Origin of the sequence: Faecalicatena contorta, assembly GCF_021531995.1 — a bacterium.
Classification (GTDB): Bacteria; Bacillota; Clostridia; order Lachnospirales; family Lachnospiraceae; genus Dorea_A; species Dorea_A contorta_A.
The window spans coordinates 1-43,460 of the sequence record NZ_JAFBIZ010000013.1; the positions used below are offsets into that span (position 1 = coordinate 1).

The 43,460-nt window shown below is 43.4% G+C and carries 26 protein-coding genes and 1 pseudogene; 25 read left to right on the plus strand and 2 right to left on the minus strand.

Annotated elements, in window-relative coordinates; all coding sequences use genetic code 11:
* The 24 genes and pseudogenes from JQM82_RS03090 to JQM82_RS03200 form a co-directional block, all read left to right on the plus strand.
* Positions 1–450 (plus strand): colicin E3/pyocin S6 family cytotoxin (locus JQM82_RS03090; protein ID WP_235248544.1); only part of this gene is annotated, 450 nt, incomplete at its 5' end.
* Between the two features lie 175 nt (positions 451–625).
* Positions 626–1,108, plus strand: a complete 483-nt coding sequence (locus tag JQM82_RS03095) for a PcfB family protein (RefSeq protein WP_235248545.1) — start codon at positions 626–628, stop codon at positions 1,106–1,108.
* A gap of 128 nt (positions 1,109–1,236) precedes the next feature.
* On the plus strand, positions 1,237–3,096 hold the full coding sequence (locus JQM82_RS03100; protein WP_235248572.1) for a VirD4-like conjugal transfer protein, CD1115 family: 1,860 nt from the start codon (positions 1,237–1,239) through the stop codon (positions 3,094–3,096).
* Between the two features lie 232 nt (positions 3,097–3,328).
* On the plus strand, positions 3,329–3,544 hold the full coding sequence (locus tag JQM82_RS03105; protein WP_144093286.1) for a Maff2 family mobile element protein: 216 nt from the start codon (positions 3,329–3,331) through the stop codon (positions 3,542–3,544).
* Between the two features lie 4 nt (positions 3,545–3,548).
* On the plus strand, positions 3,549–4,421 hold the full coding sequence (locus JQM82_RS03110; protein ID WP_235248546.1) for a VirB6/TrbL-like conjugal transfer protein, CD1112 family: 873 nt from the start codon (positions 3,549–3,551) through the stop codon (positions 4,419–4,421).
* Positions 4,422–4,432: 11 nt separating this feature from the next.
* Positions 4,433–4,861 (plus strand): PrgI family protein, encoded by a 429-nt coding sequence (locus tag JQM82_RS03115; RefSeq protein WP_235248547.1) that lies wholly within the window; start codon positions 4,433–4,435, stop codon positions 4,859–4,861.
* Positions 4,776–7,721 carry a VirB4-like conjugal transfer ATPase, CD1110 family gene (locus JQM82_RS03120; RefSeq protein ID WP_420370602.1) on the plus strand — a complete coding sequence of 982 codons (2,946 nt, stop codon included), beginning with the start codon at positions 4,776–4,778 and terminating at the stop codon, positions 7,719–7,721. Before JQM82_RS03115 ends, JQM82_RS03120 begins: the two co-directional genes overlap by 86 nt.
* A 33-nt stretch (positions 7,722–7,754) precedes the next feature.
* Positions 7,755–10,568 (plus strand): CD1108 family mobile element protein, encoded by a 2,814-nt coding sequence (locus JQM82_RS03125; RefSeq protein WP_235248548.1) that lies wholly within the window; start codon positions 7,755–7,757, stop codon positions 10,566–10,568.
* A gap of 23 nt (positions 10,569–10,591) precedes the next feature.
* Positions 10,592–10,840, plus strand: a complete 249-nt coding sequence (locus tag JQM82_RS03130; protein ID WP_235248550.1) for a DUF4315 family protein — start codon at positions 10,592–10,594, stop codon at positions 10,838–10,840.
* Positions 10,824–12,326, plus strand: coding sequence for a CD1107 family mobile element protein (locus tag JQM82_RS03135; protein ID WP_235248552.1), 1,503 nt, complete (start codon positions 10,824–10,826; stop codon positions 12,324–12,326). The genes JQM82_RS03130 and JQM82_RS03135 overlap by 17 nt, the downstream gene beginning before the upstream one ends.
* Positions 12,327–12,346: 20 nt before the next feature.
* Positions 12,347–12,601: a hypothetical protein gene (locus JQM82_RS03140; protein ID WP_235248554.1), complete on the plus strand. Its 255-nt coding sequence runs from the start codon at positions 12,347–12,349 to the stop codon at positions 12,599–12,601.
* Entirely contained in the window at positions 12,598–14,691 is a 2,094-nt protein-coding gene (locus JQM82_RS03145) for a DNA topoisomerase 3 (RefSeq protein WP_235248556.1), read from the plus strand. The genes JQM82_RS03140 and JQM82_RS03145 overlap by 4 nt, the downstream gene beginning before the upstream one ends.
* A gap of 73 nt (positions 14,692–14,764) precedes the next feature.
* Positions 14,765–21,247: a SpaA isopeptide-forming pilin-related protein gene (locus JQM82_RS03150; protein ID WP_235248557.1), complete on the plus strand. Its 6,483-nt coding sequence runs from the start codon at positions 14,765–14,767 to the stop codon at positions 21,245–21,247.
* 55 nt (positions 21,248–21,302) lie between these two features.
* Complete coding sequence (locus JQM82_RS03155; RefSeq protein ID WP_235248559.1) at positions 21,303–21,818, plus strand: helix-turn-helix domain-containing protein; 516 nt, start codon at positions 21,303–21,305, stop codon at positions 21,816–21,818.
* A gap of 966 nt (positions 21,819–22,784) precedes the next feature.
* Positions 22,785–23,084 carry a TnpV protein gene (locus JQM82_RS03160; RefSeq protein ID WP_328284193.1) on the plus strand — a complete coding sequence of 100 codons (300 nt, stop codon included), beginning with the start codon at positions 22,785–22,787 and terminating at the stop codon, positions 23,082–23,084.
* A gap of 1,814 nt (positions 23,085–24,898) precedes the next feature.
* A pseudogene (locus JQM82_RS16590) lies at positions 24,899–29,881 on the plus strand (DEAD/DEAH box helicase family protein); the annotation flags it as partial.
* Between the two features lie 9 nt (positions 29,882–29,890).
* Positions 29,891–30,772, plus strand: a complete 882-nt coding sequence (locus JQM82_RS03170; protein ID WP_235248563.1) for a DUF6674 family protein — start codon at positions 29,891–29,893, stop codon at positions 30,770–30,772.
* 24 nt (positions 30,773–30,796) lie between these two features.
* Positions 30,797–34,276, plus strand: a complete 3,480-nt coding sequence (locus JQM82_RS03175) for a DUF3849 domain-containing protein (protein ID WP_235248564.1) — start codon at positions 30,797–30,799, stop codon at positions 34,274–34,276.
* 310 nt (positions 34,277–34,586) lie between these two features.
* Positions 34,587–34,739 carry a helix-turn-helix domain-containing protein gene (locus tag JQM82_RS16595; RefSeq protein ID WP_420370603.1) on the plus strand — a complete coding sequence of 51 codons (153 nt, stop codon included), beginning with the start codon at positions 34,587–34,589 and terminating at the stop codon, positions 34,737–34,739.
* Between the two features lie 113 nt (positions 34,740–34,852).
* Entirely contained in the window at positions 34,853–35,527 is a 675-nt protein-coding gene (locus tag JQM82_RS03180; protein ID WP_235248565.1) for a response regulator transcription factor, read from the plus strand.
* Positions 35,515–36,678: a sensor histidine kinase gene (locus JQM82_RS03185; protein ID WP_235248566.1), complete on the plus strand. Its 1,164-nt coding sequence runs from the start codon at positions 35,515–35,517 to the stop codon at positions 36,676–36,678. Before JQM82_RS03180 ends, JQM82_RS03185 begins: the two co-directional genes overlap by 13 nt.
* 122 nt (positions 36,679–36,800) lie before the next feature.
* Positions 36,801–37,553, plus strand: a complete 753-nt coding sequence (locus tag JQM82_RS03190; protein WP_235248567.1) for an ABC transporter ATP-binding protein — start codon at positions 36,801–36,803, stop codon at positions 37,551–37,553.
* Positions 37,543–39,573 carry an FtsX-like permease family protein gene (locus JQM82_RS03195; RefSeq protein WP_235248568.1) on the plus strand — a complete coding sequence of 677 codons (2,031 nt, stop codon included), beginning with the start codon at positions 37,543–37,545 and terminating at the stop codon, positions 39,571–39,573. Before JQM82_RS03190 ends, JQM82_RS03195 begins: the two co-directional genes overlap by 11 nt.
* A gap of 257 nt (positions 39,574–39,830) precedes the next feature.
* On the plus strand, positions 39,831–40,250 hold the full coding sequence (locus JQM82_RS03200; protein WP_268827654.1) for a winged helix-turn-helix domain-containing protein: 420 nt from the start codon (positions 39,831–39,833) through the stop codon (positions 40,248–40,250).
* Between the two features lie 32 nt (positions 40,251–40,282).
* Here the strand turns inward: JQM82_RS03200 and JQM82_RS03205 are convergent, their stop codons facing one another.
* Both JQM82_RS03205 and JQM82_RS03210 read right to left on the minus strand, forming a co-directional pair.
* On the minus strand, positions 40,283–41,692 hold the full coding sequence (locus JQM82_RS03205) for a relaxase/mobilization nuclease domain-containing protein (protein WP_235248569.1): 1,410 nt from the start codon (positions 41,690–41,692) through the stop codon (positions 40,283–40,285).
* A complete protein-coding gene (locus JQM82_RS03210) occupies positions 41,641–41,982 on the minus strand; it encodes a plasmid mobilization protein (protein WP_235248570.1) in 342 nt (113 codons plus the stop codon). Before JQM82_RS03210 ends, JQM82_RS03205 begins: the two co-directional genes overlap by 52 nt.
* A gap of 432 nt (positions 41,983–42,414) precedes the next feature.
* On the opposite strand from JQM82_RS03210, the gene JQM82_RS03215 reads away from it, so the two are divergent.
* Positions 42,415–43,460: SIR2 family NAD-dependent protein deacylase (locus tag JQM82_RS03215; RefSeq protein WP_235248571.1), on the plus strand; the 1,046-nt coding region annotated here is incomplete at its 3' end.

A 43,460-nucleotide genomic window follows, 5' to 3' on the forward strand; every position in this document is an offset into this window, starting at 1 on the left:
CTTGTAAATGATATTGAAGAAGAACTGGAATCTAATATTGCAAATTGGATTATTAGCAAAGAAGAAATAGACGTTGAGAAAATATTATCGCCAATTTTAAGTAATCCTTTACCAAATAGTGAGTTATGTGGAGGTTACAAAAAGGTACAAGATAAACTTGTGAAAGGAGAATGCAATAGAATTCCTATTTTTCTAAAAGTGGCAACGGAAGTTGCCAGTAGAAATGGATACATTGAAGATAAAGAAATTGAAAAATTAAATCGTGGTGCCATAAGAAAGATTTTTAGGAGTCAAAGAGGTGAAACGATTTTTTTATCTGTGGATGTAGAGCATGGCGCTTTGGAAGTTTATAATTCAAAAGGAAAACACCAAGGTGAATATGGGTATACGGGTAGCAAAGAGAAGGACAGGGATATTACAGGTAACCATGATATAAAAGTTAAAAAATAATAAAAAGCCAATTGGTTCGTTTTGCTGAAAAGAATCAATTGGTTTTTTATTTATCAAATACGCTTCCCGTCAACTTGTCGGGAAGCGGAAAGGAGTTGCCTATGGAGATTTATTTACATTATCTGCTGATACCACCGTAAATCAGATCAGCAGGCAGAAAGGAGGTCATGCAAAATTGGAAGAAGAAGTTACACAGAAAACCATTGCTTTATCCATTAAGACTGCAAAAGTAACTACAGATGTGCTGCGAATGATGTTACGCAAGTATCTGGCGGCACAGAACCAGAAAGGAAAAAATCCTTATAAAAGGGGTAAACAGTCTTACAGTGACTTGAAAAAGCAGGGCGTTGGACTATCCAATATTGAGATTACGGACGGAAATATCAAGTCTTTTGAACGTGTGGCAAAGGAATACAAGCTGGATTTCGCACTCAAAAAGGCAGGTAACGGAAAGCCGCCGACCTATTATGTGTTCTTTAAGGCTCCGGATAATGACACGATGAATTTGGCTTTTAAGAAATATGTGGGAGTGCAGATGAAGAAAAAAAGTAAGCCGTCCATTATGGAGAAACTCACCCGTTTCAAGGATGCTGTTGCGAAAGGCATGAACCGGGAACGGTCAAGAGAACACCAGAAAGACAGGGGACAGAGCTTATGACAGGAAAACAGATAGTGAAGTCAAAGCGAAAGCCGGAAAGGAGAAAGGCTCATCCTAATCGTGCATCCCCGAACCGGAGAGGGAAATCTCCGGCGTTATCCATTCCGGCAGAAAGTATTCCGGGCAAAATGCTGGCGGATGTAAAAAATTTTGTGAACGATAAGAAAAATAGCCTGAAACGAATAGACAGAAAAAAACTGTTTCTGCTGAATTTCCCTTATCTTGTATTTGCCTATATTTTTAACAAGATAGTCTGGCTGTACCGTATTAGTGATGGTGCGAGTGCCTGGGATAAGTTCATGGGAACATTCAATTATTTTGAACGGGCATTTGAAAATCCGTTACCGAGTTTGCATTACATGGATTTGCTCTATGGTATCATTGGCGGCATTGCGGTGAAGATGATTGTGTATTATAGGGCGAAAAACGCAAAGAAGTACCGGCAGGGTGTGGAGTATGGCTCTGCAAGATGGGGAACGGAAAAGGATATACAGCCCTATGTCGATCCGGTGTTTGAGAATAACATCATCCTGACGGAAACGGAAAGGCTTATGATGTCTGGCAGACCGAAAGAACCGAAGTATGCCAGAAATAAAAATATTCTTGTGATCGGCGGTTCCGGCTCCGGTAAGACACGCTTCTTTGTGAAACCGAATTTAATGCAGATGCACAGCTCATATGTTGTCACTGATCCGAAAGGAACGGTATTGGTTGAGGTAGGAAAACTGTTGGAGAGAGGCAGTCCTGAGACGGACGAGGATGGAAAGATAGTGCGTGATAAAAATGGCAAGGTGGTATATGAGCCTTATAAAATTAAGGTTTTGAATACCATTAATTTCAAGAAATCCATGCACTACAATCCATTTGTGTATATCCGCAGCGAAAAGGATATTCTGAAACTGGTAACAACAATCATCGCTAATACAAAGGGGGAAGGGCAACAATCCGGCGAGGATTTTTGGGTGAAGGCTGAGAAGCTGTATTATTGTGCGCTGATCGGCTACATCTGGTATGAGGGCCGGGAGGAAGAAAAGAACTTTAATACGCTGCTTGCGTTGATTAACGCATCAGAAGCCAGAGAGGATGATGAAAATTTTAAAAATCCGGTTGATCTTATGTTTGAAGAACTGGAAGCGGAGAAGCCGGAGCATTTTGCGGTCAGGCAGTACAAGAAATACAAACTTGCCGCCGGCAAGACCGCAAAAAGTATTCTTATTTCCTGCGGAGCCAGATTAGCCCCGTTCGATATAGCGGAATTACGTGAGCTTATGAGCTATGATGAATTGGAACTGGATTTGCTGGGAGACAGGAAAACCGCATTGTTTGTCATTATATCGGATACGGACGATACGTTTAATTTTGTTGTGTCTATTATGTACACGCAGCTTTTTAACTTGCTGTGTGACAGGGCGGATGATGTATATGACGGCAGGCTCCCGATCCATGTGAGGTGCCTGTTGGATGAATTTGCGAATATTGGGCAGATACCGAAGTTTGAGAAGCTGATTGCTACGATCCGTAGCAGGGAAATATCAGCTTCTATTATTTTGCAGTCAAAAAGCCAGTTAAAGGCGATTTACAAAGATAACGCTGACACCATTGAGGGAAACTGTGACTCGACACTCTTTTTGGGTGGTAAAGAAAAAACTACGCTAAAAGAGATGGCGGAAATTTTGGGAAAGGAGACTATCGACCTTTATAACACTTCAGATACGAGGGGGAGTCAGCGGTCTTATGGACTGAACTACCAGAAAACAGGGAAGGAGTTGATGAGCCAGGATGAAATAGCAGTCATGGACGGAGGGAAATGTATTATGCAGCTTCGGGGAGTACGGCCATTCTTCTCGAACAAATTTGATATTTGCAAGCATAAGAACTATAAATACCTTTCGGACTATGACAATAAGAACCGCTTTGATATTGAAAAATATCTAAGCACAAATCTTGTATTGAAACCGGATGATACGGTGGAAGTCTATGAAATGTAACCAGTAAACAGGCAGCTTCCCGACAAGTTGTCGCAAAGTAAGGGAGGAAACAATGAGAGCCATTGGAAGAAAAAAGGCAGCCGATACCCCATCGACCAAAATGAATGTACCGGCTGCGTCAGTGTCGGATTTTCCAAAGGAAAATCCTGTCCTTATCCTACCACAAAAGGCAGGGTTTTAACAGCGTTTTTTGCTCCCTTTCTCTTAAAAAGAAAGGATAAAAGGTACACATATGGCATTTTTTACTACGGCGATTACAACTTTAAAAACGTTGGTTTGCGCAATCGGGGCCGGTCTTGCGGCATGGGGCGTAATCAACCTTCTGGAAGGATACGGCAATGACAATCCCGGTGCAAAATCACAGGGAATTAAGCAGTTGATGGCGGGCGGTGGCATCGTGCTGATCGGAATGAACCTGATTCCGCAGTTGGCAACACTGTTCGGATAAACCGATGGGCGGGATTATTGAAAAGATAACAGAGTTCATAAAGGAGCTTCTGACGGGATGGATTACATCAAACCTTGAAACAATGTTTACAGATGTCAATACAAAGGTTGGCACCATTGCGGCGGAGGTGGGAAAGACACCCCAAAGTTGGAACAGTGGCATTTTCTCAATGATAAAATCTCTGTCGGATAATGTCATTGTCCCTATTGCGGGGATGATTATCACGTTTGTTTTGTGTTATGAATTGATTTCCATGATTATGGAGAAAAACAACATGCACGATACGGACACATTCATGTTCTTCAAATACATTTTCAAAATGTGGGTGGCAGTATATCTGGTGACGCATACGTTTGATATTGCAATGGCGATATTTGATGTGGCAAACCATGTGGTGACGAACGCCGGAGGCATTATAAACGGCAACGCTGCCATAGATGTGGCGGACGCACTAAAGACCATTCTGGAAAATGGTGTGGAGGATATGGGAATTGGAGAGCTTTTGGGGCTTGGTCTGGAGACGATGGTAGTCAGTCTGTGCATGAAAATCATATCTGTCCTAATTACCGTCATTTTGTATGGACGTATGATTGAAATATACCTTTATGTCTCTGTTTCCCCAATCCCGTTTGCTACTTTTACCAACCGGGAATGGGGCAGTATTGGAAACAATTATGTGAAAGCATTACTGGCGTTAGGGTTCCAGGGATTTTTTATGATGGTATGTGTGGCGATTTACGCTGTTCTGGTAAATACCATTACGGTAGCGGATGATCTTCATACAGCGATCTGGTCTGTGGCAGCTTATACAGTAATCCTATGTTTTAGTTTATTTAAGACGGGTTCCCTGTCAAAATCTATTTTTAATGCACATTAGGAGGGAACATTATGGCGTATGTACCAGTGCCAAAGGATCTATCAAAGGTAAAGACGAAAGTGGCACTAAATTTAACAAAGAGACAGATTATCTGCTTCGCCCTTGCGGGGGTATGCGGAATACCAATTTATTTTTTAACAAAGTCAGGGTTGGGAACAGATGTTGCAGCTACACTTATGGTAATCGTGATGCTGCCCTATTTCTTTTTAGCGATGTATGAAAAGGATGGATTCCCGGCGGAGAAAATATTGTTCCATATGATCCGGCAGAAGTTTTTGCGTCCAGGTATCCGGGTATACCGGTCTGAAAACATGTATGACCGGTTGGTGGAACAGGACAGATTAGAGAAAGAAGGTGCAAAACTTGAGAAAAAGGCAAAAAAAGCCAGCGAAGCGAGAAATCCGTTCCGCTTTTTCCGAAAAACACAGCACAAAAAATAAGGCGCAGCCGGATTTTGGAAAAGGGCTGACAAAAGAGGAAAAGAAACGGTTAAAGCAGCTTCGGGCGCTGAAAGCGGAACAGCAGAAGAAAAAAGTTCCGCATACGGCCCAGGAGACAATCCCATATAAAGAAATTTATAAGGACGGCATTTGCAGGACAGAGGATAAATTTTTCTCGAAAACCATCCAGTTTTTTGATATTAACTATCAGCTTGCGCAGAATGATGATAAAACCACAATTTTTGAGAATTACTGTGAGTTTCTGAATTATTTTGACAGCTCCATCCAGTTCCAGATTTCTTTTTTGAACCAACAGGTTAATTTCGATGAGTATGCAAAGACGATTGACATCCCGCCGAAAGGGGACAGTTTTGACGATATTCGAAAAGAATATGCGGATATGTTAAAAATGCAGTTGGCAAAAGGGAATAATGGCCTGGTAAAAACGAAATACATCACGTTCGGTATTAAAGCGGAGAACCTGCGTACCGCAAAAGCAAGGCTGGAGCGGATCGAGACGGACATCCTCAACAATTTTAAAGTGTTGGGTGCTGCGGCAAAACCGCTAAATGGTGTGGAACGGCTGAAAATCCTGCATGATATTTTAAATATGGACACGAAAGAACCATTCCGGTTCCACTACGGTATGGTTGCGAAAACCGGGCTTGGGACAAAAGATTTTATTGCGCCCACAGGGTTTGATTTCCGTAATGACAGCTATTTTCGTATGGGGCAGACCTTTGGATGCGTGTCTTACCTGCAGATTACTTCTCCGGAACTGACAGACAAGATGCTGGCGGACTTTCTGGACATGGAAGAAAATCTGATTGTGAATATCCATGTGCAGCCAATTGATCCGAAAGCAGCCATCAAGAGTCTGAAAAATACACTGTCCAATATCCAGAAAATGAAGATTGAGGAACAGAAAAAAGCGGTCAGAAGCGGATATGATATGGACATCATACCTACGGATATTTCCACTTATGGGGAGGAAGCGGAAAGCCTGCTGAATGAGCTGCAGTCCAGAAATGAGAAAATGTTCAAGATTACATTCCTGCTTATGAATACGGCAGAGTCAAAACGGAAACTGGATAATATCGCTTACCAGACGGCGGGTATCGCACAGAAATATAACTGTAATATCCGAAGGCTTCAATATCTGCAGGAGCAGGGAATGGAGGCATCACTGCCGCTTGGCGTGAACCAAACAGGGATTCACCGGCTTTTGACAACCACCTCCACAGCTATTTTCGTGCCTTTTACCACACAGGAGTTATTCCAGGATGGGGAGGCACTTTATTATGGGCTGAATGCCTTATCGAATAATATGATAATGGTAGACCGGAAGCGGCTGAAAAATCCCAACGGCCTGATACTGGGTACGCCGGGATGCTTTACCGGGGATACGAAAGTGAAACTTACCGATGGTACGGAAATGAGCTTTGAGCAGTTGGCAAGGCAAAAGGGCGGGGTTCCGGTTATCAGTTATGATTTTGGAAATTCCAGCCTTACACCGTCAATAGGCTATGAGGTGCGTGTATCAAAGTATGTGAAAGAGATTGTGATCGTAACGCTGGATAACGGGGAGCGTATCCAGTGTACGCCGGAACATCTCTTTTTAACAGCGGATGGGCAGTATGTGGAAGCGTGGAGCCTGCAAAAAGGAACTGATCTCATGCCGAAACATTCTGTTATGCACGTCGCACATAAAACATTTTCAAAACCTGTTCCGGTCTATGATATGACGGTGGAACCTTACGGAAATTTCCAGCTTGCCTGTGGTGTGATCGTACATAACAGTGGCAAGAGTTTTTCCGCAAAGAGGGAGATTTTAAATGTATTCCTGATTACCAATGATGACATTATTATCTGTGATCCGGAGGGCGAATATTTCCCATTGGTTCATGCCCTGAATGGGCAGGTAGTAAAAATCAGCGCAAAGAGTACCGATTATATTAATCCAATGGATGTGAACCTGGATGTTATCTATCATCCGGAAAAATACCGGATCAATGGTGATGTGGAGGACGTAGATACCATTATTGCGGATAAGTCAGAGTTTATTGCTTCTTTCTGTGAGCTGATTATGAAAAAGCCGCAAAACGCAGAACTGGACGGAGATGAAGTTTCCATTATCGACCACTGTATTAAGGATATTTATGAAGAATATCTGTTCAACAATCCAAAACCGGAGAATATGCCGATTCTGGAAGATTTCCTGAACCGCCTGAATTACTATGCGCCCCAAAATGATGCGGCGAGACGCATTGCGAACTGCTTACAGCTTTATGTAACCGGCTCACAGAACGTATTTAATCACCGGACAAACGTGGATATGAATAACCGGGTGGTCTGCTTCGACATTAAAGACCTGGGAACTACGCTTCGGAAAGCAGGTATGCTGATCGTCCAGAACATGGTATGGACAAGAGTATCCACCAACCGGGCATTGAAAAAATCCACCCGATATTACGTGGATGAATTCCACCTTTTGTTAAAGCAGCCGCAGACAGCGAATTATTCTGTAGAAATCTGGAAGCGTTTCAGAAAGTGGGGAGGTATCCCAACCGGACTTACACAGAACGTCAGTGACTTTCTCGGTTCTCTTGCGGTAGAAAATATCGTGGGTAACAGTGATTTTATTTATATGTTGAACCAGCACAGCGGCGATCAGAAAATCTTAGCGGAAAAACTGAATATCTCACCACATCAGCTCTCTTTTGTCAACAACAGTAATGCGGGGGAAGGGCTGATTTTTTATGGGAATGTGATTATTCCGTTTTCTGATAAGTACCCGACAGATACCCGTACCTATGCAATTATGAGTTCCAAACCGGATGAAATGCAGACTGAGAGATGAAAAATCCCTTTTGCAGAAAAGAGGTGAACTGCGTTGGGAGAACAGAAATATAAGGCAAAAGAGAAGAAAGTCAACCGTATGTCCAGAGACGGACTGGTGGAGGAAAATCTTGCAACAAAAGACAGAAAGAAAGTGACAGAGCGTGAAGCGGATTTGTCATTTAAAAAATCAGATGTGGAACAGTCTTTTGTGGGAAAGAAAGGAGCGGCAGGAAAAAAACAGAAGAAGGCCAGTGACAAAAATGTATTAAAGAAAACGGATGAAGGCAATCCGCCGGAGGAACAGGAAGCGGCGAACAGCCCGCCGGAAAAAGAAGGGGATGGAGAGAATAGCAGCTACCATCATGGCGGCAGAAGCAGCGGTTATTCCCATGAATCGGCTATGGCGGTGCGGGAACGGAAAGCGAAGCACCGCAGCCGCTACCATAACCAGAAGCAGGTCAAACCGGGAAAATTGCAGTTTGACAAGATGGAAACGGATGGGAGCCTGAACCGGAAAAATAAAGAAGCGGCGGAGAAAGGCGCTGCGGAACCGGAAAAGAGCAGCCAGAGACTGAGACAGGCAGAAGATAAGGCGAAAAAGTTAGCGGAGAAGCTGCAGCACGCTAAAAAACGGCAGACTCGGAAAAAGTCTGTCCAGATACAGCGTGTAAAAGATGAAGAAACACAGGTTATCAAGCACAAGCTGTATTTTGAAGAAGCACCGGTAAATTGGAAACCGGACGCTGCGGTAAAAAAAGCCGGAGTCTGTATGAAAGATACGGCGGGCAATCTGATTCATGGAAAAATCCGTCAGGAAGAACAGGATAACAGTGCGGTGCAGTCGGTTCATGGAGCGGAACTTGCCGGGGAAACAGTTCTTCGTAAGCACAGTAACCGGAGGTATCGGAAACAGAGGAAACAACAAAGAGAAATCAACCGTCTGGAAAGAAAAGTCTATCGGACAACTACCAGTTACCAATACCGGAAATATCTGGAGGAACACCCGGAGATGCAAAGGAAGGTACTTCAAAGGCTGTGGCAGAAACAGCGGATTAAGAGGGAATACCAGAAGGCATATCGGGCAGGAAAGATTGCAAAAGAAAGCAAAGATACCGCAATCAGGACAGTCAATGTGGCAACAAAGGTGGCAAGGAAAGCACAGGAAATTGTTACCCGAAATGTAACAGCCATCTTTTCCGCCGGTTTGTTGATGATGCTGTTATTGTTTGTTATGGCGGGATTTTCCTCTTGTTCCGCCATGTTTTCCAATGGTGTATCTACGGTGATCGCATCCAGTTATCTGGCGGAGCCGGACGAGATTGAGAAGGCAGAGCTTTATTATACGGAGATGGAAGCGAAGCTGCAGCAGAAGATCAATCAAATGGAAGCGGAATATCCGGGAAAGGATGAGTACCGGTATAACATTGGTGCCATCGGCCATGATCCGCATACACTAATCAGCTATCTGACGGCGAAATATGGTGATTTTACCTTTGATGAAGTGAAAGAGGAATTAGAAAGCCTGTTTGCAGCGCAGTATGGGATTACAGTAGAAGAAAAGACGGAAACCAGGACAGAAACCACTACGGTACAGGTAGGACAGTCCCTGGGAAATGTTGTTACCAGCGGTTATTGTAACTGCCCTATCTGCTGTGGCGTTTGGAGCGGCGGGCCGACTGCCAGCGGCGCAATGCCGCAGGCAAATCATACCATTGCGGTGGATGCGGCAAATCCATTTTTGCCAATGGGAACTAAAGTTGTCATGAATGGTGTGGAATATACCGTAGAGGATACCGGAAACTTTGCCAGATACGGGGTGCAGTTTGATGTTTATTATGACAACCATGCGGCTGCGTCCGCACATGGACACCAGACCTGGGAATGTTATCTGGCGGAAGGCAATGAAAATTCTGTGGAGGTTACGAGGACAGTTACGGCGAATGTGCTGAATGTGTCGGTGCAGGCGAAAACGCTGCGGAGTGTGCTTTATTCCCGGATGGATGATGAGCAGGAGGAAATTTATGAGCTTGTGTATTCCAACAGGGGAAATCTTCAGGTATATGCGACTCCCATTGAACTGAACTGGTACGCCTATATCAGCAACTATTACGGTTATTCTGTGGACAATGCCACAGGCCGGATGGAGCTTCACAGGGGCGTGGACATTAATGTTCGGGAAGGAATGGAAGTTAAGTCTGCAATGGACGGCACAGTTGTCCGTACCGGATATGACAGCACTTTTGGAAATTATGTAGTTACGCAGGATAAGGATGGCGTTCAGATAAAATATGGCCATCTGAATCATATTACTGTGTCAGAAGGTGCGGCGGTAACAACCGATACTGTGATCGGTACTACCGGAAGTACGGGAAGTGCGACAGGCAGCCAGCTATATCTTGAACTGGTAAAGGATGGGACGTATTATAACCCGGTATTTTACATTGCAGCCGGAGAAGGCGGTTTGTATGGCGGCGGTACGGCATATGATGATGAAACGGTACGGCGGTTATTTGAGGAAGCAGAGAAATATTTGGGAATGCCTTATGTTTGGGGCGGTTCCAGTCCTGCAACTTCTTTTGACTGTTCCGGATTTGTCAGTTATGTATTTACCAATTCCGGTGTCTGCAACATGGGAAGGCTGACCGCACAGGGAATTTATAATATTTGTACACCTGTTTCACCGGAAGAAGCAAGACCGGGAGATATTATCTTTTTTACCGGTACCTATGATGCGGGCGAACCAGTGACGCATGTAGGGATTTATGCCGGTGACGGGCAGATGATCCATTGCGGTGATCCGATCCAGTATACATCCATCAATTCCTCATACTGGCAATCCCATTTTTATGGATTCGGCAGACCATGATCATGCAGATAAGGAGGAAACTATTGAACATAGAACGAATTAAAGCAGAACTTTCCAAAACCTACGCAAAAATTGAGCGGCTGCAGAACCGGGCAAGGGAATTGGAGGAACAGAAAAAGCAGGCTGAGGATATGGAATATCTGAAAATCATCCGGAAAAATGGAATTTCAGCCGAGGAACTTCAGTTGCTCATTGATATAAGCAATGAGGAACAGAAACAGATTTTAGAAACCAGAGAAAAGGAGCAGACAGGAAATGAAGAAAATTCATAAAAGAGTAGCTGCGTTGCTATTCGCTGTTGCCATGACGGGATTGCCGGTGGGAACAGCTTTTTTTAACCCTTCCGGGGGCATGACAGTGTTGGCAGAAGCAGCGGAGGATGCGGCAGAAGCACAGCATGAGAGTGTGGCGGCAGAGGAAATACTTGCAGAAGTACAGGCAGAGAGTGCGGCGGCAGAGGAAGCACCCACAGAGGCACAGCCAGAGCAACCGGAGGTACAGATTACCATAAATACACCGGAGGGGTGGCAGTCTGATAAGGCAAAGGTTGGTATCCGGGCAGAGGATGTAAGGAATACCGGAAATTTTTCAGTTGCAAAGGCAGAAGCCAGGATTTCCGAAAATGGTGGATGGTCGGATGTGACACAGAGTATGGAAGTTGAGGTAACTGGTAATTGCAGCGTGTATGTGAGGATCACAGACCAGAACGGAAAGACTTACGAGCATAACCGTTATGTGGAATGTTTTGATAAGACAAAACCGACACTGAGTGCGGCTGCAAAAGACGGTGTACTGATTATCCAGGGAGCTGATGAAGGTTCCGGCGTGGCTGCTATTTATGTAAATGGCAATGAGTTTACAGAACTTACTAATAATACTTTAAATGTGCGGTTGCAGAAAGCGGATACGGCATATCAGTATTTTACCCTCCAGGTCAGAGATAAGGCCGGGAATATGTCAGAGAATTACAAAGTGGTAAATCCTTATTATGAAAATCCGGAAGCGGTAAAGGATACTTCCGACGGGACAGGAAATACACAGCAGGATAATTCTCTGCCAACGGATGCTACGCCTACAAAACCTACCAATGCCATAGCTACGGTCACAGATTATCAGACAACGGGCGGCACTTCCACAGAAACGGAACAACAGGAAAATGCCGGTTCCGGAGAAGATACCGGAAGGGTGCAGGGAGATGTTTCCTACAGTCCGGGAAATGAGGGCGGCAAAGAGTTTTATACGATTACAACCAAAAGCGATAAGGTATTTTATCTGATCGTGGATAAGGATAAAACAGAGGAAAATGTGTATCTGCTGACAGAGGTTGGAGAAAACGATCTTTTAAACTTTACAGACAGTAATACGGTTACTCTGCCGCAAAATAACGCTGTTCTGGAGTCTGCCCTGCCTTTAGAGCCGGTGGAGAAACAGGAAGAAACCGAACCGGAGCCTACGGAGCAGAAAGAAACGGAGGATAAGGATGATAAAGCAGAAAAAACGGAGTCCGGGAATAATTCCGGCACATTGATTTTGATGGCGATTGTCCTGATCGCAGTAGGCGGTGGCTATTATTATCTGAAATTCATCAAAGGAAAGAACGATACGTTTGATTCTGATTATGATGAGGACGAGGATGAAGATGAGTTTGAGGAAGAAACGGTCAATGAAGATGAAGCAGAGGGGGAAACTCCGGAAAACAGTGAAATAGTAAGCGGAGATGACGATGAGGAATATCCGGAGGATGAGGACTATATGTAAAAACAGACGGAGGCGGTGCTGTGGCACCACCTTCCGTAAAGAAGCAGAGAATAAGAGTGTTTCTTTCCAATAAGGTTATAAAACCATCAGGCAATCAGGAAATAAAATGTCCCGGTTGCCTTTTAACTTACAGCGACAGGGGCAGAAAGGAGAGCATGAAAATTGAAAAGAAGATACCAGAGGCGGCAGTGGATTTTCACAGGAACGTAGCTGTTTTTCTTTGCAGAAATAAAACAGTGAAAAGAGAACCAAAAGAAAAGAGGTGTAATAGTTGAAATTAGTCATAACGGAGAAACCGAGTGTGGCAAAAAGTATTGCGGAGGTACTTCACGCTACAGAGCAAAAGAACGGGTATCTGCAGGGGAATGGTTACATAGTGTCCTGGTGTGTGGGGCATTTGGTGGAATTGGCAAGCGCAGATACATATCGGGAAGAATGGAAAAAATGGGCATATGAATTGCTGCCGATCATCCCGGATACCTGGCAGTACCGGGTAAAAGAAAATACCAGAGATCAGTATGAGGTGCTTTACCATTTGCTGCACGATTCCCAGGTTTCAGAAATTATCTGTGCGACAGATGCGGGACGGGAAGGAGAATTGATTTTCCGGTTGGTCTATGAGCAGGCTGGATGCCAGAAACCTTTTAAGCGGTTATGGATTTCTTCCATGGAGGAAAAAGCCATAGAAGATGGATTTCTCCATCTGCGGGATGGCAGCGATTATGATGCCCTGTATCAGTCAGCGGTCTGCAGAAGCGTGGCAGACTGGCTGGTGGGTATCAATGCCACCCGTTTGTTTACTGTGCTGTACCATCACAAGCTGACAGTGGGCAGAGTGCAGACACCTACCCTTGCCATGTTGGTGGAGAGGGAGAAGAATATCGCAGATTTTAAGAAAGAGCGGTATTTTATGGCGCATATCATGTGCGATGGGATGGATGCGATTACCGGGCGGATTGATGATAAGAACCAGGCGGAGCAGATTGCCGGAGCCTGCCAGGGAGGGCAGGCCCTTGTTGTATCAGTAAACAGTGAGGAAAAGACTGTCACCCCACCGAAACTTTATGATCTGACTACGCTGCAGAGGGAAGCAAACCGGCTGTTTGGATTTACCGCACAGCAGACGCTTGATTATACGCAGAGTCTCTATGAGAAAAAGTTAGTAACTTATCCCCGGACGGACAGCCAGTTTTTGACAGAGGATATGGGACAGACGGCCATAGATGTGATGGAAGCGGTAAAAACCGTCATTTCTTCTATGAAGGGAATTTCCCATGATCCGGATGTGGGACGGATATTGGACAGTAAAAAGGTTTCTGACCACCATGCCATTATCCCTACTATGGAGATCGCAAAAGCAGATTTCGATAAAATTCCGGGAGGGGAGATGCAGATATTATCTTTGGTAGCGGTGCGGCTTTTTTGTGCCACCGGTATGAAACACGTGTATGAGACAGTAAAGGCAGAATTTTCCTGCAATGATGTTATTTTCACAGCGTCAGGAAAAAGCATCCGGCAAAACGGATGGAAAACGGTTGAAGAACTGTTCCTGAAATCGTGCAAAGAGGGGAAAAGAGCGGAAAAAGAGGAGAAACCATTACCGCAGTTGAAAGAAGGAATGACGTTTTCCGGCGTAGAAACAAAGGTAAGTGAACACTTCACAGCGCCTCCGAAGCATTTTACAGAAGATTCCCTTCTGGCGGCAATGGAACGTGCCGGAAATGAGGAAATGAGTGACGAGGTAGAACGGAAAGGTTTGGGCACACCGGCTACCAGGGCGGCAATCATTGAAAAGCTGGTGGAAAAGGGATTTATTGAACGCAGAAACCGGCAGATGATACCTACGGATAATGGCGTGAAGCTGATTACAGTGCTGCCGGAAGTTGTCAAATCTCCCAAATTGACAGCAGAATGGGAAAATGATCTGACGCTGATCGCAAAAGGAGAAAAATCAGCGGACGCCATTCTTTCAGGAATTGAAAGAATGGTTGTTGATCTGGTGCATACTTACCATGAGGTAGATGAAGCCAGTCAGGGGATGTTTTCCAGTGACAGGAAGGCAGTCGGAAAATGCCCGAAATGTGGCGGTAGCGTTTATGAGAGCAAAAGCAATTTTTATTGTGAGAACAGAGATTGCGACTTTGCTCTTTTTAAGAATAACAAATATTTTGCGTCCATGCGAAAAGAGCTGACAAAAACGATTGCCCAGGCTCTTTTAAGAGACGGAAAAGCAAGGGTATCCGGTTTGTATTCACAGAAAAAGGACAGTACCTTTTCCGCAATTATTCATATGGACGCTTCTGGCAAATATCCGCAGTTTTCAATGGAATTTGAACGTAAGCCGCAGCGTGGATTGCGTTCATGAGGAAGCATCGAAGCGGATTCCGAATGTCCGTTTTAAAAAAATCAAATCACAGATAAAGAAAGAGGTAGCGAACATGAAAAGAAAAGCGAAATTCAGACAGTTCCTTTCAGGAATGATGGCAATACTTACAATTCTTTCCACTATTTTATCTCCGGTAATGGCGTATGCTGCAGAACCGGATGTAAAGGCGAAAGAATACCCTCTTTATGAGGAAGTCAAAGAGATGCTGGACGAAGAAGAAGTTGTAACGGCAAAAGATATAGAGCTGGAAGCCGGTGTGAAATTTGATATGGAATGTGACTTTACCGGATTGGAGATTTTGGATAACAGTAAAGTCAAGGTTATATTCCATGAAGCGAAAAATGTGGCGGGGAAAGATTTTTCCACCGATCATGCTGACACTTATAAGGCAGTCTATTATGTGGAACCGGTAAGCGGGCATCCCGCCTATCAGATTACCAGAAATATCGTGGTAAAAGAGATTGCGGCGCAGTCATCGTCCGAACCGGCAGGAGAGACAGCTACGGAGGGCGGGGGAAATGCCGCTTCGGAAGATGAGTCTTCTGACGATGGGGAATCAGACCAACAGGAGGTATGGGCAGAGGAACCGGCACAGTCAGAAAGTGTGACGGATGAAGCAATTTTTGAGATCGAGACAGCGGAGACAGAAGCTGCAACAGAAATGGAAACAGTGGAGCCGGAGCCTACAACAGAAACAGAAGCTGTAACGGAGGAAACTGGAGAAGCAGAGTCAGAAAGTACCGGGACAGAAAATGAGACGGAAAAAACAACGGAAGTGCTGACAGAAACGGATTTGGATGCGGCACTGGAGGCAGCGGAGACAGAAAATACCGTAGATGAGGAAAGCGGCCTTACGCTTGGCGATGTCATGCTGCAGGCGGTGGAACAGGATGTTGATCTTCTGGAGTTGGAAGAAGGGGAATCGGTTACGTTTACCGCAGAGTCTCCAATGCTGTTTTCTGCAAGGGCAGCGCAGAGTGTGGATGTTACCAGAGGAAGCGCTTATTATTATGCGGATTATGGGCTTGGCTCTTATGTGACCTATCCGTATACGGTGAAATTCGGAAGTGTGACAGCTACCGCCTATTGTGTGCAGCCATCAAAAGCGGGGCCTGGGGATGGAAATTATACCATTACGAAGCTCGGAGATAGCAAGACACTGGCGAAGGTCTGCTATTATGGAACAAAGGCATCTGGAGACGAGGGATTTTTTGCAGAGAAATATCCGGATTTTTCTACCGGAAAACGGTTTATTATTACACACATAGCAGCATCCTACGCAAATGGAAGCAGTGATGCTTTTTCAGGAACAAACAGTACAGGACAGTCCCTTGCAATGGAATTATACAACTATTGTGTGAGCCAGCCGGAAATCCCGGATGTGGCAATGTCTTTTTCCGATGCGGATGTTACCGCCTATATTGATGGGAACAGCCAGAGGACAAAAGAGATTACGTTTAAAGCTGACACATTGCAGACCATTACCATGAAACTTCCGGATGGTGTGAAATTCCATAACATAACAACCGGAAAAACCAGTAAAGCAGGGGCGGATGTGGAAGTAGCAGGAGGTACAAAGTTCTATCTTTCCGCACCATTGACACAGACCGCTGATGTAGCCGGTTCCTGGTCAGTAACGATGAAGGGAAGTATAACAAAAGATTATTCCGCCTATAAAATTACAACCGGAAGTGACACACAGGACTTAGCCCTTGTATTCGGGGAAGGCGTGACCGATGAGAAATATGTGGATTTCTCTGTGAAATGGGTACAACAGGCAAAAGTGGAAATTGTAAAGAAGGACGCACAGACGAACCAGACACTGGCGGGTTCCGTTTACGGGCTTTACAGTGACGCAGCTTGCAAAAACCTGATCGTGGAAATGCCTGCCACAGATAAAAACGGTGCGTCCAGTGTTACGATTATGAAAACGCAGGATACGGTTTACTTAAAGGAAATTACCGCACCGAAAGGATATGTGTTGAATACAGCTTCCTATGGTGTGCAACTGGTTGTAAGCGGGAGCGCAAAACAGACGGTAACGGATAAGGAGCAGCTTGGAAATCTGACGATTTACAAAGAGGGCGAAGTGTTTACCGGTGCGGTATCCAATGAAAATGGCACAGTGTTCCAGTATGAGAAACGCAGACAGAAAGGTGCTATTTATAATGTTTATGCTGCAGAGGATATTACAACGCCATATGGAACGGTTGTTTATCAGGCAGGGGCATTGGTCGCAGAAAATCTGGTAACAGGGAATGAGGGTTCTGTTACTTTAACGAACCTGCATCTTGGAAGTTATAATGTGACAGAAGTTCAGGCACCACAGAATTTCTATAATGCAAAAGAAACAAAGAAAGTAACCATTACTTATGCCGGACAGACGGCGGAAGCAGCGTTTTCCGACACTACTTTTGTAAATGACCGTCAGAAAACGGAGGTTGCGGTTGTAAAGAAAGATAAAGATACCGCTAATGGATTGCCGGGAGGTATTTTCGGACTGTATGCCGCAGAGGATATGGTAAATGTGGACGGTACGGCTGTGGTAAAAAAAGATGCCCTGATCGAGAAAGTAACCACTGGAAATGAGGGAACAGCGAAGTTTACCGCTGATCTGCCGGTTGGCTTCTCTTATTATGTAAAAGAAGTTCAGGCACCGGACAATTATGTGAGAAATGCGGAAGATGTTTATTCTTTTGATTTTTCCTATACCAATGATGAGGAAGCAAAGGTTACATTTTCCCACACTTTTCTCAATGAAAGAGTGAACGCAGCCATTACATTGTATAAAAAGGATGCGGAAACGGATACCAATCAGCCGCAGGGGGATGCGTCTTTAGAAAATGCGGTTTATGGTGTGTATGCCCGTAATGATATTGTGCATCCGGATGGAAAGACAGGCGTTCTTTATAAAGCCGGCACACAGGTTGGAACTTTAACCACAGATAAGGATGGAAAAGCCAGAATCGAAAACTTGTACCTGGGCGAATATTTTGTAAAAGAAATCACACCGCCCACCGGTTATCTTGCGGATGAAAACGAGTATGATTTGGTATGCGATTATGAGGGAGATCTGGTTGCTACGGTTGAGCGTGACTGTACATCGCCGGAACCGGTAAAGAAGCAGCCATTCCAGATCATTAAAGCAGCCAATAACGGAGAAACGGACGCAGAGCTGCTAAAAGGTGCAGGATTTACTGCTTATCTGCTTTCTTCCCTTCCGGTAAAAGAGGATGGAAGTTATGATTTTTCTTCCGCAGAACCGGCAGTGATCGGAGAAAATGGTGCGACAGAAATTTTCACTGACGAAAAAGGGTATGCAGTTTCCATTCCACTTCCTTTTGGTACATACCTTGTAAGGGAAAGCACAACACCCCATCATTATAAGCCGGTGGATGATTTCATTGTGCGCATCACAGAACATAAGCCGACAGAACCGCAGGTATGGCGTGTTCTGCTGGATGATGAATTTACGGCGAAACTGAAAATCGTAAAGCAGGACGATGAGACAAAGAAAACTGTCCTGGCTGCGGGTACGGAATTTAAAGTCTATGACCTTGATAATGAGAAATATGTGGAACAGGTAACTACTTATCCGACTACGGTAACACATAAATCTTATTTTACGGATGCGGATGGTTATCTGATTCTGCCGCAGAATTTGAAAATCGGACGTTACCGCATTGAAGAAGTGACTGCGCCGGAGGGATACACCATCAACACAAACTATGTGGAAATTAAGGTGGATACAGATACCCTTTATCAGATTGATTCTGTTTCCGGGGATGCCATAATTGAAGTAGTATATGAAAACCATCCGGTAAAAGGCGAACTTACGGTACTGAAAAAAGGCGAAGTGCTGACTGGATATAAAAAAGATTTTATTTATGAAAATCAGAACCTTGCCGGTGCTGTTTTTGATGTCTATGCTGCAGAGGATATTTACACAGCAGATTTCCAGAAGGATGGGAATGGAAACAGAATTCTGGTATATGCCAAAGACGCACAGGTGGCAGAGCTGACTACGGATGCCGATGGAAAAGCCGTATTAAAGGATTTGCCGCTTGGAAAATACAAAGTAGCAGAAAAAACTGCGCCGGAGGGATTTGTCCTTAACAGCGAAGAACAAAACGTACAGTTTGTCTATGTAGATCAGAATACTCCGGTGATTGCAGAAAGTACGGAATTTACCAATGACAGACAGAAAGTGGAACTTTCTGTTGTGAAAAAGGACGCAGAAAATGACAGCGTGCTTGCCGGCGCTGAGTTTGGTCTGTATGCGAAGGAGGATATAAAGGCCGGGGATAAGGTAATCGTAAAAGCAGATACACAGCTTTCCAGTGCTGTAACTGGCAAAGATGGAAAAGCGGTATTTGAACAGGATTTGCCGTTTGGAAAATATTATGTGAAAGAACTTACCGCACTGGAAGGTTTTGTCTCATCCGATGAAATCATTGAAGTGGCCGCTTCTTATCAGGGGCAGGATGTGGAAGTTGTCAGACTGGAGGAAATCTTTAAAAATCAGCCGACCACTACGGAATTTACAAAATCAGACCTTACCACAGGGGTAGAGCTGGAAGGGGCAACACTTACCGTTCTCGATGAGGATGGCAACGAGATTGATACCTGGACTTCCGTAAAAGGCGAGCCGCATGTAATTAAGAGGCTTCAGACAGGAAAAACTTATGTGCTGCGTGAGGAATTTGCACCATACGGTTATTTAAAGGCGGAGGAAGTAGAGTTTACTGTCTCTGATACCGCCGAAGTGCAGAAAGTAGAGATGAAGGATGATGTGCCGACAGGACGCATTATCATCAATAAAAAGGGTGAATTTGTTGGAGAAGCTTCCTGGAATGATATGGTGGCCGGGGCGATGGAATCCGTTTTCGGGTATGTGACAGGTTCTCTAAAAGACGTTACCTTTGAAGTGTATGCACTGGAAGATATTAAAGCCGCAGATGGTGAAAGTGCAGATTACTACAAAAAGGACGAGCTGGTAGCAACGATTACTACGGATGCGCTTGGTTATGCCAGAGCGGATGACCTCCCTCTTGGAAAATACTATGTGGTGGAAAAAGAAACTGCAGACGGGTTTGTATTGGACGGAGAAGCGAGAGAAATTGATCTGACTTACCGGGATCAGGATACTCCAGTAGTTACCTACGATGAGGAATGGCAGAATAACCGTCAGAAGGCAAGAATAACGGTGCTGAAAAAAGAGAAAGATTCTGACAGGGTATTAGAAGGCGGCATATTTGCCCTTTATACGAAAGAGGATATTGTAAATGCGGATGGAAAGACAATCCTGAAAGCGGATACTATGATCGAGCAGAAAGCAACGGACAAAGAAGGGAAGATTGTCTTTACCGCAGATCTTCCGGTAGGCGGCAGCTACTATGTAAAAGAAGTGAAAGCGCCGGCAGGATTTGTAACCACAGAGGAAATAAAAGAATTTGAGTTTGAGTATGCGGGCGCAGACACAGCGGAAGTTGCGTTTGATTTTACTTTTGAGAACGAAGCAACTACCTTTGAGATCACAAAGTCTGACCTTACCACTGGAGAGGAACTTCCTGGGGCAAAACTCAAAGTAACGGATGAGGATGGCAATACCATAGACGAATGGACATCCGGCAGGGAGCCGCATATCATAAAAGAACTGGAAGTGGGTAAAGAATATACTCTGACAGAGACAATTCCCGCAGACGGATATGCTACGGCGGAGAGTATTACTTTTGTTGTGGAGAATACTGCAGAAATTCAGAAAGTGGAGATGAAAGACGATACCACTAAAGTAGAAATCAGTAAAGTGGATATGACAGACGGAAGCTCCGAGGTGGAGGGTGCGAAACTCTATATTCTGAATGAAGAAAATGAGGTTATTGAAAGTTGGACATCCGGTAAGAAACCGCATTATGTGGAAAAACTGCCGATTGGAAAATATACACTTCTGGAAGAAACTGCACCAAAGGGATATATCATTTCCAATAAAGTGCCTTTTGAAGTAAAAGATACGGGAGAAATCCAGTCTGTAAAGATGGAAGATGAGCAGGCGGCAGGAAAAGTCATTTTGAATAAAATTGATAAAGATTCCGGAAAGCCGATGAAAGGCGTGGAATTTGCTCTCTGTGACAGTGAAGGAAATGTATTGGAAACACTGGTAACAGACAGTGCCGGACACGCAGAGTCCAAAACTTACCCAATCGCCACATTTAAGGCTGGAACGTATGAAAAGGCGATTACCTATATCCTGAAAGAAACAAAAACGCTGGATGGATATAGACTGGACGAGACAGAGCATAAGATCACATTTAAATATGTGGATGATAAAACGCCGGTGGTGGAATATCAGGTGGAACTTACGAATGAAAAGGAACCGGAAAGCCAGCCTGGTACACCAGAAACATCGGGTAATCCTACTTCTGTCAGCACACCAAAGACAGGAGATGATACGAATATCTGGCTGTTTGTGCTGGCAATGGTATTGTCCGCAGTTGGCGTTGCTGCTTTGGTTATTGTGAAAAAACGTAATAAATAGCATGATGGGGGCTGCATGAAACGTGCGGCTCCCTTTTTTCAGAAAAGGGGGAAACATGGAAGTAGGGCAAAAGATTAAGAAAATCCGTATGTTTCGGTGCATGACACAGCGGGAATTAGGTATCCGGTTGGGATATGACAGGAAAAGTGCGGATGTGCGTATCGCACAGTATGAGTCAGGCGCAAGGGTTCCGAAACGGGAAACCTTATCTTTGATGGCGGATATTTTGCAGGTAAATATTTTGAATTTTATCAGGCCGCATCTCGGATCGGCGGAAGATTTGATGCAGTTGCTTTTCTGGCTGGATGAGGAAAACAGGGGTGCGGTTCATCTTTTTGCTATGGAGACGTGCAGAGAAAAACAGGATGGAAGCAATCATAGAGATATTGCCATTAGCGTGAATTTGGAGGGAGAGCAGCCTGTGGTTGGCATCCGATTCAAATATGGGAAAATGGACGAATATCTTCAAAACTGGCTGGAGAAGAAGCGGCAGTTAAAAAATCAGGAAATCTCTGAAAAAGATTATCTGGAATGGAAATGGAACTGGCCGCAGGAAACAAAGCATCCATAAAAGATTTTATATGCTTAAAGGAGGGATTTTACTTGGCAAGAAAGTATGAATATATATCTATGCTGGCACAGGAGACAGCGAAGGATATTGTAAAAAATGAAGAAGCCTGGAAGCGGTATCTGAATACTGCCGCAAGGATCTATAAATATCCATTCCAGGAACAGATTTTAATTTATGCACAGTGCCCGAATGCGACAGCCTGCGCCAGTATTGAAATCTGGAACAGTAAAAAACTGAATTGTTGGGTAAACAAGGGGGCAAAAGGAATTGCCCTGATTGATGAGGAAGCCCCATATCCGAGATTAAAATATGTGTTTGATGTGGCTGACGTCCATAAGGCTCGAAGAATCGGACGTGATCCTTATTTATGGGAGATGAAACCGGAGCATAGCGAAACGGTTCTGAAACGCCTGGAACGTATTTACGGGGAAACCGATACGGAAAAAACACTGGAGGGCAGATTGCTTGAAATTGCGGAGAGGATTACTTATGACTGTTATGAAGAAACAGCGGAAGATCTTCTGTACCTTACGGATGGAAGCTTTCTGGAGGGAATGGACGAATATTCGCTGAAAATCCATCTCAGGGAGACGCTGCAGGCCAGCATTTCCTATACGCTTCTTACAAGATGCGGACTGGATGTGGAAAGCTATCAGGATACCAAGAATTTTGATTATATCCATGAATTTAATACGGTTCCGGTCTTATCGCAGCTTGGAAGCCAGACCACAGAGCTTTGTAAACCGATCCTGATGGAGATAGGAAAGGCAATCCGGGCATATGACAAGGAAATTTCTAAAAAACCTGTTGACAATACGAGAAACAGACACTATAATGCTTTAAAGCGTGAAAGCAAAAAACAGAAAGAAATTGAGAGAGTAGTTGAAAAAGAGGATAAAGAAAGGGGTAGTGAATATGGAATTGACATATCAGAAGAACGGAGATTATTACATCCCGAATATCAAGATGGACGAGCAGCCGGAGGTGGTATTGACGAAGTACGGTATGATGCGGAGAGATTATCTGAAGGAGAACAAGAAGGGCATTTATTCCGGGCTTCTTCTGAGCGGCAAATTGATGAGCCATCTGTTGGAAATTCAGGAAACAGCAGAGCAGAGGATGGAAGATATGACGGAGCGGATGGCAGCGAAAGAGGGAGTGAACGAGGAATTGAAAGCCAGCGATCCGATGAAGTGGGTACAGATGATGAACAACATCCGGTACTCAGCGGAGGAAGTTATCCTGAAAGAGCTGATTTACCATTAGAGCGGGAAGTACAGCCAGAAAAAGAGCCGCCTGTGGATTTAAAGGAAGAACAGGCAGAAGCAGAACAATCTCATAACGAAACGCAGAAATCGGACAGTGATATGCTGCCCGATTTTTTGTCGGATAAAAATAAGGATTTTATTGAAAACGTACAGCGTGAAGAACCGGTCTATGAGCAGTTGAGCCTGTTTCCGAGTATGGAGGAACAGATTGGAAATATAGCCATAGATCGTGCGGATGATGCGATACCATTACCGGCAGTAAATCAAATTTCCGATGAGATGGTAGATTACGCTTTGTTAAGCGGTGGCGGGCAAAGAGATACCCGTTCCAGAATTTTTGCAAAGTATCAAAAAGGTCTGGATGCCGATACAATGGCAGAATTTTTGAAGCAGGAATATGGGATGGGCGGCAAAGGGTTTACTTTTGAAGGAGAACCGCTTTGTGTCTGGTACGATGAGAACGGAATGAATTTTACAAGAGGAAATGCGGCCCGTTTCCAGTCTGTCCGTACCTTGTCCTGGGCAGAGGTAGAAGCACATACCCATAATCTGATCCTTTCCGGAAAATACATGGATGAGGCAGAAATGTGGCATGTACCAATGCAGGAAAAGACGGAATTGGCTTCTAAAATTTATTTTTTCTTCCGGGATGAGTATGGTTCTCTGCCGCAGGAATTGGAACTGAGGGCAGGAAGTTATCCGGATAGCGAGGCAAAGCTGGCAGAACTTCTTTCCAAACCAGAGGGGATAGAGCAGATTTTATTCCAAATGGATCAGGCTATGGGAGAGTTGGAACGGGGAGAGGTAAAAGCCCGGTTCCGTCTGATTTACAGACCGGAGGATATTCGCAGGTCTGTGGAGGAATTAAAAAGAGAACCGCTGCAGTTTCCGGCGGCGAGTACGGTGGAAGTGCCGCATGAGACGTTTATTACACAGGATGAGATCGACCATAAGTTGAGCCGGGGCAGTGGTGTATCCGGCGGTTTATTCCGTATTTATGATTTTTTCCTAAATAACCATGATAAGAAGGCGCAGGCGGATTTCTTAAAACAGGAGTATGGCATTGGTGGAAGCGCCCCTGGTCTGGTGGGGGCATGGCATAGTAATGAAGATCATAATGGAAAGGGAATAACACTGAGTAAGGGCAGCATTTTTGAGCCTACGGCTAAGATTTTGCTGACTTGGGCAAAAGTGGCGGAGCGTATCCGTAAGCTGATCGACACAAACCGTTTCCTGTCCCCGAAAGCGAAAGAAGCCTATCAGGAATGGAAAGCGGAAAAGGAGCAGAAGGCACTGGAAAAAGCCAGAGAAAAGCTGCTTATGCAGAATGAGCCAGATCAACGTATTGTGGTAGCGTTGGAGAGTACCGAAGATTATACCGATTACAGCATTGGATTTTATACTTACCATTATCAGGATGGCAGGGAAGGAATCCGCTACCGTCTTGTTACAATAGGAGAGAATGGGCTTTTAGAAGCATATCCGGAAAAAGGTAAATCTTTCATCAACAAGTCTGCGGCGGAAGAATATCTTTCCAACCATGAGGAAGAACTGCGGGTGATTTCCTATGATGAAATCGTTGATAATGCTGCAAAGGCACATATTTTAAATGCAAGTGAGCAGGAAAGTGAAGAAAAGGAGAATACACAGCCATCTGCTGAAAATCTTGAGGAAAAAGAGCCTGATTTTGCAGGGCCGGAAGAAACAGCGGAGAAATCCGCAGAGAAAGCGACATCTGAGCAGGAAGAAGCGGAACCGGAAACAGAATGGGAGACCGGATCGCTAAAACCGGATTTTGAAGCAGAAAAGAGAAAACCGGAACTGGATGCTGAGATTGATAAAACCGGTGCAGTAAATTTCCAGATAAAGGATGATGTGTTAGGTGCCGGGACACCGAAACAGAAATTTGCCAACAACGTGGCCGCAATTCGTACATTGCAACAAATAGAGAAGGAACACCGGATTGCGACGCCGGAGGAACAGGAGGTTTTATCTGAATACGTGGGATGGGGCGGACTGGCGGAGGCATTTGATGAAAATAACAGTGCATGGCATGAGGAATATCTGCAGCTAAAGGCACTGTTAAGTGAGGAAGAATATGTTTCTGCCAGAGAATCCACATTAAATGCCCATTATACATCCCCTGTGATTATCCGGTCTATTTATGAAACGTTGGAACGAATGGGATTTGAAAAGGGGAACATCCTGGAACCATCTATGGGTATTGGAAATTTCTTCGGTATGCTGCCGGAAACTATGCAGGATAGCAGGCTGTATGGCGTGGAACTGGACAGCCTTACCGGGCGGATTGCGAGACAGCTTTATCCGCAGGCGAATATTCAGATAGCAGGATTTGAAAAAACAGACCATCCCAACGATTTTTTTGATGTGGTTGTGGGAAATGTACCATTCGGGCAGTATAAGGTGGCTGACAAGCCATATGATAAGCATAATTTTCTGATCCATGACTATTTTCTGGCAAAATCACTGGACAAAGTGCGTCCTGGAGGCGTTGTGGCTGTTGTCACTTCAAAGGGAACAATGGATAAAAAAAGTCCGGCTGTACGGAAATACCTGGCACAACGGGCAGAGCTTTTGGGTGCGGTACGTCTGCCGAACACAGCTTTTAAGGAAAATGCAGGTACAGAGGTAACGTCTGATATTTTATTTTTCAAAAAACGTGACAGGATCATCGACATTGAGCCGGATTGGGTTCATCTTGGAGAGAACGAAGATGGAATTGCCATGAACCAGTATTTTATCGACCATCCGGAAATGGTTGTGGGCAAAATGGAATTGGTGTCCGGCCCTTATGGGATGGAACCGACTTGTAAGCAGGTTGAGGGAAAATCTTTTGAGGAACAGTTAAAGGAGGCAGCCAGTCACATTCAGGGAGAGATAGAAAGCGCCGGTCTTGATGAATTGGAAGATGATACGGAAAAAGCAACGATAACTTCCGATCCATCCGTAAAGAATTACAGTTATACTGTTATAGACGGGGAAGTATATTACCGGGAAAACTCTGTTATGAAACCTGTGGAAATGACCGGAACAATGCTGGAGAGGATCAAGGGCATGGTTGCCTTACGTGATGCGACCAATGAGGTAATCCAGTATCAGTTGGAGGAGTACGGAGAAGGAGCTATACAAGAAAAGCAGAAAGAATTGTCCAATCTCTATGATGCGTTTACAAAGAAGTTTGGCCTTATCAATTCCAGGACAAATAAACGGGCATTTAACCAAGACTCCAGTTATTGCCTGCTATGTTCGCTGGAAGTGCTGAATGAGGACGGCACACTGAAACGGAAAGCGGATATGTTTACCAAACGTACCATCAAGCGTCAGGAAACGATCACTTCTGTGGATACACCGTCAGAAGCGCTGGCTGTTTCCATGAGCGAGAAAGCCTGCGTTGATCTTGGATATATGGCTTCCCTGCTTGGAGGTTCTGAAAATTATGACCGCATTGTGAGAGAACTTGTGGGAGTTATTTTTAAAAATCCACTGAGTGATTTAGATGATCCATATGCCGGTTGGGAAACCAGTGATGAGTATTTATCCGGTAATGTGAGAGAAAAGCTGGCAATCGCCCGATTATGTGCGGAAAAACACCCGGAATACGCCGTAAACGTAACCGCTCTTGAAAAGGTACAGCCCAAAGAACTGGACGCGTCCGAGATAGAAGTGCGTCTTGGAGCTACCTGGGTAGATCAGAAATATATCAATGATTTTATGCGGGAGGTTTTTGAAACACCGGAACGGAAGATGGAGCAGGGGATTATTGGTGTGCAGTATTCCGATGTAACCGGGCAATGGAATATCAAGGGAAAGAGTGCGGATTTTGGGAATCCCCTGATCGACACTACTTATGGTACGCAGAGGGCAAACGCTTATAAAATACTGGAAGATTCCCTGAACCTGCGGGACAGCCGGGTTTACGATACCGTCATGGAGGATGGCAAGGAAAAGCGAGTTCTCAATAAAAAAGAGACTACTCTTGCCAGCCAGAAACAGGAAGCGATCCGGGAGGCTTTTAAGGATTGGATATTCCGGGACGCAGACCGCAGAGAGGTTCTATGTAAAAAATACAATGAGATTTTTAATTCAAACCGGCCTAGGGAATACGATGGTTCCCATCTGACATTTCCGGGAATGACACCGGATATTGACTTGCGGCCACATCAGAAAAATGCGGTTGCCCATCAGCTATATGGGGATAATACCCTGCTTGCCCATTGCGTAGGTGCCGGGAAAACCTTTGAAATGGTGGCGGCAGCAATGGAGAGTAAGCGTCTGGGACTGGCACAGAAATCTCTGTTTGTTGTGCCGAACCATCTGACAGAACAGTGGGCAAGTGATTTTTTGCGATTGTATCCGGGTGCCAACATCCTTGCGGCAACCAAAAAGGATTTTGAGCCTGCAAACCGGAAAAAATTCTGCTCCAGGATCGCCACCGGTGATTACGATGCGGTCATTATCGGTCACAGCCAGTTTGAAAAAATCCCATTATCCAGAGAACGCCAGGAAAACCTGATCGAACGTCAGATTGATGAAATTGAAATGGCAATCGAGCAGGCAAAGGCGGAAAATGGAGAGCGTTATACCATTAAACAGATGGAAAAAACAAAAAAATCCCTGGCGGCCAGAATGGAACGGTTGCATGACAGTTCCAGAAAGGATGATGTGGTTACTTTTGAACAGTTGGGAGTGGACAGGCTCTTTGTGGATGAGAGCCATGCGTTCAAAAATTTGTTCCTCTATACAAAAATGCGGAATGTTGCCGGCATCGCACAGACAGAGGCGCAGAAATCTTCGGATATGTTTGCAAAGTGCCAGTATATGGATGAATTAACCGGAGGAAAGGGCGTTACCTTTGCTACTGGAACGCCGATCAGCAATTCCATGACAGAATTATACACAAATATGCGTTATTTGCAGTATGGGACGCTTCAGAGACTGGGGTTGGGACATTTTGATTCCTGGGCGGCTGCTTTTGGAGAAACCATTACAGCCATCGAACTGGCTCCGGAGGGAACCGGATACCGGGCAAAAACAAGATTTGCGAAGTTTTTTAATTTGCCGGAACTGATTTCTTTGTTTAAGGAAAGTGCCGACATCCAGACACCGGATATGTTAAACCTTCCTGTGCCAGAGGTTGTTTATGAGGATATAGTGCAAAAGCCCAGTGAGTATCAGCAGGAAATGGTTCAAAGCCTTGCAGACCGGGCGGAGGATGTGAGAAATAGAAACGTGGATTCTTCCATTGATAATATGCTGAAAATTACCAATGATGGGAGAAAGCTGGCGCTGGATCAGCGTCTGATAAATCCGATGCTGCCGGATGAGGAAGGTTCAAAGGTCAATGCCTGTGTAGAAAAAGCATTGGGAATATGGAATGAGACAGCGGAAGAAAAATCAGCGCAGTTAATTTTTTGTGATCTGTCCACCCCGAAAAATGACGGCATATTTAATGTTTACCATGATATTCGTGATAAACTGATTGCAAAAGGAGTGCCACCGGAAGAAATCGCATTTATTCATGACGCAAATACGGAAACAAGAAAGGCGGAGCTGTTCGCAAGGGTAAGAAGCGGGCAGGTTCGCTTTTTGCTTGGCTCCACCGCAAAAATGGGAGCCGGAACCAACGTGCAGGATTTGTTGATCGCAGAACATCACTTGGATGTACCTTGGCGTCCGTCCGATATTGAGCAGCGTGAAGGGCGAATTATCCGTCAGGGAAACCATAATGAGCGTGTCCGTATTTTCCGTTATATCACTGAGGGAACCTTTGATGCGTATTCCTGGCAGGTCATCGAAAACAAACAGAAATTCATCAGCCAGATCATGACAAGTAAATCGCCGGTAAGGTCTTGTGAGGATATAGATGAAGCCAGCTTGAGTTATGCGGAAGTGAAAGCCCTGGCAACAGGCAATCCGTACATAAAAGAAAAGATGGACTTGGATATTCAGGTATCAAAGCTGAAATTGTTAAAAGCAAACCATACCAGCCAGATTTACCGTCTGGAGGATAATATTGCGAAACACTATCCGAAGAAGATCAGCGCCTTAAAAGAACGGATAGCGGCCTATGAAATTGATGTGTCACATTACCGGGAAGTGAAGCCTGCCGATAAAGAGATTTTTGCCATGAAACTCGGAGAACGTATGTATACGGACAAAAAAGAGGCTGGAACAGCGCTGATCGCTTTCTGCAAGCAGGTAAAATCTCCCAATATCGCAACGCCTATCGGAGAATACCTGGGATTTAAGATGAGTGTCACGTTTGACAGTTTTTCGCAGAAATTTACCCTGAACTTAAAAGGTGCACTGTCCCACAATGTGGAGATTGGTTCAGACGTATTCGGTAATCTTACCCGTATAAATAATGCTTTGTCCGCAATGGAAAATGAACTGACAAAGGAAAAAGAGCAGTTAAGCAATACGGAGAAGCAGCTTGAAAATGTGAAAGAGGAGGTAACAAAACCGTTTGCGCAGGAAACGGAGCTGAATGAAAAAATGAACCGTCTGGCGGAACTGAACGCCCTTTTGAATATGGATGAAAAAGGGGGAGAGGAGTGTCTGGATGAGTCGGAAGAAGAAACAGAACAGTCCGGGGTATCAGATGTTTCTTATGGACAGTCAGCAGAAATTAAAAAGTTTCCAACGACTGCAGATCCGGATAAAGCTACAGCCGCACGTCCGTCCATTATGGAAAAACTGGCACATTTTAAAGAGCAGACAAGCCGGATGGGAACAGAAGAAACCAGAAATATAGAAAAAGCGGCAAGTTTATAGGAGGTTTGTATGTCAGTAGAAAGTAAAAAAGATACGATGAAGATTGATGTAGCGGAGGAAAAAACGGCAGAAATGCCGGGGGTAGAGGAGTTGCTTAAAATTTTGTTGGATGTGAATATGGAACAGAACCGGCAGACCGTTTCTCTGTTGATGAATTATATGAATGATATTGAGGAAAATTTTTACGCTGTTCTGGAAGAACTGGATACGGTAAAAGAACAGCTCGCCAATGTGCAGAATACACCACAGACAAAGGAAATACGGAATGTCCTGACTGATTTATCCGGGCGATTACAGGAAAAAGCAGCATTTTTGCGGGAACAGCTTCAGGAAATGCGGGTAAACCTTAATGATAAGGCGGTACAGCTTGTTCAGAATTTTAAAGAACATGGTGTGTCCGCCTTAAATCATGTCTGCGAGTTTTTAGGAGTGAAAGAGAAGCTCGCACAATTACATAATTCTTTCGTACAGACTGCGAAGGATATGCAGGATTCGATGGATAAGATTGACCGAGTGAGCCAGGAATTACGAGAGACTGCCATCCATGCCAGGAATGCCGGCAGAGCATTGTCGGGAAAGGAAGCGTTGGAAGTACCCCGGCAGAAAGAAACAGGTTTTTTCCACCATATGAAGCGTCCATATAAGAGTATGCAGAATTTCTGTCTTAGAAAAGCAGATAAACTGGAGAAAGATATTGCGAAGCTGGTGCTGTTGGAGCAAATGGATGGCAGAACAAGCCGGGAAAACAATAAAAAGGTTCCTGCTGAAAAAAAGGTGGAAGAAAAACCGGCCATTATGGATAAACTGGAGTCTTTGAAAAAAGCCCAGGGAAATCAGACGAAAAGATCGCCCGCAGCAGATAAAGTTAAAAAACAAGAAGCAGTATTATAGGGGCAACCCCGGAAAGGAGCATATATGGGGAAATATAGGGAATTATTAGAGAAAATAGAGGAAAATCAAAGAGAACATGAACGTCTTGAAAGAGAAATCCGGGAGATTGAAAATGAGCCAATCAGAGACTCGGATGTTATAGTTTTGTTTTCCGGCTCCATAGATGATTATTATATTTCATACCGCATCACGAATATGGACGGGGAACAGGTTGAGAAATTACTTCATGAGGCGGCAGAGTTTGCTGACGTGAAATGGGATGGTACGGTGCCGGACTATCTGGCTGGACAGGGCGCAGATATGATTCCCGTTTTGGACAGCATAAATAGATGGAATGGGTATTCAGCTTTTTACGATTTTGAATATGATTATAACGAAAATGAAATACATAGAAGCGATGAACTGACTTCCGTTCAGCAGGCGTATAACATTATGAACCGCATGGATTTTTGGGAACCGGTATTCAATGATGAGGAACGGAACTTGATTGTGAAGTATGCACGTCAGTTTGACAATAGTAAGGACACATATTTATTAGCACAGGAATTGAGGGATTCTCTGGAGAAAACGGATGTGCGTATACGTTATGAGATCATGGAGAATGCCAGGGCAGAACTGGAGGGAGTGCCGGATCAGAATACCAGTTTTACGGAACGTAATGAGTACGGTTATCGCAATGATGGCGTATATCCGTTGTCAAAAGGGCGGGCGTTGGAACTTTATCAAGAGGAATATCCAGTGCTGCTGCTTTATCCGGATAATACGGAAGTTTATGCTGCGAACAGCGAGGAAATCGTAGCTTATGAGGGAATGTTTGGAATCGAAAAAGCGGTATGGGATGAACTGAGCAAAGAAGAAGTTCCATCCATTCCGGAAGTGGAAAATGAACTGGAAAGGGAGCTTCTTTATGGGGAGACAGACCGTTTTGGTATCTACCAGTTAAAAGATGGGGATGATTTGCACTATCATCGTTTTGAAAGGCTGGATAATCTGCAGAAATTTGGATTGAAAGTGGAAAAAGATAATTATGAGCTGGTTTATACAGCACCGCTTCAGGAAGGGCAGACGCTGGATGATATTTTCGAGGAATTTAATCTGTTCCGTCCGGAGGATTTTAAGGGGCATTCCCTTTCTGTGAGCGATATTGTTCTGCTTCACAAGAATGGGGAGAACCAGGCACAGTATGTAGACAGTTTTGGATTTCGTGAGGTTCCGCAGTTTTTACAAATGTTCAGGAATAAGGAGAAAGAAAAAGAAGCGGATTTACCGTATATTGCCCATTACTATGTCATAGATGACCTGGAGAAAGAGGGCGCTTTGGATATTCGGGAATATGGGGATATGGACGAAGCATTAACCGCATATTTTTCTCTGCCGAATGATAAGCGAAAAGCCTTTGGAATCCAGAATAGCCAGCCAGTGCCGGAAAGCCAGGATTTTATTCAGTGTATTGGAGGAATGGAATGTATCATATTAGATTATCAGTCAAAAGAAGGATGGAATAATCCGGAAATTACGGCTGCGATTGAGCGGATTGATATAGCCATTGACCTGCATGATACGGAGATCGCTTACCAGATAGGGGAACGCTATTTTACTATCCAAAATACAGAGGGAGGATTTGATTATACTTTTTATGATGCAGAATATCGTGAACTGGATGGAGGCATGTATGACAATCTGGATTTGACGATAACAGAAGCAATCAATGAGATATTGGAGGATGAACACCTCAAATTTGAAGATTGCAGGGTAATCAATTATGAGGACTTTATGGAACGGGTGGAAGCAGCGAACCGTATAGAAGAAAAACAGAAAATACCGGAATATTTACCGGTCTATCGGTTCCCTTTTTCGTATGCAGTAGAAAATGGGGAGATCGAGAGTTACCGGGCATCAAAGAAAGAAAACATAGCCTGCAAAAATGCGATTGAAAAAGCAATAAGAGAGAATTTTGACGGAATGCACCTGCAGCATGATGTGGCAAAACCGGTACTCGTGGAATATGGTTCAGAACGTGTATGTTATGTGCTTGCCAGTACATTGAGGGAACTGGAGTATGACGGGCGATTTTCTCGTGATAACAAAGCATGGGCGCATACAATCCCGGTTTATGAGGATAAGGACAGTTGGGGAAACGGAAATACTGATTTCATAGTAACGAGCCATCCGGCGGTGCTGGATGGCTTCATTAGTCTTGCAAGAGCAGAAATTTTGGAAAGAGAGAATAACAGAAAGTTACCACCTGTTTCCAATATGACACAGCCGGAGACTTCCCTTAATAATATGAGCCGGGCCGATATAGAAGAAACCGTCCTGGATTACGCACAGAGCATGGCAGATGAAGCGGGATATGATGTGCAGGTTATGGCCGCAAGGGTGTATGGAAGCCGCATCGCAGGAATTGAGAATGAAAATTCGGATGTGGATGTGGTAATTGAATTTCAGGGAGATATACGGGAAGATGATTTTTTCAATATGCTCCATGAAGATGGACTTTCCATAGGCGGTATGACGGTAGATATCAATCCGATTACTGCGGAAAAATCAGGAACGATTGAGGAATATCTTGTAAGGGCAAATGAGTACCTGGAAGAAAAAGTAAAAAGTTTTAGGGAAGCGGCATCCGATCAGCAGAAAGTGGAAGTGACAGCAGAGAAACCGATACAGACATTGACGTTTTATGTGGCAGAATGTATGGAATTTCCTACGCTTGGTGAATATCATGATAATCTGACTTTTGCAGAAGCGGTAAGCAAGTATGAGTCCATACCTCCGGAAAGGATGAATGGTATTAGAGGAATTGGATTTGTCCTTCATACAGAAGGAAATGAGGACTACATGGACACTACGATGGAATTGTTAAATGGTATAACGATTGATGTAGATGGTATCAACGAAGTGCCGGAATTACGGGGAAATCCATTGGTACAGCAGGCTATCCGGGATGTGATCGCACAATTTCCTGATAAAGAGGTGTGGGATGTGGAGACACGAGCCAGAGAAAACCGGGAACGTGCGGAGGATTTTGATAAAGACTGTAATCAGCTTGCGGTAGATATTGACCGTTTTTCAAGAGAGTATGATCCATATGGTTACCGGGATGCGGTAAAGAACCGGGAAGAAAATATCAGCAGCATTTATCGTGACCTGCAAAAGGGCGAGAATGAACATATCCGGGAATGGATGCAGTCAGTCATTGATGAGGAAGAACCGGCAGAGGATGTAAAGAAGGCAAAAGATCTATTGAGACGTATGGACGATCTGGTGGAACGCAGAGAAAGAAATCCTCTTACAAAAGTGGAAGAACTGGAGGAAGCTAACTATAATCAGATTGACGGAATTTTAAATAATACAAGGCAAAAAGAGCCGGCCAGACAGGAGAAAAAGGATTTATCCATTATGGAACGGTTGGAGCGAAGCAAAGAACGGATTGCCCAGGACGGACAAAAGAATAAAACGTCAAAAGACGCTGCAAAAAAGCCGGAATGGGGGATGGACTGATAGGATAGGAGATATAAGCATGGGTGGCAGAGGGTGTAGAAAAATACATCTTCTGCCGCTCTTTTTTGCGTCGGAATAACATGTTGCTTATTATTGCAGCATTTCAAAATATAAAATGGGTGCCGGCTTACTGGATAGTTGCACGCAGATATGGTATTCTGTAAGCAATCAGACTGGCAGAGGTACGGGCATGGAAGAACAGCAGAATTCATTAACTTATGAAATTATCAAAACGGCTGTTGCCAGGGAGAAATGGGCAACAGAAAGAGATATTGTACACTACAATTCTTATATTGAGTAACTCGCCATAGTGAAAGAGAAGCAGCTGGATGGCATTGTGAGAACGTATGTGGACGAGGATATGAAACAATCCATTATTATAAAACTGTTAAAAAAAATATTTTATTTCCCGATAGAGGAAACAAAGAGGGCAGTAAAGGGAGAAAACGGGGTAGGGATATAACACTTGCGTATAATGGTGTTTGATTTTAGGAAGATACCCATAGATAGTTGAAGTGAAATTGATTGAAATTTGAAAAATGGATACTAATTTTATGGTTTAAGGGAGGCGTTATAATGCAACAAAAAGTTATGATAATAGATGATGAAGTTGAAATTTTAAGTATGCTGAAAAGATATTTTTCTCTAAATGAATATGATGTGATTACTGCTGCTGGAGGACGAGAAGCATTACAAAAAATGTCATTACAGCCAGATATCATTCTGCTTGATATCAATATGCCGGATTTGGACGGTCTATCTCTTTGCAAAAATATTCGTGATTTTGTTTCATGCCCGATCCTGTTCCTTACAGCAAATATTGAGGACAGCGACAAAATCAAAGGTTTCAGTGCTGGCGGTGATGATTATATTGTCAAGCCATTTTCGATAGACGAATTAGGCGCCCGTGTCTCTGCACATTTGCGCCGTGAAAATAGGTGCAAAGTAAAAACGCAGGTGCTATTCGACAATTTCTTTGTAATTGACTATGCACAGAGAATTGTTTATTTCAAGAACGAGGAAATCCCTCTGCTGAAAAAAGAATTTGACATTATCGAAGTTTTATCACAAAATCCGGGACAAGTCTTCGATAAAGAGCGGCTTTATGAAACTGCATGGGGATTGGATGGACTGGGCAACAATACTGTTGTTGCGGAGCATATCAGAAAAATCCGGGCAAAGTTTGCTGCCGCTGGTGCAAAGCAATATATAGAGACCGTTTGGGGGGTGGGATATAAATGGGCAAAGTAAAATACCGTTTGAAAAGTCTCCCTATCATGCCTGCTTTTGTATTGTTGTCTACGGTGTTTATTTTGATAGCAATGCTACTTACGGAAGTGGAAAAGACCGTACTACACAATACTCAGCGGGAAATTGTTTTTGAATACACAGATCGGATAGAGGGCTTTAATGGAATAAGGGCATGGGCTGATAATGCAGAGTATTATTTTTCAGCCACCGATAGTAGTAAAATTCAAACCTATGAAATGCTTACATGGTTGTTACCTCCGCTGACATATTTGGTATGTATGTTCCTTGCAAGCTGGATATTTTACAAAATTAAGCTGAAAAAGCCTTTGCACATACTATCCAATTCTGCGGCCCAAATTGCGAATAATAATCTTGACTTTGTGATTACATATGACAAAACCGATGAAATGGGGCAGCTCTGCTCCGCTTTTGAGAAAATGCGCTCAACACTTGAAGCCAATAATCGGGAAATGTGGCGGCAGATGGATGATCGGAAACGTCTCAATGCGGCATTTTCACACGATCTGAGGACACCGCTGACTGTTTTAGAGGGACACTTGAATATTTTACAAAAGTATGCCCCAACAGGAAAGTTGAGTGCTGACGAGATTTCGGAAACCTACTGCGTTATGGCAAGCCAGTTGACCCGCTTAAAAAGCTATGTTTCTTCCATGAATGATTTGCAACGGCTTGAGGACATACCTATATCCGCAAAACCAGTAGACGCTGCCGAGCTGCTGGAAATACTAAAAGATACTGCTGAAATTGTCTGCGGCGGAAAACAGCTTATTTACCAGAATGAAGTTTATGCAGAGGCTCTTGTGCTTGATTCTGAAATTGTGATGCAGGTATTTGAAAATCTCTTATCTAACGCAGTTCGGTACGCCAAAACTTCTGTGTCGATAGCCTGCAAAACACATGGCAGAACCTTTTCTATTTCCGTCATGGACGATGGGAACGGGTTTGATCCGGTTGCTCTGAAATCTGCAACTGACCCGTTCTATACAACCGAGAAAAAGGCTGACAGCCAGCATTTCGGTTTAGGGCTGAATATCTGCAAAATCCTGTGTTTACGGCATGGCGGCAGCATAGCCCTGAATAACCGTTCTTCTGGCGGTGCTTCCGTAACAGCGACATTTGGAATGAATTAAAGATGGCAAAATGCTCCTTGCTGATAAGACGGCAAGGGGCTTTTTTATTTGATAGATATTTGAAAATTGTCTTTTAGAATATGCTCGTAAACAAAAATCAAACACACAGAAAGGCGAGGGTTATGTTAGAAATAAAAGAAGTTTCAAAAACCTATCACGCAAAGGGTATTGACTATCCAGTTTTGAAGGGAATCACTTCAACAATCGCTGACGGAGAGTTTGTTGCTGTCATGGGGCCGTCCGGTAGCGGAAAGACGACGCTTCTCAATGTTATTTCTGGTTTCATCAGTGCGGACGGGGGAAAAGTAATGCTTGACGGGAAAGATATTCTGACAGGTGAGGAAAATGAGTTGGCCGAGATTCGGCAGCATAAGCTGGGATTTGTTTTTCAGGATTTTATGTTACTGAATGGTTTGACAATTCGTGAGAATATCTTTCTCCCTCAGATTATTGCAGGAAAAGCCAAAAACCGGATGGAGCAAAACACCCAAAGACTGCTATCTATCTTTGGAATTGAGGAAATCGCAGAGAAATATCCGGCCGAGGTGTCTGGCGGGCAAAAACAACGGGCATCCATAGCGAGAGCGTTATCCAACAACCCGTCAATTATTTTGGCAGATGAACCGACAGGAAATCTGGATTCCAAATCAAGCGCAGCCGTTATTGAGGCTTTCCTAAATGCGAAAGAGAAAATAGGCGCAACGATCTTCATGGTGACCCATGATGCCTTTTCCGCTTCTTATGCTGATAGAGTAATTGCCTTGAAAGACGGCATCGTATTCGGTGAGCTGGTGCGCTGCGGACAGCCGAAAGACTTTCTTGACGAGCTGCTTGACTTTACAAGAAAGGTAAACGGTGACGGGTATGACGCTTAATGAGATCAGCAGAAAACTTTTCAAGAATAACCGAAAGCAATACAGTCTGTTCTTCTTCTCTATTGTCTTTTCTCTGGCGATGATCGGAGCATACGGCGTTTTGCAATATAGCCCTACTGTTACCAATGTGCTGATTGACGGCGGCTCAACACAGACCATTTCGCAGGCAATGTTTTTTGGTTCAATGCTGGGTATTATTGTTTTCCTTGTCTATGCAGACAGTTTGTTTTTGAAATATAAGTCACGGGAAATAGGGATTTTTCTTTCCCTCGGCATAGACCGCCGCAGCGTTCAGAAAATCATTGTGAAAGAGTACACGCTTCTGTTTCAGATTGCCGCCCTGACTGGTCTGTTTTTATCTGTACCGCTGGCTTATTTATGCTGGTCTATTCTCAATCTGTTTTTGAAAACACAGGAAACAGCATTTAGTATTGGCTGGGCCGGGCTGCTCATTGCGTTGGCTTTTGCATTGGTGAATTGGCTGGTTCTATGGGTGATCAACCGCAAGTATATCAAGACAGTTGATATTTTGAAAATTTTGAAAACAGCGGATGAAAACGAAGAAGCAGGAAATGGAAACCTATTGCTGTTGATTTTAGGCGGCCTACTTGTTCCAAGCGGTATTATTTCATTTTTTACTTTGCAGAATATCGGAGGCTTTCTCAATACATTGTTAGCTTTTGCATGGTTATTTGCTGCTATTTGGGGCGTTTATATACTGATTATTCAGTGTGCGTCCATAGGCGATATTCTGAAAAAATATAATGCCAAAGCGTACTATAAGAGCATTGTTTTTTACAATCTGTTAAAGCAGAAAATCCGGCAATACACTCGCTCCATATTTGTAGCGACACTTTTAATCACTTTTACTGTCTTTGGGATTGGCTTTATCGCCGCAGGATTTATTGATGGTTATAATGTTGCGTTGAATGAGCCGTATGATTATACAATCAATGCAACCTATGAGCATCCTATGACCGAGCAGCGCATCCATGAAATTGCAAAAGAAAGCGATACCACAATTACAGACATACGGCGCATGGACAGTCTTTTGATAGGCGTACAAAACAACTATAAGGATGGCTCAACAGATTGGAGTTCCCGCATTATTGTAAGTCAAAGCCATTTCAATTTGTTGTCTGGAACAAATATCAGCGTTGCAAGTGGAAGTTTTACGGTTTATTACGACCGCAGTATGGAATATAAGCTAAACGCTTTTTCAGCAGATAGTAGCTTATTTTACAATCCAACCACAAAACAGGAGTTTTCTCTAACTCAGAATACGCCGGTCTGCCGTGACGGATTGTTTAATACCCGTTCAGTCTTTTCTTCCTTTTTGATTTTGAATGATGAAGATTATATTGTTCTTTCTGCTTCTCTTGGGAATGAATACAGGGCTGTTTCCTACATGGTGAATGTGGAGGATTGGCAGCATACAGAAAAGTTCCAAAATGATGTTTTGCAGGCTGTGATTTCTGACAATGGTGGACAGATATTTACGAACTGGCATAACAGCGCAGCTTTCGCCAAAACAGGGAGTCAAGCGGAGTATCTGCAATATAAGGGAAACGAAACACGAATTGCCCGTGTATGGTCACTCTATCCGCTTTCCAAATTGAGCAACACCACAACACAGTTTGAAGCCTTTGCCACCTATCTCATGCTCATGCTGTTTATTGCCATTGTTGCTTTTGTGTCCGCGGTCATGGTAATTGGGCTAAAACTCATTAGCACGATTTGGGATGATGCGGCAGTATATGAAAATCTGCGGCGATTGGGAATGAAACAGAAAAAGATAAAAGAGCTTATCACAAAACAAATGGTGTTCGTCTATTTTATCCCGACTGTCCTCGGTTGTCTGATTGGAGCGTTCACAACATACCGCATTATGCTGGTGTCTGGCGTTATCTATATCGGAGAAACGATGCGGTTAATTGGATGCGTGTGTGGTTTGGTGCTTTTGATACAGGGGGGCATTTTCTTTAGACTTCGTTTCAGAGTTGTGCATCACTATATTTAATTTCTTAAGGGAAGTATTTGAAATAAATAAAGGAAAGTAACAACAAAGTGGAGTTGTTTCAGCTTATTTTTCAAGGCCGTTAGGATGTGGAGACAAAGACACTACAAATAAGGTTGCCAGTACAGCATTGAATAGCGGTGTTTTGATTGGGGTAGTTATTTTTATCCTTATCTTGAAATTGCAGCAAAGGTAAAGCGAAAGTGATTTGATTTTTAATTCTGTTTGTGTGGGGGGGTGAGAATATAGGGAAAATATTATTGTTATCATTTGAAGATGACGAATCCGAGTTAATCAATTCGGTATTAGCTGCTTTAGGAACAGGCCGGAAGAGATACTGTGTTGAAGAAATCTCTCGTTTATCTAAAATTCGACATGGTGATATTTCGATTATCTTGGATAAAAGGGAAGTATTCCGAAATAATCGAAGAATTGATTTGACATTCACAGAATTTGAAATCCTGCAACTTTTAGCACAAAATCCTGGACGGGTGTTCAGCAAAGAGCAAATATATGATATTGTTTGGAATGAGCCTTATTCTGGTGATTACAACATTGTTATGAGCCATATCAGCCACATCCGGGAAAAAATAGAAGATGATCCGGGTAATCCGGTTTACGTACAGACTGTGTGGGGCGTTGGATATCGGTTCAATGCAAAATTAGGCAGCGATTCTTAGCGAGTCGCTGCCGGATTTTTTGCAGAGATATTTTATTTTTGTCTATCATGTGTAGGGGCGGGTTCTGACTGTTGCTTCTGTTCCAGTACAATATTTAGGTATTGTTCCATATTACTCCTGATTAGTTCCAGTTCTTTTATTTCTGATTGCGCCGCTTTGTGCTGTGCAGTTAGCTCACTCTTTTGCGAGAGTAATTCCTGGTATTTCGTTTTCATTTTTTCCAGATTTAAATGCTGCGGATCAATTCCTTTGCGCTGCAGCATACGTTCAGCACCGGCAAAAAGAATGATATGCGATTCATATTTACGCAGAAATCTGTCCTGGTCTTTGACTTTTTCGTAGCGGTCATTATATGATTTGTTTTCCTTGTATTGTTCTACATATTTGATCGTTTCTGCTAATTCTCGTATTTGATGTTCCAGTGAAACGATGCTTTGATTGGCGGCTTTTGACTGTCCCTGGAGCGAAGAAATCCTCTTATTTAATTCCGAAAAATTATGGATATTTTTGCCAGTCATAAGGCTATATGTCTTTGCCGCAATTTTCAGATTTTCCTTGTTAGCCCATTTTAAAAGTCCGGTGCTTTCTGCAAATTTCGGATCAGTATTGGTGTCGATAATTTGACGTACATTTCTTTCAGACTTTGAAAAGGGGACAGACCGGCGGCGTTTGTTCTCTATCCGTTCTTTGATTCTCTCTTTGGTAAAATTTGCACCGAGCGATCTTGCGCTCCCTCTTACCGGACGGTCTTTTCCTAATGGTCGGAATGTAATATATTTCCCGATGTTCTCGTCAAAGGAAGTATTCTTCATCTCATAACCTTTTGCTTTCATCAGTGCGAGAAATTCATCATAAGTGGAGGAAACTTTGATCGCCTGGTTTATAGCTTTCCGTATTTGGATTTTCCAGCCTTTGTCCTCTTTATTTGCCGACCATTCTTTATATTTCATGCCTCGTTTTCCCGTTGGTTCAATGACTGACAGGCCATGCTCCTGACATAATTTATCGCTGAGATTGCGGATATTCCAATAACTTTTTTTGCAATCATGGTAATGCTTATAATCAATATTGTCAGCGGCGCAGAAAATCAAATGATTATGAATATGTCCTTTGTCAATATGCGTGGTTAGTACATAAGAGTATCTTCCACCCAATAATTTGTCGGCCAGTTCTTTACCAATGGCATGGGCTTCTTCATAAGAAACTTCACCAGGTGCGAATGCCTGTATCAGATGAAACGCTTTATTTTCTCTGTCCTGCCCATCCGCAAAACTTTGTTCAGTGGTGTGGTCTAACGTATATTTAAAATCCAATGCCGCAGTTTCCGGCGAACAGGCAAAAGATGAAATATAAATCTGATCGTCAGTCTTATCCGGATTGCAAATATAATCTATTGCTTTATCAATGGTTGTTTTGATACCATGGATTTTTGTAACTGCCATATCTGGTTCATCAGCTCCTTTATATCGTCCATATCTTTTTTGTAGATCGTATTTGTGGTGTTTACACGCTTTGCAATCTGGTTCAGATTGCTGCCGATCTTGCCTAGTTGTGCGTTCATTTCCCGGATGTGAGAGTAGTCCACATCATAGACAAATCCGTACAAAACTAATTTCCGTAGAAATGCAGATTTGCTTTTCATTTTTGAGAGACGGAATTTTTCATCCAGGATATATTGCTCATCATCATTCAAATGAAATTCATTGCGGTGGGTTCGGGTTCTGTTTGCCATTCTTCATTCCTCTTTTCTGCATAGTAATTTCAAAAAGGGCACAAAAAAACTGCTGTAACTTGTCCGGTTTACAACAGTCTGTGTGCGTTTCTATTCGGTTGTTTGGATAGATATATCCATAAATTATTGTAGCAAAATCGGTAGGAGCGGTCAAGTAAAGAAAAAATAAAATCACAGAGGGCCAGGGATACTTCCTTGATAAAATCCACCCGTATCGGCGGGCAGACGGTCAGTGGATTTTGCCTGTGTGTCCGGACACAGGCAGTGCTTGCTATAGTAGAATTGATTGGTTATTGAGAATTTTGCGGAATTTATTATGAATAAGTACAGAGGTATTATTTCCCAGATAAATGTGTTATCATGATAATATAGGCTGCAATTTTGAGAAATTAGATGAGAGGATAAATATTAAATACTTGGAGGAGTAATATTGTGGGGAAAGAACTGACTTATTCATATATTAAAGAAGTTGCAATGCGACTTAAGGATTCTAGAAGATTTGGAGCTGCATCTGTAATGATAGGTGCTGGATTTTCGAAAAATGCAAAAAGTAAAGGGATGGCAAATGTTCAACCGCCTAATTGGAGTGAATTGGCTGATAGGATGTATTGTGAATTGTATCCACAATCTGAAGAGTGGGATGAAAAACGAAAAAATGAGTGGGAACGTCAGCGTATTATAAAGACTTCTGGAAAAAATGTTACTAAATTAGCAGAGGAATATATTGCGAATTTTGACAGAAATAAAATTAACCATCTAATAGAAGAAGCGATTGCAGATGATTCTTTTTTTCCAGGGGAATTACATAAGAAGTTATTGAGATTATGTTGGGCAGACATATTTACTACAAATTATGATACTTTATTGGAACGAACTTCTGATCTGATTTTTCGTGAGAGTAATTACAAAATCGTATATTCGCAAAATGATTTACCGGGAAGTATAAAACCTAGAATTGTAAAATTACATGGGAGTATTCCGCAAATAAAGCCATATGTGATTTGCGATGAGGATTATCGTACTTATCCTATTAAATATCCAGCTATGGTAAATACGGTTCAACAAGCTATGTTAGAAACAAGATTATGTTTGATTGGATTTTCTGGTGATGATCCTAATTTTCAAAGCTGGTTAGGATGGCTTAGGGATAATATGGGAGAATATTGCCCAAAGATTTATCTTATTGGTATCTATGATAATTTAAGCGAACCAGAAAGAAAATTGTTGGAAAATAAGCAGATTACGATTGTTGACATTAGTGATCTGGCTGATAAGAAAGATGAGAATAGACATTATACAGCTATTTCGGGATTTTTGAATTTGTTAGAAAAATTCCAGGAAGATGAAGATATAGATATTTATCAGAATAGACCATTTCCCCGAGAAGATATGTTCTGGGAACCAAAAGATAAAATAAAGTATATTCGTATTATGGAGAGATATTCAGATAAAGTATTGAAATGGATGCAACCTTATAT

What these genes read in the sequence shown, in the direction of transcription:
- JQM82_RS03135 (WP_235248552.1), top strand. Translation starts at nt 10,824, where the DNA reads ATGAAGAAAATTCATAAAAGAGTAGCTGCGTTGCTATTCGCTGTTGCC.
- JQM82_RS03160 (WP_328284193.1), top strand. Translation starts at nt 22,785, where the DNA reads ATGGACGAGCAGCCGGAGGTGGTATTGACGAAGTACGGTATGATGCGG.
- JQM82_RS03115 (WP_235248547.1), top strand. Translation starts at nt 4,433, where the DNA reads ATGGCGTATGTACCAGTGCCAAAGGATCTATCAAAGGTAAAGACGAAA.
- JQM82_RS03100 (WP_235248572.1), top strand. Translation starts at nt 1,237, where the DNA reads ATGCTGGCGGATGTAAAAAATTTTGTGAACGATAAGAAAAATAGCCTG.
- JQM82_RS03185 (WP_235248566.1), top strand. Translation starts at nt 35,515, where the DNA reads ATGGGCAAAGTAAAATACCGTTTGAAAAGTCTCCCTATCATGCCTGCT.
- JQM82_RS03155 (WP_235248559.1), top strand. Translation starts at nt 21,303, where the DNA reads ATGGAAGTAGGGCAAAAGATTAAGAAAATCCGTATGTTTCGGTGCATG.
- JQM82_RS03110 (WP_235248546.1), top strand. Translation starts at nt 3,549, where the DNA reads ATGGGCGGGATTATTGAAAAGATAACAGAGTTCATAAAGGAGCTTCTG.
- JQM82_RS03190 (WP_235248567.1), top strand. Translation starts at nt 36,801, where the DNA reads ATGTTAGAAATAAAAGAAGTTTCAAAAACCTATCACGCAAAGGGTATT.
- JQM82_RS03150 (WP_235248557.1), top strand. Translation starts at nt 14,765, where the DNA reads ATGAAAAGAAAAGCGAAATTCAGACAGTTCCTTTCAGGAATGATGGCA.
- JQM82_RS03105 (WP_144093286.1), top strand. Translation starts at nt 3,329, where the DNA reads ATGGCATTTTTTACTACGGCGATTACAACTTTAAAAACGTTGGTTTGC.
- JQM82_RS03180 (WP_235248565.1), top strand. Translation starts at nt 34,853, where the DNA reads ATGCAACAAAAAGTTATGATAATAGATGATGAAGTTGAAATTTTAAGT.
- JQM82_RS03205 (WP_235248569.1), bottom strand. Translation starts at nt 41,692, where the DNA reads ATGGCAGTTACAAAAATCCATGGTATCAAAACAACCATTGATAAAGCA.
- JQM82_RS03210 (WP_235248570.1), bottom strand. Translation starts at nt 41,982, where the DNA reads ATGGCAAACAGAACCCGAACCCACCGCAATGAATTTCATTTGAATGAT.
- JQM82_RS03170 (WP_235248563.1), top strand. Translation starts at nt 29,891, where the DNA reads ATGTCAGTAGAAAGTAAAAAAGATACGATGAAGATTGATGTAGCGGAG.
- JQM82_RS03195 (WP_235248568.1), top strand. Translation starts at nt 37,543, where the DNA reads ATGACGCTTAATGAGATCAGCAGAAAACTTTTCAAGAATAACCGAAAG.
- JQM82_RS03175 (WP_235248564.1), top strand. Translation starts at nt 30,797, where the DNA reads ATGGGGAAATATAGGGAATTATTAGAGAAAATAGAGGAAAATCAAAGA.